Below are 56,970 nucleotides of genomic sequence, written 5' to 3' on the forward strand. Positions count from 1 at the left end.
GGCGGGCCACGTCGACCGCGCGGCGCGCGCTGAGGACCACCGCGCCGGTCCGCGCGCCGTCGGCCGGCGGCCCGGCACCGACGCCCACGCACCAGCCGGCGGCCCGCACGAGGCCGAGGACGACGTCGACCACGGCCGCCGGATCCCGCACGGCGCCGTGCCACTCGCCGTCCGCCGTCTGCTCGAGGACCACACCGACCCCGTCCGGTCGGCGGGCGGGGGCGCCGTCGTCGCAGGCCGCGACGGTCAGCACGAACGGCACCGGGCAAGCCTGACAGCTTTCCCCGGTCCGGGCCAGGACCTACATCCGCGCGGCGACGTCGGGCGGGAAGCCGCCGGTCGCGACCGGGCCCCAGCGCTCGACCGTGATGCGCAGCAGCGACTTGCCCTGGCGGGTCATCGCGGCGCGGTACTCGTCCCAGTCCGGGTGCTCCCCGCTGATCGACCGGAAGTACTCGACCAGCGGCTCGAGCGCCTCGGGCAGGTCGAGCACCTCGGCCTGCCCGTCGACCTGCACCCAGGGGCCGTCGAAGTCGTCGGACAGGACGCAGAGGGAGACGGCCGGGTCCCGCCGGGCGTTGGCCACCTTGGCCCGCTGGGGGTAGGTGGAGACGACGACCCGGCCCGCGGCGTCGAGCCCGCACGTGACCGGGGACAGCTGCACGCCCCCGTCGGCGCGGCGGGTGACGAGGACCGCCCGGTGCCGCGGACGGAGGAACTCCTCGAGCGCGGTGCGGTCGACCCGGTCGGCGGTGGCGGTCTTCGGCATGCCCCGACGCTACGACGACGGCCCGAAGATCGTTTCCGACCGGCCCGCAGCGGACATCCCTGTGTCGTGATCGATCGACTGAGGCTGCGCCCGTCCGGCCGCTCCGCGGGGCAGGACCCAGCGGGGTCCACCGGGACGTCCGCCGGACGACGGGAGCCGGAGGGGGTGGCGCACGCGGAGACGTCCGCGCCGGCGCCGTCCCCCGAGCGCGGCCCGCGGATGCGGAAGGCGATCCGCGCGGTGGCGATCATGTCGGCCCAGCTGCTGCTGATCTCGGCGGCCGCCTGGGTCCTCTTCTGGGTCCTGGGCAAGTTGTGGGTGATCCTGCTGCCGATCGTGCTCGGCCTGCTGTTCGCCACCGTGCTGTGGCCCCCGACCCGGTTCCTGCGCCGGCACCGCTGGCCGCCGGCACTGGCCGCCTCCGTCGTCCTGCTCGCCGCCCTCGCGCTGTTCGGCGGGATCATCGCCGCCATCGCGCCCTCGGTCGCCGACCAGGTCGGCGAGCTCACCGACCAGGCGACCAGCGGACTCCAGCGCGTGCAGGAGTGGCTGGCGGGGCCGCCGTTCAACCTCGGCGAGGACCAGATCGGCCAGGCCGTCGACAACGCCATCAACTCGCTGCAGAGCAACGCCCAGAACATCGCCGGAGCGGCGCTGACCGGCGCCACGGCGATCGGCAACGGGCTGATCAACCTGATCCTCGCCCTGTTCCTGGCCTTCTTCTTCATCAAGGACGGCCCGCGCTGGGTGCCGTGGCTGTCCGCGCAGACCGGCAGCCGCGCCGCGCCGCACGTGGCGGCCCTGTCCCAGAAGACGTGGGACACGCTGTCGGAGTTCATCCGGCAGCAGGCGCTGGTCGGCCTGGTGGACGCCTTCTTCATCGGACTGGGGCTGTGGATCCTCGACGTCCCACTGGTGCTGCCGCTGGCCGTCCTGACCTTCTTCGGCGCGTTCATCCCCATCATCGGTGCGTTCGTCGCGGGCGCATTCGCGGTGCTGATCGCGCTGGTCGACGAGGGCTTCACGGTGGCGCTGATCGTCTTCGGCATCGTGCTGCTGGTGCAGCAGCTCGAGGGCAACGTCCTGCAGCCGATCATCCAGGGCCGCGGCTTCAACCTGCACGCGGCGGTGGTGATCCTGGCGGTGACCGCCGGCGGCAGCCTCGCGGGGATCACCGGGGCGTTCCTCGGGGTGCCGGTCGCGGCGCTGATCGCCGTCGTCTACCGGTACGCGCGCGACCAGCTCGACGCCCGGTCGCCGGAGGTGGCCGACGACGGCACCCGGCCCCAGGTCTCCGGCGACGTGCACGGCGCCGAGGTCACGAGGGAGCAGGTGGCGCCGCCCGCTCCCGAGGGCACCGGCCGCCCGTCCCAGGAGGGTCTGGGGAAGTGAGCCCCGGCCGGGTGACCGCGGGAATGCGGGCACCCGTCCGGGGGCTGGACGTGGCGTAGGTCCGGATCAGAGGAGGCACCACCGTGGCGCACCAGCCGGAGGAGCTCGTCGAGCTGCTCCCCGAGGCGGAGCCGTTCCTCGCCCGCGAGGCGGAGGTCGGGGACGCCGCCGAGCGCCGGGGCCTGGTGCTGGTCCACGACCTGGCCGGCGAGTTCGACGCCGCGCACGCGGGCGCGCTGGCCGGCGCGCACCTGCTGGCCAGCCTCCCGCACCAGGTGATCGCGCGGTTCGACGTCGACGCCCTGGTCGACTACCGGGCCCACCGGCCCCGGATGACGTTCAACGCCGACCACTACGAGGGCTTCACCCCGCCGGAGATCGCGGTCTACGCCGTGGAGGACGACGCCGGCGAGCCGTTCCTGCTGCTGCACGGCGCCGAGCCGGACTTCGCGTGGGAGCGGTTCGTGGCCGCCGTCGGCCGGCTGGTCGAGCGGCTCGGCGTCACCTCGGTGGTGGCGCTGCAGGCGATCCCGATGCCTGTGCCGCACACCCGGCCGGTGACGGTGACCGCGCACGCCACCCGCCGGCAGCTCATCGAGTCCTACCCCGTCTACTGGGGCGAGCTGCGCATCCCCGGCAGTGTCGCGGCGCTCCTGGAGCTGCGGCTGGGTGAGGCCGGGGTCGATGCGCTCGGCGTCGCCGCGCACGTGCCGCACTACCTGGCGCAGACCACCTTCCCGGCGGCGTCCCTCACCCTGCTCGAGCACGTCTCGCAGCTGACCGGGCTGCACCTGCCGACCGAGGCGATGCGGGAGGCGGCCGAGGCGCACCGCACCGAAGTCGACGAGCAGATCGGCCGCTCGCCGGAGAACACCGCGGTCGTGGCGGCCCTGGAGCAGCAGTACGACCAGTTCGCCGCCGCGCGCGAGGGCAACGACCTGCTCAGCGACGTCGGCGAGGTGCCCAGCGGCGACGAGATCGGCGCGGAGTTCGAGCGGTTCCTCGCCGACCAGGACCGCAAGCGCCGCCGCGGGGAGTGACCCAGGGGCAGAAATGGCCATTTCTGCCCCTCCGGCCGCTCGGCGCGGAGAGTCCGTTCAGGCGAAGACGATGGTCCGCGGGCCCTCCACGATGACGCGGTCCTCGACGTGCCAGGTCACCGCCTGCGCGAGCACCTGGCGCTCGACGTAGCGGCCGATGCGGCGCATGTCCTCGACGGTGGCGCGGTGGTCCACGCGGGCCACCTCCTGCTCGATGATCGGCCCGGCGTCGAGCTCCGGCGTCACGTAGTGCGCGGTCGCCCCGATCAGCTTCACGCCGCGGTCGTGCGCCGCCTGGTACGGGTTCGCGCCGACGAACGCCGGCAGGAAGCTGTGGTGGATGTTGATCAGCCGCTCCGGGAACCGGGCGCAGAACTCGGCCGACACGATCTGCATGTACCGGGCCAGCACGACCAGGTCGACGTCCCCCATGAGCTCCAGCGCCCGGGCCTCGGCCTCGGCCTTGGTCTCGGGAGTGACCGGCACGTGGTGGAACGGCACGCCGTGCGCCCGCGCCACCGGCTCGAGGTCGGGGTGGTTGGAGACGACGGCGGCGATCTCGGCCTGCAGGTCGCCCGACCCCACCCGGTAGAGCAGCTCCTGCAGCACGTGGTCGGTCCTGCTGACGAACACCGCCAGCTTCGGCCGGTACGCCGCCTCGGTCAGCCGCCAGGTGAACTGCCACTCGCGGCCCAGCAGCTCGAGGGCGCCCTCCAGCTGGTGGCGGCGGCCGGCCAGGTCGGCGAGGAAGAACTCCAGCCGCAGCGTGAACGTGCCGCCCACCGGGTCGGAGGAGTGCTGCTGCGACTCGGTGATGTTGGCCCCGATGTCGGCCAGCAGCCGGGACAGGACGGCGACGATCCCGGGCCGGTCGGGGCAGCGGACGACGAGGCGCCCCACGTCGGTCGACCGGTCGTCGCGCGGACCCAGGGACGGCAGCTCAGCAACGGACACGGGAAGCGAGGATGCCAGGCCCGCCCGGGCGTCCCGAGCGACCTCGCCCGGAGGGGCAGAAATGGCCACTTCTGCCCCTCATGCCGGTGGGAGGACGGCGCGCTCGGTGCCGGCGATGTCGAACAGGTCGCCGTAGTCCTCGACGCGGGCGAGCACGTCCTCGGTGCGGAAGCGCAGGTCCCCCGGGTCGGCGCCGTCGAGCACCGCCTCGACCTCGTCCCAGCCGATCGGCGCGGACACCGTGGCGTCCGGCCGGGCCCGCATCGAGTAGGGCGCGACGGTCGTCTTCGCGGGGTTGTTCTGGCTCCAGTCGATGAGCACCTTGCCCGGGCGGAGCACCTTCTCCATCCGCCAGACCACCTGCTCGGGCGTCTCGGCGGCGAGCTCCTGCGCCAGCTTCTTCGCGTACCGGCTGGGGTGCTCGCGGTCGGTCACCCGGATCGGCGCGTACACCTGCATCCCCTTGGACCCCGACGTCTTCACCACCGGGTCCAGGCCGTCGTCCACGAGCCGCGCGCGCAGCCGCTCGGCGACCTCGCAGCACTCGACGATGCCGGCGTCCGGGCCGGGGTCGAGGTCGAGCACGAGCAGGTCGGGCAGCGCCGGCTGCAGCCTGCTGCCGACCTGCCATTGCGGCACGTGCAGCTCCAGCGCGGCGAGGTTGGCCGCCCAGGCCAGGTCGGCGACGGTCTCCAGGATCACCATGTCGAGGGTCTCCCGGCCGCGCGAGCTGCCGGGGCTCGGGACGGTCACCCGCCGCACCCAGTCGGGTGCGTGCCGCGCGCTGTTCTTCTCGAAGAACGCCTGCCCCTCGACGCCGTCCGGCCATCGGGTGAACGTCACCGGCCGCCCGGACAGGTGCGGCAGCAGCACCGGCGCGATCCGCACGTAGTAGTCGATGACCTGCGCCTTGGTGAACGACACCTCCGGGTAGAGCACCTTCTCCAGGTTGGAGACGTGCAGCTGCCGCCCGTCCACCCGCACCAGCTGCCGGCTCACCTGACGCTCACCACTCCTCGACCACGTCCTCGGCGGCGATGTCGTCGCGCAGGCCCCGCCAGGACGGGTGCCGCATCCGACCGTCCGCCGTCCAGACGGCGAACGCCACCTCACCGACCAGCTCGGGCTCCACCCAGCGCGCGTCGCGGGTCACCTCGCGCGGCAGGGCGCCCTCGAAGGGGTTGGTCGCGCGCGGGACGAACAGCTGCTCGAGGTCGCGCAGGGCCTGCGCGGTGAAGCCGGTGCCGACGTGCCCGGCGAACACGAACCGGCCGGTGTCGTCGTGCAGGCCGACCAGCAGCGAGCCCACTCCCCCGGCGCGGCGGCCCTGCCCCGGCCGCCAGCCACCGACGACGACCGCCTGGGTGCGGACGTTCTTCACCTTGCGCCAGTCCGGTCCGCGCGAGCCGGGGCGGTAGGGCGAGTCCAGCCGCTTGGCGACGATGCCCTCCAGCCCGTTGTCCCGGCTGGCCTCGAGCACCGCGGCGCCGTCGCCGCGGAACCACGGGGTGGCCACCCAGCGCTCGCCGCCGATGCCGAGGGCGTCGAGGCGCTCCCGTCGCCGGGCGTAGGGCAGGTCCCGCAGCTCCGCGCCGTCGAGCGCGAGCAGGTCGAAGACGAGGTAGGTGACCGGCGCGGCCGCGGCCATCCGGTGCACCTCGGGCCCGGTGCGGTGCATCCGGCCCTGCAGGGCACCGAAGTCGGGCCGGCCCCGGTCGTCCATCGCCACGACCTCACCGTCGAGGACGGCGTCGTGCCCGGCCAGCTGCACCGGCAGCCGGGCCAGCTCGGGGTAGCGGACGGTGATGTCCGTGCCGCTGCGCGCCCAGAGGGTGAGCGTGCCCGCCTGCACCACGGCGATCGCCCGGACGCCGTCCCACTTGAACTCGTAGCCCCACTGCGCGTCCTGCGCGGAGGGCGGCAGCTCCCCGGCGGTCGCGAGCATGGGGGCGGGCACCTCGACCGGGGGCGGCGGCGGGGCGGGGTCGAGCCGGCGCAGGTTCCAGGTGCCGTCGGCCAGCCGGAAAAACACGTAGCGGCCGCGCAGCCGCCGGCCGTCGAAGACGACGGTGACGTGGTCGTCGGCCCACTTCTCGGTGGCGTACCGGCCGGCGTCCCAGATGCGCACCTCGCCGCCGCCGTACTCGCCGGCGGCGATGGCGCCCTCGAACGCGGCGTACTCCATTGGGTGGTCCTCGGTCGGGACGGCCAGCCGGCCCGGCCCCGGCACGGTGGGCGGCCCCTTGGGGACCGCCCAGCTCTTCAGGACGCCGTCCCGTTCCAAGCGGACGTCCCAGTGCACCCGGTCCCCGGTCCCCCGGGGCGTGTGGTGCTCCTGGACGACGAAGGTGTCGCCGGTGCCCGCGGGCAGCGGCCGGCCGGCCGGCGGGACGGGTTCGGCGGTGCGGGCGGGGTCCCGCTTGGCGCGGTACTCCGCGAGCGGGTCGCCCCGCCGTCCCCGGCCCGGCACCTCAGGCGGTGCGGCGGGCGCGCTTGGCCGGCTGCTTGTCGGCGGTCGCCTTCTTCGCGGCGGTGGCCTTCTTCGCCGTCGTCTTGCGGGCCGTCGTGCGGGCCGGGGCCTCCTCCGGCTCGTCCTCGGCCGCCGCGGCCCGGCGCGCCGGTGCCTTCTTCGCGGCCGCCTTCTTCGCCGGCGCCCGCTTGGCCGGCGGCTCCTCCTCGGCGGCCGGCCCGCCGCGGGCGGCCTCCACGCTGCGGCGCAGGGCGCTCATCAGGTCGACGACGGCGGCGCCGGAGTCGGCGGTCTCCGGCAGCGGCTGCACCTCGCCGCCGGTCTGCTTGGCCTCCAGCAGGGCGGTCATCGCCTCGCGGTAGTCGTCGGTGAAGTCGGCCGGGTCGAAGTCGCCGGTCATCGAACCGATCAGCGCCTCGGCCATCTGCAGCTCCTGCGGCCGGACCGCGACGTCCTCGTCGAGGAAGGCGAAGTCGGGACGGCGGATCTCGTCGGGCCAGCGCATGGTGTGCAGCACCATGACGCCCTCGCGCACCCGCAGCGCGGCCAGCGACTCCCGCTGCCGGATGGCGATCTTGGTTATCGCCACCTGGCCCGCGTTCTCCAGCGCGTCGCGCAGCAGCACGTAGGGGCGGACGGCGGAGGCGTCGGGCTCGAGGAAGTAGGTCTTCTCGAAGTGGATGGGGTCGATCTCGTCCTGGTCGACGAACTGGAGGACGTCGATCTCCCGCCGGGTGGTCAGCGGCAGCTCCTCGAAGTCCTCGTCGGTGAGGACCACCAGCTGCCCGTCGGGGAGCTCGTAGCCCTTCGCGATCTCGGAGTACTCGACCTCCTCGCCGTCGATCGAGCAGACCCGCTTGTACTTGATCCGGCCGCCGTCGGTGACGTGCACCTGGTTGAACCGGATGTCGTGGTCCTCGGTGGCCGTGTACAGCTTCACCCCGATGCTGACCAGGCCGAAGGACACCGCCCCGCGCCAGATCGACCGCATGGTCCGCTCCTCCCGACGCCCGTGACGACCGCGGGCGGGGAAGGCCTGCCGGTCAAGATCGCAGGATAGGTCCGCGACGCGCCCGGCGGCAGGTCGAGCGACCCCCTCCTCCTCCGGACGAGCGATCTAGCGCACGCCCTCGGCCTCGTCCTCACTGGGCGCGAGCGCGCCGTTCTGGATCGCGTCGTAGACGAACTGGAGGATGTCGGAGCCGGCGACCAGCGTCATGGTGAGCGCCACCAGCCGGGTGGCCCGCGGCTGGGTGGCGTAGCCGAACACCAGGCCGGTGGCCACCCACTGGGCCAGGCAGAACGGGCAGGTGAGCAGCTCGCCCACCGCGTGCTTGACGCCGCCGTGCTCGCGCACCTCCTCGGCGACCTCGGCGTGCCCCGAGGGCCCCTGGAACGAGGTGAAGGGCGCCCGCAGCGGGCTGGTCACCGGGTCCTTCGCGATCCGGCGGGCCAGCCGGAAGGTGGCGACCGCGAGCAGCGCGACGTCCCCCGGCGGGATCCGGTCCGGCAGCTCCCGTCCGGCGGCGCGGACGGCGGCGACACCGGTCGCCACCAGGCCCAGGTACACCCCCATCGCGCCGAGGTCCCCGCCGAGCGGGCGCGGCTCGCCCCGCGAGTACTCGTCCTTCTGGGTGCGGGCCCAGCGGCGGACCGGGGCACCGATCCGCTGCAGCTCGTCTGCGATCGCCATGCACCCGCGCTACCCCCGGCCCGGGAGAGCCATGCGGAACGGGTCCGGTCCGCCGTGCGAGCCGGCTCACGCATGGCGGCCGGAGCGGCGGGTAGGCGGAGGGCAGCCCCGGCCGGTCCCCCGGCCGCACGAGAGCGCGCGGACCCACCGCGCAGGAGGAGGCACCCCATGACGCAGCCGGAGGGCCAGACCGCCCGCGACGTCTTCCCCGAGGACGAGGGCATCCCGGAGACCTCGCAGGACGACTCCCCCACGCAGGCCACCGCGGAGGACCCGCAGTTCGCCCCCGTGCCCGGCGACGACCCCGGCGCCAGCGTCGACTTCGGCACCACGGCCTTCGAGCAGTCGCAGGGTGAGTCGCTCTCCGGTCGCCTCGACCGCGAGGTCCCCGACGTGCAGCCCGGCGTCCGGGCCGCCGAGGACCCCCAGCGCGCCTCGATGCAACTCGAGCAGGACACCTCGACGACGCCGGAGTCGGACTCGGGCACCAACCGGACCGCCGACGACGTCGAGGCCACCGGCGACCGGCCGGCCGGCGGCGAGGGGCCCGAGGAGGCCGCCGTCCACACGATCGACTGAGCCCCTGCTCGACCGCGGTCCCCCGGTCGGCGGAGTCGGTTGGCGAGTTCCCCGATCGTTGACCTACCGTGGGACGGCGGTTGAGCATGCAGCCGCGGCCGACCGGGTCGCACCACGCCCGGACGGACACGTCCGCAGACGAACGTGTCCGGGGGCCACGACACCGGGGGGCCGCGCAGCGGTAGATTGACCGGGCGGTCGTGCCGCCGGGCACTGCCGTTGAGAGGAGCTCAGCCCGTGACCACATCCGACCTGCCTGCCGAAGGGCAGCACGACGTGTCGACCGAGGGCACGGAGGCACCCTTCGACGACGTGATCACGCTCTCGACCTCCACCGGTGAGGACGGGGCGATCACGGTGACGGTCGTCGGCGAAGTGGACACGTTCACCGCCCCCGTGCTCCGGTCCTCGCTCGACAACCAGCTCGAGCAGCAGCCGAAGAGCCTCGTCATCGACCTCTCCGGCGTCCAGTTCCTCGGCTCCGCCGGGCTGGCCGTCCTGGTCGAGACCCAGAAGGCCGCCCGCTCGCGCGAGGTCGACCTGCGCCTGATCGCCACCACGCGCGCCGTCACCCGGCCGCTCGAGGTCACCGGCCTGATCGACCTGTTCACGATCGTGGACGGCAGCGCCCGCTGACCGTCCCCGGGCGCCGGCCCGGGATCCCGATCACGACGAGGCCCCGCTCCGGCGGGGCCTCGTCGCGTCTGCCCGGTCAGCTGGTGAGCATCCGGCAGACGGCCTGCTCCAGCACCTTCTGCGCGGTCCGGTCGTCCGGGGCCGAGGCCGCCTCCTGCAGCGCCGGCGCGATCGTCTCGCCGGCGTCGAAGCGGTCGACGACCCGGGGGTCGACGTAGCTGGCCTTGCACACCGCCGGGGTGTTGCCGAGGGTCTCCGAGACCCGCTCGTAGGCCTGCTTCACGACCCGCTTGCGGGCGGTCTTGGTGGTCGGCTGCGGCGCCTCGGCCAGCGTGGCGGCCATCAGCACCGTGGCGTTCCAGGTGCGGAAGTCCTTCGCGGTGATCTCCGCGTCGCTGATCTCCTTGAGGTAGGCGTTGATCTCACCGCTGGTGACGTCGTGCCACACCCGTCCGGACCCCGTCGGGTCGCCCACCCAGTAGCCGAGCAGCTCCTCACCGGTGTCGCCGGGCCGCTTGAGCAGCTCCCGGACGACGTCGGCGGTCGGCCGGTCGGTGAGCTCCAGCTCGCGCTCGATGCCGCCCTTGGCGGTGTAGGAGAAGAACACCCGCTCACCGCGCACCCGCACGTGCTCCCTCCGCAGCGTCGCCAGGCCGTAGGTCCCGTTGTCCTCGGCGTACTGCTCGCTGCCGACGCGGAAGGCGCCGAGGTCCAGCAGCCGGACGGCGGCGGCCAGCACCCGATCCCGGGTCAGCCCCGAGCCGGTGACCGCCTCGACCACGGCCTCGCGGACGTCGGGCAGCTGGTGGGCGATCTCCAGCACCCGCTCGTGCTTCTCGGCGTCCCGCCGGGCCCGCCAGGCGTCGTGGTAGCGGTACTGCCGCCGTCCCGCGGCGTCGACCCCGGTGGCCTGGATGTGCCCGTGCGGCCAGGGGCAGATCCAGACGTCCTTCCACGCCGGGGGGATGGCCAGCGCCCGGACGCGGTCGAGCCGGTCGTCCTTGATCAGCGAGCCGTCGGTGTCGTAGTAGGCGAAACCGCGGCCGGCGCGCCGGCGTCGCCACCCGGGGCCGTGCACGTCGCTGCGGCGGAGTCTCACGCCCCGGGAATGGGCACCGGAGCCGTTCCCCAAACCGCATCGGCCGGCGGGATCACCCGTCAGCGCATCTCGACCAGGCCCGCCAGCCCGCTGATCACGAGGATGTGCCGCGTCACGCCGCCTTCGGGGGCGTGCACCACCAGCCGCCAGCCCTCGTCGCCGGCGATCCGCGCGACCGCCAGGACCACCCGCACCGCCGCGCTGCTGAACAGGGTGACCCCGGCGAGGTCCAGCTCCACCTGCCCGGTGCCGCCGTGGCTGGCCTCCAGCAGCCGGATCCGCAGCTGCTCGGCGCCGACCAGGTCCACCGCGCCGGAGACCCGCACCACCGGCCGCTCGCCGGCCCGGTCGACCGCCACCTCGGTGGCGCTGGTGCCGGCGTGCCGCTCCTCGATCTCCTCGCTGCTCCGCAGCCGCATGCTGAGGGTGACGGTGGTGCCGTGCTCGCCCTGCAGCACGACGCCGTCCACGAGCTGCCGCATGATCAGCAATCCGCGGCCGCGGTTGCCCGGGTCGCGGTCCGGCGGTCGCCAGCTCCCCTCGTCCCGCACGGTGACCGTGAGCACGCCGTCGACGTCGACCGCGGCCGTCACGTGCATCCGGCCGGGCTCGGTGCCGCGGTAGGCGTGCTCGGCGGAGTTCGCGCAGGCCTCTCCGACCGCGACCATCACCCCGACCCGGTCCTGCTCCCCCATCCCCAGCCCGACCAGCCAGGCCGACAGCCGGCGGCGCACCGCCGGTAGCGAGGCCGGGACGGCGAGCAGGTCCATCGTCAGCGGCTCGTGCCGCTCGGCCAGCCGGTGCGCCACCAGGACGGCGAGGTCGTCCGGGTGCTCCCGGGGGCCGAGCAGCCCCTCGGCGACGGCCGCGGCCAGCCCGCCGGCTCCCTCAGGGACGATCGAGCCGGGGCCGGTGACCGCGCGGCGGGCCACGTCGGCCAGCCGGCTGAGCCCCTGGGCCGGCGGCGGACCCGACGCCGACACCGCGCCGTCGGAGTAGAGGACGAGCGTCGCCCCGGGCGCCAGCTCCGCCGAGGAGACGACGGTCGGGCTGCCGGGCAGGCTGCCCAGCGGCGGGCGGGGGGTGACCGGCAGGAAGGACGAGCTGCCGTCGGCCGCGACCAGCAGCGGCGGCGGGTGCCCGGCCGCGGCGTAGGTCAGTCGGCCGGTGGCCGCCTCGAGCACCGCGTAGAACACCGAGGCGCCCTCGACGTCCTCCATCTGGGCGGCGAAGGCGTCCAGCGCGGCGACGACGGCGGCCGGGGACGGGTCGCGCAGCGCGACCGAGCGCATCGCGCCCCGCAGCCGGCTCATCGCGCCCGCGGCGGGCACGCCGTGGCCGACGGCGTCACCGATGACCAGCGCGAGCCTGCCCCGTCCCAGCGGGACGGCGTCGAACCAGTCCCCACCGGCGGCGCCCACGGAGCTGGCCCGGTGGTAGCTGCCCGACAGCCGGAGCTCGGGGAGCAGCGGCAGCGACGGGGGCAGGAGCGAGTGCTGCACCTGGTCGACGACGTCCCCGCGCGCCTCGGGCCAGGCGTCGGTGCCGGTGCCGGTGCCGGCCTCCAGGACCAGCAGCACGCCGGGTTCCCCCTCCACCCGCAACGGCTGGAGCACCGCCGTTGCCGCGGTCCCGTCCGACCCCAGGGGCCCGCGCAGGGTCTCGGGGCGGCCGGTGCGCGCCACCACGTCGACGAGGTCGGCGACCGAGCGGCCGTCGACCGACGGCAGGTCGGCGCGCGAGGTGCCCAGCGCGCGGGCCCGGGCGTTGGCCCAGACGGGCTCCATCGCCGGGCCGGCCAGGCAGTAGATCGCCGCCGCCGCGTCCTCCATGGCCGCGACGAGCACGTCGTGGCCCGCGCCCCCCACGGGACGCGCGCCCGGCGTCGGGCTCGGCTGGCTGGCGTTCATCTGCGGCCAGGAAACCGCAGGGCAAGGGGGGCGGCAACCGCGCTCACCGGTGCCGGGGACCGGCGTTTGCCGCCCCCTCGTACCGGGTAGAACTGCTCTTCGGGGCGCCGCCCGACCCGAGCATCCGCCGGGTGCGGGCGGCATTCGGGCACTATGGGGGCGAGCCGCCGCGGCCGGACCACCGGCGCGGGGCCGTGGCTCTGCAGAGCGGAACGCTGACGAACGAGGAGCGGACGACGGATGGTGGACTCGAGGGGTGCCCTCGCGCACGACGGGCGGCGCGCCGAGCGACTGGAACTGCGGGTGCCCACCACCCCGAGCCAGCTGCCCGCGGTGCGGGCCATGGCCGGTGACCTGGCGATGCGGATGGACTACGACCTCGACGCGGTCGAGGACCTGCGGCTGGCCGTCGACGAGGCGTGCGCGACGCTCGCCGCGATCGTCTCCGGCGACCGCCGGCTGACGGTCGTCTTCGAGACGCGGCGATCGGGCCTGCACATCGACGCCTGGGTGCCGACCGCCGAGGGCACCGACGTCCCCCGCGACGGCTTCGGCTGGGCGGTGCTGCACACCCTGGTGGACCGGGTGGACGCCGGCCCGGCGAGCCAGGCGACCGTCCCGGCCGGTGACGGCAGCGGCGCCGCGGTCGCCGTCATCTCCATGGACAAGTTCCTCCCGGGTCACAACCCGGAGCAGCTGCTCGGTGGCACGGGCCAGAACGTCTCGGTCGCACGGTGACGCGGGGGGCAGCCGCCAAGCCGCCGACCGTGGAGGAGGACACCCTGCGCGACGACGAGTCCCCGGCGGGGACGGAGGAGGTCGCGCCCGAGGACGCTCCCGTGCTCGTACCCGACCCCCGCAGCGAGACCGTCCCGGCGACGGAGGCCCTGACCGAGCCGGACGCCGAGCCGGAGCCGGCGACCGAACCCGACGTCGCCCCGGTCTCGGACAACCGCCGCCGCGCCGAGCGCACCGCGCCGCTGTTCGCGGAGCTCGCGACCCTGGAGAAGGGCGACCCGCGCCGCGAGCGGCTGCGGGAGATCCTGGTGGAGGAGCACCTGCCGCTGGTGCGGCACTTCGCCCGCCGGTTCAGCAACCGCGGCGAGCCGTTCGACGACCTGCTCCAGGTGGGCACGCTCGGCCTGATCGCCGCCATCGACCGGTTCGACCCGACGCGCGGCGTGGAGTTCCTCTCCTTCGCGGTCCCGACGATCACCGGCGAGATCAAGCGGCACTTCCGCGACCAGGGCTGGTCGGTGCGGGTGCCGCGCCGGCTGCAGGAGCTGCACCTGTCGCTCAACGCGGCCGTCGGTGAGCTGGCGCAGAAGAACGGCCGGGCGCCCACGCCGTCCGAGCTGGCCGAGCACCTCGGCATCCCGCGCGCGGAGGTCCTCGAGGGGCTGGCCGTGGCCAACGCCTACCGGTCGAGCTCGCTGGACGAGCGGCTCAGCGGCGAGGACGACTCCCCCACCCTCGCCGCCACGCTGGGCGAGGAGGACGCCGCGCTGGAGGGCGTGGAGTACCGCGAGTCGCTCCAGCCGCTGCTGGCCACCATCCCGGCCCGCGAGCGCCGCATCCTCATCCTGCGGTTCTTCGGCAACATGACCCAGTCGCAGATCGCGGCCGACATCGGCATCTCGCAGATGCACGTGTCCCGGCTGCTCAGCCAGACCCTGGCCAAGCTGCGCGAGGGCCTGCTCAAGGACTGAGCCGCACCCGGGTGTCGGGAGCTCTTCCCACGTTCTGCGCCGGAGAACGCGGGAAGAGCTCCCACTGCCGCATCTCAGGCTGGGTGGGGCCCGACGGTCCCGCCGCGCCCCGTGATCAGCCCTGCGGCGGCGGCTGGCTCGGATCCGGCGGCGCCAGCTCCACGTTCCCGAGCTCCCGGGCCTCCTGCGTGGCCTGCGCCAGGGAGGGCGGTGCGGGCGCGGTCTCCTGGACGATGCTCGACAGCTCGATCCGCGCCTCCGGCTGTTCGGCGGCCGGCGGCAGCTGCGACTCGAACCAGTCGCTGGTGTCCAGCCCGCCGCTCCTCGGCGCCGACGTGCCGTTGCCGGACGACCCGACGTCCATCCAGGAGCGCCCGCCCTCGGCGCCGCCGAGGTTGGCCAGGCCCTCGAGGGCCTTGCTGAACTCGCTGGGGACGATCCACATCTTGTTGGCGTCGCCCTGCGCGATCTGCGGCAGCGTCTGCAGGTACTGGTAGGCCAGCAGGCCCTGGTCGGGCTTGCCGTCGTGGATGGCCTGGAACACCGTCTCGATCGACTTCGCCTGCCCCTGGGCCTGGAGGAACAGCGCCGCCCGCTCCCCCTCGGCGCGCAGGATCCGGCTCTGCCGCTCGGCCTCGGCCTCGAGGATCGCCGCCTGCTTGCGGCCCTCCGCCGACAAGATCGCCGAGGCCTTCTCCCCCTCCGCGGAGGTGATCGCCGCCTGCCGGTGCCCCTCGGCGGTGAGGATCACGGCGCGCTTGTCGCGGTCGGCGCGCATCTGCTTCTCCATCGAGTCCTGGATCGAGTGTGGCGGGTCGATCGCCTTGATCTCCACCCGTGCCACCCGCAGGCCCCAGGGCCCGGTGGTGCCGTCGAGGACCTCGCGGAGCTGGCTGTTGATGCCGTCCCGGCCGGTCAGCGCCCCCTCGAGGTTCAGCCCACCGACCACGTTGCGCAGCGTCGTGGTGGTCAGCTGCTCCATGCCGGTGATGTAGTTCGCGATGCCGTAGACGGCCAGCCGCGGGTCGGTCACCTGGAAGTAGACGACGGTGTCGATGCCCACCTGCAGGTTGTCCGCGGTGATGACCGGCTGCGGCGGGAAGGAGACCACCTGCTCGCGCAGGTCGATCGTGGCCCGCACCCGGTCGATGAAGGGCACCAGGATGGACAGCCCCGGCGAGAGCGTGCGGCTGTACCGGCCGAGCCGCTCGACCACCTTGGCCTGCGCCTGCGGAACGATCGTCACGCTCTTCGCGACGACGACGATCACCAGCAGGGCGATCACGATCAGGGCGATCAGTGCAGGCGTCACGGGAACGCTCCTTCCACTCCGGTTCCGTCCCGATCTTGCCGTGCACGGGTTCCGTTCCGGGGCCGTTCGGCCCCGCTGTCACCCGCGCGGAGGGATCACTCCAGCTCCAGCGCGTCGCCGACGACGGCGGTGGCGCCGTCCACCTGGAGGATCCGGACGGTCGAGCCGACCGGGAAGGTCTCCGCGCCGTACTGGCTGCGGGCGGTCCACTCGTCGGCGCCGAGGCGGATCCGGCCGCCGTGCCCGTCGACGGGCTGGGTGACCCGCGCCGTCCGGCCGATGAGGGCGGCGACGCCGTCCAGCTGCTCGGGAGTGCGCTCGGTGAGGTGCCGCTTGGCCAGCGGGCGGACGAGGAGCAGCAGCACCGCGGAGACGACGATGAAGCCGACCAGCTGGAGCCCCACGGCACCGCCCAGCAGCGCGACGGTCATGCCGCCCAGCGCGCCGCCGGCGAACATCAGCAGCACCAGGTCCAGGCTCGCCATCTCGCCGGCGGCGAACAGACCCGACGCGATCAGCCACAGCAGCCAGGCGTCCACGGCATCACTCTCCCAGACCGGACCCGGAGCGTGATCCATCTCAACCGGATCGTCACCTGCCCGGGTGCCCGACATAGCCTCGACTGGTGCACGACTTCCCCGCCGGCCGGTTCGCGGTCTGGGCGACCGCCTGGCTCACCGGCCGCGCCTCGTACGACGACGCTCTCGACGCCCTCCTCGGCACCACCGCGCACCGGGTCTCCGGCCTGCCCGGTGCCCAGGAGGCGGTCCCCCTCGGCTGGGCGCTGACCACGCTGCGCGGCCTCGGGGAGCGCCGCTTCCGGCTGGTGCTGCCGGTGCCCGGCGACGTCCGTGGCGTGCCGCGGGTGCCGGGGCTGCCCGAGCTCGCGCTGGAGGCGGGACAGGCCGCCGTCGGCGAGCGGCTGGCGCTGGTGCCGGAGCCGGTCGGGTCCGAGGTGGTGCAGTGGACGGCGGTCGACCTGGCCGGCGCCCCGCCGGTGCCCCCGCCGGTGGAGGGCACGCTGCGGGCGGTGTCCGGCGGGCTGGACCTCGCCGTCTCCGACGCCGCCCGGACCCTCGTCGACCTCGACCTGGCCCGCTGGCACCCCGAGGTGCCCGCGCTGCTGGCGGGGCTGGCCAAGCCGGCGCACGTGCCGGGGATGCCCCCGGGCAGCGACCCGCTGGCCCTGTCGGTGCTCGCCCGCGCGCAGCGGCTGGCCCGGGTGCTCGACCTGGCGCTCACCGACGCCCCGGGCGGGGCGGTCACCACCGGCCAGGCCGCGGCCCGGGACGACGCGCTGCGCCCGCTGTCCGACGCCGTGCGCGAGGCGATCACCGCCGCCTACAACGCGATCCCGCGCTAGCCGACCGGGTCTTCTGCGGTGTTCTGCTCCCTCCTGCGGCGGTGCACGGCCGCAAGAGCGGAGGAGACACCGCAGAAGCGAGCGGTCCGGAACGCCGGCAACGACCGCTCAGCGAGCCGGCCTGGCCACGAAGCAGCAGGCGGCCGGGCAGTTCGTGCCGAGCCGCGGGGGGCCGCCGGCGCGGCGCTCCTGCAGCAGCTCGCGCACCGTCGCGACGAACGCCGGGTGCGTGCCGGCGGTGCCCGCGCGGACGAAGGTGAGGCCGACCTCGCCGGCGGTCGCGCGCGCCTCGTTGTCGAGGTCCCAGACGACCTCGAGGTGGTCGCTGACGAAGCCGATCGGGAGGAGGACGACGGCCTGCTCCCCCGCCGCGGCCAGAGCGCGCAGGTGGTCGTTGACGTCGGGCTCCAGCCACGGCACCGACGGCGGCCCGCTGCGGCTCTGCCAGACCAGGTCGAAGGGCCGGCCGGGCGCGGCGGCGTCCACCACCTGCTGCACGGCGGCGGTCAGCTCGGCCTCGTAGGCGTGCCCCTCGGGGCCGGCGACGGCAGCCATGGCGTCCGGGATGCTGTGCGCGGTCGCCACCAGGCGGGCGGTGTCGCGGACGCCGTCGGGCAGCTCGGCGAGCGCGGCGGCCAGGGCGTCGGCGTTGGCCCGGACGAAGCCCGGGGCGTCGAAGTAGTGCGGCAGCTTCTCCGCGGTCGGGCCGCGACCGGTCACCGCCCGGGCCCGCGCGATGTCCTCGTGGTACTGCCGGCAGCCCGACGCCGAGGCGTACGCCGAGGTCGCGAAGACGTAGACGTGCTCGACGCCGTCGTCGGCCATCTGCCGCCAGGTGTCCTCGACGTAGGGCGCCCAGTTGCGGTTGCCCCAGTAGACCGGCATCTCGATCCCGGCGGCGGCGAGGTCTGCCTCCACCGCGGCGATCAGCGCCTTGTTCTGGTCGTTGATCGGGCTGACGCCGCCGACGTGGTGGTAGTGCTCGGCGACCGCCTCGAGCCGCTCTCGGGGGATGCCGCGCCCGCGCGTGACGTTCTCGAGGAACGGCATGACGTCGTCGTGCCCCTCGGGGCCGCCGAAGGAGAGCAGCAGCAGCGCCTCCCGGCGGCCGGCCGGGGCGGGGTCGGCCGGCGGTGCGGCCCCGCCGTTGTTGCGGACGGCGAGCGAGGGGTCCTCGTCCGGCTTCTGGTCAGGGTGGATGTCGACGTCGGTGGCGCGGGGCACGGTGGTTTCTTCTCTCCGGTGCGGCGGAACGGATGCGGCTCACACGCCGACGGCGTGGAACCCCCCGTCCACGTGCACGATCTCGCCCGTGGTGGCGGGGAACCAGTCCGACAGCAGCGCGACGACGGCCTTGCCGGCGGGCTCGGTGTCGGTGACCGACCAGCCCAGCGGGGCGCGGGCCTCCCACGCCTCCTCGAACTGCGAGCTGCCCGGGATGGACTTCATCGCCATGCTGCGCAGCGGCCCCGCCGCGACCAGGTTCACCCGCACCCCCTCGGGCCCGAGCTCGCGGGCGAGGTAGCGGGAGGTCGACTCCAGCGCCGCCTTGGCCGCGCCCATCCAGCCGTAGACCGGCCAGGCGACGGTCGCGTCGAAGGTCAGCCCGACGACGGAGGCGTGCTCGCCGAACAGCGGCCGGCAGGCCTGGGTGAGCGAGGCCATCGACCAGGTGGACACCTGGAACGCCGTCGCCGCGTGCTCCCACGCCACCTCGGGGAAGCCCTCGCCCATCGCCTCCTGGGGCGCGAAGCCGATGGAGTGCACGACGCCGTCCAGGCTGTCGCCGACGTGCTCGCGCAGCCGGTCGGACAGGGTCGACAGGTGCTCGGTGTTGGTCACGTCGAGCTCGACGACCGCCGCCTCGGCCGGCAGCCGCTTGGCGATCCGCTGGCACAGCGACAGCGCCCGGCCGAAGTTGGAGAGGACGACGGTGGCGCCCTGCTCCTGGGCGATCCGGGCCGTCGCGTACGCGATCGACGCCTCGGTGAGGACGCCGGTGACCAGGATCTTCTTGCCCTCGAGGATGCCGCTCATCAGTGCCCCATTCCCAGTCCGCCGTCGACCGGGACGACCGCCCCGGTGATGTAGCCGGCCGCGTCGCTCGCCAGGAAGCGCACCACGCCCGCGATCTCGTCCGCCGAGGCGTACCGGCCCAGCGGCACCTGCCCGAGGATCTCCTGCTGCCGCTTCTCCGGCAGCTGCGCCGTCATGTCGGTCTCGACGAAGCCGGGCGCGACCACGTTCGCCGTGATGCCGCGGCTGCCCAGCTCGCGGGCGATCGACCGGGCCAGGCCGACCAGGCCGGCCTTGCTGGCCGCGTAGTTGGTCTGCCCCGCCGAGCCGAGCAGGCCCACGACCGAGGAGATGAACACCATCCGGCCGGTCCGCGCGCGCACCATCTTGGCCGCGGCGCGCTTGGACACCCGGTAGGCGGCGGTGAGGTTGGCGTCGACGACGTCGGCGAAGTCCTCCTCCTTCATGCGCATGAGCAGCCCGTCGCGGGTGATCCCGGCGTTGCTGACCAGCACCTCCACCGGGCCCTGGTGCTCCTCGACCTCGGTGAACGCCCGGTCGACGGCGGCGGCGTCGGTGACGTCGCACTGCACGCCGAAGAGCCCGTCGGGGACTCCGCTGCCGCGGTGGGTGACCGCGACCGAGTCGCCCTGCTCGGCGAAGGAGCGGGCGATCGCCAGCCCGATCCCCCGGTTGCCGCCGGTCACGAGCACCGATCTGCCCACTGCGTCACTCCCCTGCCCCGACCGTCCCGTCGGGAGCCGAACCTAGTCGGTCGGCGCAGGTCACACCTCCGCGTGGGCCGACGGGGCCGGCTCCCCGCCGCCCCGGACGCGGCACACTGGTCCGGTGAGCCCGGTGTCCCCCGACGGACTGGCGGCCGCGCACGGCGTCGTCCGGCTGCTGAACACCGCCGGCGGGCGGGTGCTGTGCCTGGCCGGCGAGGTCGATGCCGCCGCCGTCGCCGCGTTCGTCCGGCGCTACGGGCGTGAGCCGGCGCGGGTCGACGGCATCGACGCCGGCTCGGTGACCGCGCTGTCGGCGCCGGGACTGGACCTGCTGCTCGACCACCTGGCGGTCGCCGAGCGGGCCGGGCGCCGGGTGACCCTGCGCCGCTCGCCGCCGGTGGACCGCTCCCTCGCCGGCGCCGGGGTGCTCCCCGACCGCGCCTGACGGTGGGGGCGGTTGTCCGCCCCCACCGCCGGCGTCATGTCGTCACGCCATGCCGGAGGCCGCCAGCGGGTCATAGCCCGGAGCGCGGAACAGGTCCTGCAGCTGGCGGCGGCGCACGCCGGTGTTGCTGCCCTCGATGATCGGGTAGGCCAGCGCGTCGGCCAGGCACGACAGGATGGGGAAGCGCCGGTCGTAGGCCTGGACCCCGATGACCTTCACCAGTTCGTTGACGACGTCGAGCCCGGTCTCCGAGCCGAAGACCTTGGCGTGCAGGGCCAGCTCGGGTCCGGCCGGGTGCCCGGACAGCACGGCATCCATCGCCCGCCAGCCCAGCAGCCGGACCGCCTCGATACGGCCCTTGGCGTCGGAGAGGGCGTCGGACACCGCCTGGTGGTCGATGATCGGCACCGCTCCCCCGCGCTTCTCCGTGAGGGCGAACCGGAGCGCGATGTCGAAGGCGCGGCGCATCGCCGCGACCGCGAAGACCGCGATCGAGGCACCGCTGGCCATGAAGGCGCTGCGCGTGAGGGCGATGCCCTCCCCCTCGGCCCCGAGCAGGTTCTCCCGGGGCACGCGCACGTCGGTGAGCCGGACCCGCGACGTCAGGCAGCCGCGGAGGCCGGGCAGGTCGTAGTGCTCCTCCACCTCGACGTGGCCGGCCAGGTGCTCGCGCTCGGCCACGATCAGTGAGACGCCGCCGGGTGTTCGGCAGACGATCGTCATGAGGTCCGGACCGGCGCCGTCCCAGCCGGACAGGTGCGAGGCCCAGGCCTTGCGTCCGTTGACGACCCACGAGTCGCCGTCCGGGACAGCGGTGGTGCGGGTGCCCTCCGCCGGCGGCGGTGCGGCGAAGTTGGCGCTGCCGCCGGGCTCGCTGTAGGCCATGGCGGCCAGGGGGGCGCCGGAGTCAGCGAGGAAGGGGGCCACGAACCGCTCGATCTGCTCAGGCGTGCCGACCTGGTAGACCGGGCTGAGGGCGATGATGGGGCCGGCCATCGAGATGACGAAGTCGGGGCTCACCGTCGCCCACTCCTCGATGAAGATCGCGGCCTCCACCCCGCCGGTGGCGGCGCCGCCGAAGGGCGCCGGGATGAAGCCCTTGAGGAAGCCCGCGCCGACCGCCTTCTCGAAGACCGGCCGGGCCAGGAGGGCCCGGGTCAGTGGATCGGGCTCGCCGGCGACGTCGTCGGCCAGGCCGCGCAGGTGCGCTTCCGCGAACTGCCGGGCGGCGAGCTTGAGCTGCTCCTGGTCGGGGCTCAGCACGAAGGACACGGCCATGGTGGCTCCTCGGGGGCGGGACGGTTTTCGCGACCCCACTGATCATCGCGGCGGCACACGGACGCGTCCCGGCCGTCAGCGCACGCCGACCGTGCCGTTCGTGCACGCCGCACCCTGGCGCGCCTCCCGCGGGCTCACGCCGAAGCGGCGGCGGAAGGCCCGGCTGAACGACGAGGGGTCGTCGAAGCCGTGCGCCGTCGCGATCTCGGTGACGGTGACGGTGGGCGCCGCGGCGGCGAGCACCAGGGCACACCGGTCCAGGCGCATGGCCCGCACGGTCGCGCCGAAGGAGTCCTCGGCGTCGGCGAAGAGGTTGTGCAGCGTGCGCGGGGAGATGGCGAAGCGCCGGCACACCGTGGTCACCGACAGGGTCCGGTCGCCGAGGTGGTCGCGGACGTGCTGCAGCACCGCGGCCCGGACGGCGCCCCGGTCGAAGCGCCCGGGCTCGACCCCGGCGGCGGTCGCGGCCGCGACGGCCGACACGAAGGACTGCTCCAGGTCCCGGGTCCCGGTCCTGTCCACCTCGTCGCCCACCTGCCACAGGGCGTGCATCAGCGCGGTCACCACGCCACCGGCGCCCGCCCCGCCGACCGCCACCGCGGTGCTCGGCCGGCGGCCACCCAGTCGCGACGACAGGTGTGCGTGCGGCACCCGGTAGGACACCATGTGCCACACCCCGTCCAGGTCGAAGGAGTACGGCTCCGTCGTGTCCACGACGGTGAACTGGCCCGGCCCGACGACCGACTCCCGGCCGCCCTGGCGGACGGCGCACCGACCGGCCAGCTGGAGGTTGACGAAGTAGTACGCGGCGTCGGTGTCGGCGACCTCCCGGACGCCGTGCAGTGTCTCCTGAGGCTGCGACACGATCCGCGCCCGGTTCACCTCGACCAGCGGCCGGGTCTCGACTCGGGCTGCGAACCCGGGGCGATCGGTCCGCCGCACCGCACGCAGCGGCACGAACGCGCGGCAGATGACGTCGTTCCAGTAGTCGAACTGGTCGCGTTCGGGCAGCGGCGTGCTGTCCCAGACAGGCATGGGAGCCCCTCCGCACCGGCGACCGACCTGACCGCGCTGCACCGAGAGGATCGCCGCTCGCAGCGCGGATGTCGACAGCCCCGTGACCGCTGTCGGCTCCCGCGGCGGAACCTCAGCCCCGGGCCGCCGGCGTCCGGGTGAGCAGGACGCCAGGCGTCGGGTCGTCCGGCCACCGGATCGGCAGGTCGACCGGCTGCCAGCCCAGCGACCGGTAGAGCCCGTGCCCCGGGCTGTCCCGGTGGCAGGTCAGCCAGCACCAGGCGCCGGCCAGCTCGCGGTGCACGTGGGCCATGAGGCGGCGGGCGTGCCCGTGTCGCTGCGCGCCCGGGTGCACGGCGAGGCGGGCCACCTCCACCCACGCCGGCCCCGTCGGCAGCCCCCAGCGCCGCGCCGGTTCGGGGTCCCGCCGCATCCCGACGTGGCCGACCAGCCCGTCGGCGTCCGCGAGGACCCAGGACCGGTCGAGGCGCTTGCGGTCGAACCACTCGGCGATGTCGAGCCGACCGGCGTACACGCTGGGCGCGTAGCGCCCGCAGCACGCGTCGTTCGCCGCCGCGAACAGCACCAGCAGCGCGGGCCGGTCCGCCGGGGTCGCCGGCCGCAGCACGGGCCCGGGCGGGTCTCCGCCCGCGGGCCCGGCTCCCGCGTCCCCCGAGGCCACGGCGTCCAGCGTGCGGGACGCCCGGGCGGGGCGCCACCGCCGGGACGCCGGCCGCTGCGCCCGCTAGGAATGTCGGCATGGGTGCAGAAGACGCCGTCCCCGTCCGGCTCGAGCGGGACGGCGACGTGGCCGTCGTCGTCCTCGACCGGCCCCCGCTGAACCTGTTCGACGAGAGCGTCTTCGCCGGCTTCGAGCGGGCGGTCGCCGAGCTGGTCGAGCTGACCGCGCCGGGCCGGCCGGACCGGGCGCGGGCGGTGCTGCTGGAGGCGCGCGGGAAGGTCGTCTCCGGCGGGGTCGACGTGCACGCCTTCCAGGAGATCGCCGAGGGCCCCGACCCGGTGGGCCGCGGCTCGGCACTGTGGGCCCGGCTGCTGCGGCTGGCGCAGACCCTGGAGGACCTCCCGGTGCCCACCGTCTTCGCGGCCCACGGCCTGACCCTGACCGCGGCGTTCGAGCTGGCGCTGGCCTGCGACCTGCTGCTCGCCGCGCAGCGGGCGTCGTTCGGCCTGGTGGAGATCGTCGTCGGGCTGACCCCGTCGATGGGCGGGCCGCAGCGGCTGGCCGAGCGGGCCGGGCCGGCGCGGGCCAAGGAGCTGGTCTTCACCGGCGAGCGCTACCCCGCCGATGTGCTCGAGCGGTGGGGTGTGGTCAACCGCGTGCTGCCCGACGACGGCTTCCCCCAGGCCGCCCGCGCCCTCGCCGCCCGCGTCGCGGCCGGCCCGACCGTGGCGCACGCGGCGACCAAACGGCTGGTGGGCACGGCCGTGCGGGACGGCGTCCGGGCCGCCGACGCGATCGTGCCCCAGGTGTCCGGCCCGCTCTTCGCGACCGAGGACCTGCGCGGCGCCGTCGCCTCGTTCCTGACCGACGGGCCCGGCAAGGCGACCTACGGGGGCCGGTGACGTCGCTGCGCGCCGTCGTCACGGTGACGGTCTGGCTCCTCGGGGGTTCGGCGTGACCAGCTCCGCGGACACCTCCGGCAGCACGCGGTCGACGTAGTCCCGGACGGCGGCCCGCATGCCCACGTCCCGGCCGCTGGCCTCGGACAGGAACCACCGGTGCTCGAGGACCTCGTGGAAGATCTCCGCGTCGTCCAGCCGGTTGCGCAGGTGCGCGGGGACGTCGGCCAGCGTCGGCTCGTACACCTCGGCGCGCCAGCGGAGGGTGGCCACCGCGTCGGGGACGCGGCACTGCTCCTCCTGCTCCAGCCACGTCCGGTAGGCCGCGATGTCGCCCAGCAACCGGCGCGCCTGGTTCTCCTGGACGTCCAGGCCGGTCCCGGCGAACAGCAGACGCCGGTTGTGGCCCGGTTCGGCCACCCGGGTGGTGAGCCGCAGCCGGCTGCCGCCTCCCGGGTCGTCGATGATCTCCACCTCGGCGACCTCGAACCCGAGGTCCTGGAGCCGCCGGATCCGCGCCTCCAGGCGGAAGCGCTGCTGGTCGCGCGGCACCACCTCCTCCCCGGTGAGCTCGGCCCACAGGTGCTCGTAGCGCGCCACCAGGTCACCTGCGGCGAGCGCCGGGTCGACGTCCTCGGCGAGGCAGCCCCGGTCCCGCAGGTCGACGAGCTCCCCGACCACCCGCCCGTAGGCGACGTCCAGGTCGTGGTCGCGCTGGTCCTGGGACAGCCGGTGGTGCACCTCGCCGGTCTCGGCGTCGACCAGGTAGGCGCCGAGGGTGCCGGCGTCCAGCCGGAACAGGGTGTTCGACAGCGAGCAGTCACCCCACACGACGCCGGCCAGGTGGAGCCGCACCAGCAGCTCGACCTGGGCGTCCATCACCCGGCCGGTCAGGTGCGCCCCGCGCGGGTTGGCGAACAGCGCGAGGAAGGACGACGAGTAGTCCAGGAAGCGGGTGACCAGCACCGCCTCCTGTCCGTCCGGCCGGTCCACGACCACGCCGAGGGCCTCCACCGCCGGGACGCCCAGCTCGTGCAGCCGGCGCAGCACCCGGTACTCCCGGCGGGCCGCCTCCTCGGGGAGCTCCTTGAGCGCGAACACCTGCCCGGCCTCGGCGACGAAGCGGACGACGTGCCGCGAGCGCCCGCTCTGCGGGATCTCGACGACCCGGTCATCGCGCCACCGGTCGAGCGGGAGCTCCCAGGGCAGCGTCACCAGGTCGGTCGTCGCCTCCGCAGGCGGACTGAACACGAAGCGCACCGCACACCCCCCGGTCCTCGGCCGCGCGCACCGCACGGGTGGCCGGCGTCGGCTTCATCCGTACCCCCGCGCGCCGACGGCACCCGCTCGATCCGGTCACCGCGAGGGCGACCCGTCGACCAGCGTCTCGAGCGTCGCCCGCGCACCCCGCTCGTGGAGGGAGGTCAACGCCGCCCGGTAGTGGGAGGTGAACCGCTCGTCGTCCACCAGGTCGCCGAACAGGTCGCGATCGGCGAGGAAGGCGAGCGGGTCCTCCCGCTGTCGGCGGGCCCGCGCCATCAGCGAGTCCCGCCTGCGGTCCACGACGTCGATCGGCTGCCCGTCCTCGTCCACTCCCTCGGCGTACCGCGCCCAGCCGGCGACGACCGCCGCCGACCGGCGGATCTCCCCGCCGGAGGCCAGGTTCTCCCGGACGACCGGGAGCAGCCACTTGGGCAGCCGCTCGGAGCCGTCGAAAGCCAGTCGCGCCAACGTGTCGCGGATGGCCGGGTTGGAGAAGCGTTCGATCAGGTTCCGCCGGTAGTCGTCCAGGTCGATGCCGGGGACCGGCCGGAGGGTGGGCGTCGCCTCCTCCTCCATGTAGCCGAGCAGGAACCGCTGGAACAACGGGTCCTGCGCCGCGTCGTGGACCAGCCGGTGGCCGGCGAGGTGGCCGAGGTAGGCCAGCGCCTGGTGACTGGCGTTGAGCAGCCGCAGCTTCATCAGCTCGTAGGGCTCGACGTCGTCGACGACCTGGACGCCGGCGTCCTCCAGCGGCGGCCGGCCGAGGCTGAACCGGTCCTCGAGGACCCACTGGGTGAAGGGCTCGCCGACGACCGGCCACCGGTCCTCGACGCCGAGACGGCGGGCGACCTCGTCCCGGTCGTCGTCCGTGGTGGCGGGGGTGATCCGGTCGACCATGGAGTTCGGGAAGGGCACCTCCCGCTCGACCCAGGCGCCGAGGTCGCGGTCACGCAACGCGGCGTAGGCGGCGAAGCTGCGCCTGGCCACGTCGCCGTTGTGCTGGATGTTGTCGCAGGACACCACGGTGAACGGCGCCAGCCCGCGGTCGCGCCGCCGGACCAGGGCCTCCGTGACCAGCCCGAACGACGTCCGGGGCGGGTTCCCCGCCTGCAGGTCGTGGACGACGCCGGGGTCCGCGGCCTGGAACTCCCCCGTCACCGGGTCGGTGTTGTAGCCGCCCTCGGTGACCGTCAGCGACACGATCCGGGTCGTCTCGGCCGCCATCCGCTCCACGACCGCGTCGGGGTCGTCGGGGGCGAGCAGGTACTCCACGATCGAGCCCACGACGCGCGCGTCCAGGGTGCCGTCCGCGTGCCTGACCACGAGCGTGTAGAGGCAGTCCTGCGCCGCCATCGCCTCGGCCATCCGGCGGTCCGACGGCAGCACACCCACGCCGCAGATGCCCCAGTCCTGCGCCTGCCCCTGCTCCAGCAGCCGATCGACGTACATGGCCTGGTGCGACCGGTGGAACGCCCCCACCCCCAGGTGCACGATGCCGGCCCGCACCCGGGACCGGTCGTAGGTGGGCACCGACAGGGACCCGGCCAGCGACGGCAGGGCCCGGGCGTCGAGCGGCAGCACGGTGGGTCTCGTCACGGCGTCAGGCGGGCAGCCGCAGACCGGTCGACGGCGAGAAGAGGTGCTCCTTGCCCGGCTGGATGCGCAGGTGGACCCGCTCCCCCTTCGCGGGTGGCCGGGCCGGGTCGACCCGGGCGACGATGTTGTCGCCCAGCGGGCCGGAGTCCTCGCGGAGCTCCGGCAGGGTCCCGTGCAGGAACGCGTCGGAGCCGAGCTCCTCGACGACGCCGACGTCCACGGGGAAGGCGCCGGGTTCGGCCTCCGTGGCGAGGTCGAGGGCCTCCGGCCGGAAGCCGACGGTCACCCGGTCCGCCCCCTCCGCCGACAGCGCGCTCAGCGCCGCGGTGGGCAGCGGCAGGCGGGCCCGCCCGAGCACCGCGTACCCGTCCTCGATCCGGAACTCGGCGATGTTCATGCCCGGAGAGCCGATGAAGCCGGCGACGAAGACGTTGGCCGGCTCCTGGTAGAGCCGCAACGGGGTGTCGCACTGCTCGAGGAGGCCGGCCCGGAGGACCGCCACGCGGTCCCCCATCGTCATCGCCTCGACCTGGTCGTGGGTGACGTAGACCGTCGTCGTGCCCAGCCGCCGCTGCAGCGCGGCGATCTGGGTGCGGGTCTGCACCCGGAGCTTCGCGTCGAGGTTGGACAGCGGCTCGTCCATGAGGAACACCTGCGGGGACCGGACGATCGCCCGGCCCATCGCGACGCGCTGGCGCTGGCCACCGGAGAGCGCCTTCGGCTTCCGGTCCAGGAACTCCCCGAGATCCAGGATCTTCGCGGCCTCCCGGACCCGCTGGGCGATCTCGTCCTTGCCGACGCCGGCGATCTTCAGGGCGAAGCCCATGTTGTCCCCGACCGTCATGTGCGGGTAGAGCGCGTAGCTCTGGAACACCATGGCGATGTCCCGGTCCTTCGACTTCAGGTGGGTGACGCGCCGGTCGCCGATGAGGATGTCGCCCCGGTCGACGTCCTCGAGGCCCGCGAGCATGCGCAGGCTGGTGGACTTGCCGCAGCCGGAGGGGCCGACCAGGACGAGGAACTCCCCGTCGGCGATCCGGAGGTCGAGGGCGTCGACCGCGGGCTTCTCGGAGCCTGGGTAGATGCGGCTCGCCTTGTCGTAGGTGACCGAGGCCATGAGCTGTCTCCTTGCGGGTGGAGTCGAGGGGGACGTCAGGTCTGGGGGTGGACGACGACCTTCACCGACCGCGGGTCGCGCCGGCCGGCCGTCAGCGCGTCCTCGGCCCGGTCCAGGCCGTAGGTGCCGGTGACGAGGCGGTCGAGGTCGATGCGGGCGGCCGCGACCAGGGCGATCGCCGTCGGCCAGGTGCCGGCGTAGCGGAAGGTGCCGGTCACCTCGAGCTCGCGCTCCTGCACGACCGACAACGGCAGGGGCAGCTCGTCGCCGCCCATGCCGACGAGCACCGCCCGGCCGGCCAGGTCCAGGGCGCGGATGGCCTCGGCGGTGGCCGCGGGGTGGCCCGAGCACTCCAGCAGGACGTCGGGGGGCCGGGGCAGGTCGGTGAGCCGGGTCGACCGGGCGTCGACCACCTCGGTCGCCCCGAGGTCGCGCGCCAGCGCGAGGCGCTCCGGGTTGACGTCGGACACCACCACGTCGGTGGCGCCGAAAGCGCGGGCGGCCTGGACGCTGACGAGCCCGATCGGTCCGGCGCCCGTCACGAGCACCCGGGATCCGGCGGTCACCCGGCCCTTGCGGCAGGCCCAGAGCCCGACCGACAGCGGTTCGAGCAGGGCGGCGGCGTCGTCGCTGATCGTGTCCGGCACCGGGTGGGCGAAGGCCGCGAGGACGACGACGTACTCGGCGAAGGCCCCGTCGATGGGCGGGGTCGCGAAGAACCGCATGTCCGGGCAGAGGTTGTACCGCCCGGCCAGGCACTGCGGGCAGGTCAGGTCGGGGACCCCCGGCTCGATCGACACCCGCTGCCCGACGGCCGGCGTGGTGACGCCGGGGCCGAGAGCGGCCACCTCCCCCGCCGCCTCGTGACCCAGCACGAGGGGGGACTCGACGACGAACCGGCCGATGCGCCCGTGGTCGTAGTAGTGCGTGTCCGATCCGCAGACCCCGACCGAGGAGACCCGCACGACCACCTCACCGGGTCCCGGCTGCGGAACGGGCCGCTCCTCCACCACCACGTCCCCGGGTCCCCGCAGGACGGCGGCGCGCATCGCCGTCGCCTGCCGGAGGCCGCTGGGACCACCGGAGGCGAGGACGGCGGGCCGGCTCACTTGACCGCGCCCAGGGAGAGGCCCTGGACCAGCTTGTCCTGGGCGGCGAAGCCGGCGATGAGCACCGGCAACGACACCACGAAGGCGGCCGCGCACATCTGGGCCAGGAACAGTCCCTGACTGGTCACGAACCCGGTCAGGTACACCGGCGCGGTCAGGGCCCTCGTCCCGGTCAGGGTCCGGGCCAGCAGCAGCTCGTTCCAGCTGAAGATGAAGCAGATCAGCGAGGTGGCCGCGATCCCGGGCAGGACGATGGGCGCCACCACCTGGCGCAGCGTCCGCAGCAGCCCGGCGCCGTCCATGGCGGCCGCCTCGAGGATCTCGACGGGGACCTCGGCGAGGAACGAGCGCATCATCCAGACCGCGATCGGCAGGTTCATCGAGGTGTACAGCACGATGAGCAGCCAGATGTTGTCCAGCAGGCCGCTCCACTGGGCGAACAGGTAGATCGGCAGGATGCCGGCCACCACCGGCAGGAAGCGGGTGGACAGGAAGAAGAACATCACGTCGGTCCACTTGCGCACCGGCCGGATCGACAGCGCGTACGCCGCCGGGATCGCCAGGACGAGCACGAGCAGCGTGGAGACGAGGCTGGCCGTCAGTGAGTTCAGCAGGGACGGCCAGGGGTTGGTGCCCGTGCCGACGCCGAAGAAGGAGCGGTAGCCGTCCAGGGTCAGCGGCGCGAGGAGCGAGGGCGGGTTGGTGGCGGCGTCCTCCTCGCTGTGGAACGAGGTCAGCACCATCCACAGCACGGGGACGACGAACAGGAACCCGATCACCCAGGCGACCAGCCCGAGGAGGAGTCCGCTGCGCGGCTTGCGCGGGCGGCGGGGCTCGCCCTCGGAGGTGCGGGTGGCAGGGACCGGTCCCACGTCGGTGATCGAGCTCATCGCTTGCTCTCTTCCTGGAACAGCGTCGACACCGTCCGCAGCGCCAGCGTGGCGATGGCGATCGTGCCGATCACGGTGATGACCCCTGCCGCCGATGCGAGGCCGTAGTCGTGAGCCGTGTAGAAGGTCTGGTAGATGACGTAGGGCAGGTTCGCCGTGCCCAGGCCACCCGAGGTGATGACGAAGACCGCGTCGAAGGTCTGCACGATGTAGATCGCACCCAGCAGCGCGCCCAGCTCCAGGTAGCGCCGCAGGTGCGGGAAGGTCATGTAGCGGAAGATCTGCCAGGCGCTCGCCCCGTCGATGCGGGCCGCCTCGATGACGTCCAGCGGCCGACTCTGTAGACCCGCCAGCAGGATCAACATCATGAACGGCGTCCACTGCCAGATGAGGGAGACCTCGATCGACGCCAGCGGCGCCATGGTGATCCAGTCGGGCTGCGGCGGGTTGTCCGAGCCGAACAGGCCCCAGACCCACGTCAGCATGCCGTTGAGCAGCCCGTACTCCGGGTTGAACAGCGCGTGCTTCCACAGCAGCGCCGCGGCCACCGGAACGACGAGGAACGGCGTGATCATCATCGTCCGCACCGCACCCCGGCCGAGGAACTTCCGGTCGAGGAGGAGGGCGATCCCCATCCCGAGCACCAGGCTGACCAGGACGACGACCGTGGTGAGGACGATGGTGGTGACGATCGCCTCCCGCATGTTCACGTCGGTGAGCACGCTGGCGTAGTTGCTGAACCCCGTGAAGCCGCGCTCGTCGGGGTAGTACGCGTTCCAGTCCATGAACGAGATGACCAGCGTGCCGATGAAGGGCAGCTGGGTCACCACGATGGTGAAGATCAGCGCCGGCAGCAGCGGCGCCCGCCGGGCCCAGTCAGCGGAGCGACGCAGCGCCCCGTCCGTCGGAGGTGGCGGTGTACGGACGTCGTCGCGGCCGCGCTCGACGAGGGTGCTCATGACCGCTCCTCCCCTTCGAGGATCCGTTCGGTGCCGGCGGCCCGCACGCCGCAGCTCGGGGTGTCGGGGTGGGCGGTCATCCGGACTCCCGCTCCCGGTAGCGCTGACCGACGTCCTCAGCCAGCTCCTGCCCCCGATCGAGGGCTTCCTCGACGGTCATCTGGCCGGCGATCGCGGAGCTGACGTCCTGCGAGACCTGCGTGGCCAGGGCCGGGAAGTCCGGGAAACCCATGAACTGGATGCCGGGGGCCGGACGAGGCTGGACCCCCGGGTTGTCCGGGTCGGCGGTCTCGATCGCCGTCAGCGTGGGTTCGGCGAACGCCGAGGCCTCTGCGAGGTAGTCCGGGTTCGAGTACGTCGACGCCCGTTTGCCGGCGGGGACCCGCGACCAGCCGAGCTCCGCACCGACGAGTTCCTCGTACTCCCGGCTGGAGGCCCAGGAGATGAACTCCCATGCGGCGTCCTGCTTGGCACTCGCCTGCTGGATGCTCCAGGACCACGCGTAGAGCCAGCCCGAGTTGTCGGTCTCGACCACCGGCGCCGGGGCGTAGCCGATCAGGCCACGGACCGGGGAGTCGGCGGCCTCGAGGGACCCGGCGGCCGAGGTGGCGTCGTACCACATGGCGGCGTTGCCCTGGATGAGGTTGTTCAGGCACTCGGTGAAGCCCGCCTGGGGAGCTCCGGTCTCGCCGTACTCCCGGACGAGGTCCACGTAGAACTCGACGGCTTCGCGGAACTCCGCGCTGTTGACCTGGGCCTGCCAGTCCTCGGTGAACCAGGTGCCGCCGAAGGTGTTGACCACGGTGGTGAGCGGCGCGAACACCTGACCCCAGCCGGGCTGGCCGCGCAGGCAGATCCCGGCCATCCCCGGCTCGGCCCCGTCGACCTGGGCCGCGATGTCCGCGACCTCCTGCCAGGTCGGGTTCGCCGGCATCTCGACGCCCGCCGATTCCAGGACGTCCCTGCGGTACATCAGGAAGGACGACTCGCCGTAGAACGGCTCGCCGTACAGCCGACCGTCGTCACCGGAGAGCGAGGCGGTCAACGGCGCGAGGACGTCGTCCTGGTCGAACTCGCTGTCGGCGGCGACGTAGTCGTCCAGCGGGGCGATCCACTCGCTGCGGGCGTAGATCGGGATCTCGAAGTTGCTCAGCGTGGCGACGTCGTACTGGCCCGCCTGGCTGGAGAACTCCTGGCTGATCTTGTCCCGGACGTCGTTCTCCGGCAGAACCGTGAAGTTCACCGAGATCCCGGTCTCCGCGGTGAAGTGCTCCGCGGTCAACTGCTGCAGGTCGACCATCTGCGGGTTGTTCACCATGAGCACGTTGATGGTGTTCGGTCCGCCGCCGCTGGGGCCTCCGCCCCAGCCCGCGCACCCACTCACCCCCACCGTCAGAGCGGCCGTCATGGTGACGGCGAGTCCGGGTCGCACGCGTCCAGGCAAGGTCGGGACCTCCGCCGTTCGAGTGAAGACGTCGCGCTCATATGAGCACGACGTCACTCAGATGTGTGAAGGAAGTCTCGGGTGGTGGCATGCGTCACGTCAAGGGGCTGTGCAATAGTGAGCCCCCAGGCGCTCAGATGAGCAGGAGATGGCATGGCGGACGACAGGCCCGGGCCGGCCCAGGTCGTCCTCACGGCGTCCGTCGCGCGCCGCTACTACCTGGACGGCCGGTCCAAGATCGAGATCGCCGACGAGTTCGGCCTGAGCCGCTTCAAGGTGGCCCGGCTGCTCGACGCCGCCCGGGAGAGCGGCCTGGTGCGCATCGAGATCCGCCACGCCGGCGAGATCGACGTCGACCTGTCGGCCCGGCTCCGCGACCGGTACGGGCTCCAGCACGCGGTCGTGGTCGACACACCGGACGACGACGCCGAGTCCCTGCGCGGCCACGTCGGGCGGGCCGCGTCCCAGCTGCTCGCGGAGATCATCACGCCGCAGGACGTCCTGGGCCTGGCGTGGGCCCGGGCGGTCAGCGCGGTGGCACGGGCGCTCCCCCCGTTGCCCGGGACCCCCGTCGTCCAGCTCTCGGGAGCCCTCTCGATGCCCGAGGGACCGGACACCTCGGTGGACGTCGTCCGGGAGGTGGCCGGCCGGTCCCGCGGGACCGCCCACTTCTTCTACGCCCCGCTCGTGGTGCCGGACGCCGCCACCGCCCGGGCCCTGCGCCAGCAGCCCGAGGTCGCGCGGGCCTTCGGCCAGCTGCCGCTCGTCACGAAGGCCGTGGCGGGGGTCGGGCTCTGGGAGGCCGGGCAGTCGACGCTGTACGACACCGCCTCCGAGAGCGACCGCGAGGAGCTGCGCCGGCTCGGCGTGTGCGCCGACATCTCCGGCGTCTTCGTCTCGGTCGACGGCGTGCCCGTACCGACCGCGCTGGCCGAGCGCATGATCGCGATCAGTGCCGAGGAGATGCGGGCGATCCCGGAGGTCATCGTGGTCCCCTACGGCACCCGCAAGGCGCTCGCCGTGCGAGCCGCTCTCCGCAGCGGCCTGGTCGGTGGGATCGTGACGCACACGGCCCTCGCTCACGCCGTCCTGGAGGAGTGACGACCCCCGGACGCGGGCAGACGACGACCGCGGAGGGGTGGATGCCCGAGGAGAGCGAGCCCGAGGTCGTCCTCGTGGGAGGCACGGCCAACCGCGGGCAGGTGGTCCTGGTCGGGGACACCGTCCGGCGGCCGCAGCGCCCCACGGGCCCGGCGACCCACGCGCTCCTGCGACACCTCGCCGACGTCGGCTTCGACGGAGCCCCGCGGTTCCTCGGCGCGGACGACCAGGGGCGGGAGGTCCTCTCCTACGTCCCCGGCACGGCGATCACGCCGCCCTACCCCGAGTGGGCCCTCACCGACGACGCTCTCGTCAGCGTGGCTCACCTGCTCCGTGACTACCACCAGGCGGTCAGCACCTTCGACCCCACCCCGTTCGCGTGGCCGCCGACGCCTCCGGCCGCCTTCACCGGAGGGCTGGTCAGCCACAACGACGTCAACCTGGACAACGTCGTCTTCCGCGACGGGAGAGCCGTCGCACTCATCGACTTCGACCTCGCCAGCCCCGGCTCCCGGGTGTGGGACGTCGCCTGCGCCGTGCGGCTGTGGGCGCCACTGCGGCCGGACCGCTACATCGACGACAGCAGGCGCGGCCGGGCGCTCGACCGCCTCCGGCTGTTCGTCGACAGCTACGGCCTCACCGACGCCGACCGGGCGGACCTCGTCGCCGCGATCCGGCAGAACCACGAGTGGTGCTACGACATCGTCGGCACCGCGGCCGCCAACGGCCACGCCGGCTTCTCCGACTACTGGGGCGGCGGGGCCAGGGAGCGGGCCGAGCGGACCGCCCAGTGGTACCTCGCCCAGGAGCACCGGCTCAGGACAGCACTCCGCTGAACCCCGCCGTCCCGCGCCCTGGCCTCGCTCGGTCCTCGACGTCGTCGACCCCCACCCCGCCACGGGCGCCGACCGGGTGTCATGGACGGCCGACCCACTCGAGCACCAGCCGGGGGCGTTCGAGGATGAACAGGTGGCCCGATCCTCGTTGCTCGATCAGGCGGGCGGAGGGAACCTGCGCCGCGACCCACCGGGCGATCCCGACCGGCACGTTGACGTCCTCGGTGCCGTGCAACAGCACGGTCTCCACGGTCAGGTCCGCCGGATCCACGCCGAGCGGTCCCGTGCCGAGGGCGAGGTCGCGGACCGCAGCGCCAGGGCCCTGCTCGAGGGCCTCGCGGAAGTCCTCGTCGAACCGCCGGCGCCACTCGGGGGCATCGAACACCCGGCGATCGGAGGCCGGCATGAAGCGCCTCCCTGCCCTGCTCACGGCCGAGTCCGGATCGGCGGACAGCTGCACGGCCAGCAGTGCCCCCGTGACCCGCGGGGCGTACCGGGCCAGGAGCAGCAGGAGCCGGACGGGCGGGGCCGTTCCCCGCCGCGCGGCGCGCGGGACCGGGAGTCCGGCCGAGACCAGGATCAGCCGCTCGAACCGCTCCGGATGCGAGATCGCGGCGGCCAGCGCGAACCCGCCTCCACCGCTGACCCCGCACAGCGTGACGGTCGGTAGCTCGAGATGATCGAGCAGCTGCCGCAGGTCATCGGCATATCCCGGGAAGGTGGTGCCCCCAGGCACGCGGTCACTGGCTCCGTAGCCCGGTCGCTCAGGCGCGATCACCCGGATCCCGGCGCCGCCCGCGAGCCCGTGCACCCACTGGAACTGCAGCCGCGAGCCGGGCGTGCCGTGCAGCACCACCAGTGGCGCACCATCGGCACTGCCGTACTCGGCCCAGGACATGCGCCGGCCGTCCGCGAGCACGAACGTCAGGGCCGTCCGCGGGGGCACGCCCTCAGCCACTCCCGCATGGTGGACGCGGGCTCCCGACTCGACAACGGCCGCCGACACGGGAGGGGAGAGGCCGGCGAACCGCCGCCGGCTCCCTGACCGCCCTGGACGCGGTAGTGATACTCACCCGCCGGAATCCTGAGAGGTACATCGGGATCAGGCGACGGGTCCCGCTCGATTCCGGCGCAGGGCAGCCATTGATCGGGCGCTCATCGGGGCACCCAGTCCGGCGACGTCGACGTGTCCGGTCGCGTGCCGACGACAGTTGCGGCGACAGCCGACCTGGCCCGGTCGCTCGGAACGGTGACCTGGAGCAACCGGCAGCCGTGGACGTGCTGACGAGATGGACGATGCCGCTGAGGTCATCCGTCGGCCGAAGGCGGCTTGGGCAGCTTCCAGACCCGTTCGAATGCGTCGGCGACCAGGGGCCAGATCCGCTGACGAGCATCCTCGACCGAATCGATTCCATCGGCCAAGGGACCGAAGACCACGAAGTCGTGGGGGATCACTCTGCCGGCCCGGTCCTGCCGCCCCAAGGGATCCGGGAAACGCAGCGCCACCATCTCGGGCAGCGCCACCGTCTCCGCGACGCGACGGCAGGCCTCCGACGTGTTCTCGACACCCGAGAAGGCGGCGTCGTAGACGGGGAGCGGATCCCCGGATGCGTCGTTACGGAGGAATCGAAAGCCCCAGGTCCGCCCACGAGTGGCCCAGATGAGGCTCATCTCAGGCTCCTGAGGAGGATGTGCTCCTCTTCGCCCTTGTTCAGGTCCATCGCGAAGCGGGTCAATGTGGCTCGCAGATGGTCGTGTGTGGCCAGCGCCTCGGAGTTGATCTCTCTGAGCCTGTCCCCAGTCAGCTCGGCCGCTTCGGTCACGCTGGAACCGACGATGTTCAGCAGCTGACCTACCGGGCCCAGCAGCTTGCTCTTGCTCCCGACCAGCGCAGCGGCCAGAGGTCCGGCGCCGCGCAGCAGACTCTCGATCACCTTTCCCGGGATCTGCTTCGCCTGGGCCCACCGGACGTGGCGCTCGAAGGGCAGCATGGCGGCCAGGGGCAGGATCATCTCCAGACCAACGCGCTCGGTGACCTCGATCCTGTCTGCGTCGAACTTCGCTGACGAGAGCAGCAGGAAGTCCTCACCGACTGACAGCGCGTCCCCGGCTTCCACCAGGCCGGCGAGCACCTTGCGCAGTTCGTCCATGTCGTCCCAGGCCTTCTCGATGAGAAGGTCCCTGAACGCGAACACGTCCAGGTCAGGTAGCAGATCGGACTTCGACAGGCCCATGATCCAGATGCGCGGGAACTCGACGAGAGGCTTCCCGTCCGTCAGCAGGTCGTCCCTGAGGGACAGCAGCCCGTTGCGGAAGTTGGCCAGCAACGACTTCAGGTACCGCTCCTCCTCCCCGGAGTTGTCCACCAACCGCTGCCCGTCCACGAGCAGGAGAGCGACATCGGAACCCAGCAAGGACCTGAACGTGTCGACCCTGCGCCGGGCTTCCTCTGATCCGCTCACGTCCTGCTCGAACCACTCCCCCGGGTAGTCGTGCCAGACGAGGCGCAGGGCGTCGAACGGCCTGGTCCTCATGGCCTTGGCGCCGGACGCGTCCTTCAGCTTGATCGAGAAGGAGTAGGACGTCGCGGAGAAGCGGGTGGCCTCGGGCAGCCGCGCTGAGTTCTTCATGCCGAGGTAGTTCCTGTGCAGCCGAGCACCTTGCCCGATGTCGTCCGCCACGACGTGGAACAGACTGTTCCGGAGGTACTGAGGCTCCTGCGTGGCTCCGTAGAACGAGGAGATCAGGACGGTCTTGCCACTGCCGCTCTCGCCGAACACTGCGATGTGCTGCTCCAGCGCTGTGCTCAGTCGCATGGGCGGAGCGTAGGGACCCTCGCGGACAGTCACGGCCGACGGGCTGGCCGCGTGTCCCAGCGACGGGAGCTCGGGAATCAGCTGCTGATCGCCGGGGGACGACCACGGCCTTCCTCAAGGACGACAGGGGCCTGCCGTGCCGAGCACACCGCCCGCCACGCTGCGCGTGAGGCAGGCCATAACCTCACCGTCATGCGCGCTGTCCAGATCACCCGCTTCGGCGGTCCCGAGGTCCTCGACGTCGTCGACGTGCCCGATCCGGTCCCTGCCAAGGACGAGCAGCTGTTCGACGTCTCCACCGCCGGCATCAACTACGCCGACACCCACCAGGTCGAGAACAGCTACCTGGCGCCGCAGGAGCTGCCGCTGGTGCCCGGCGCGGAGTTCGTCGGGACGGCGGCCGGCGGCGGGCCGCGGGTGGTCGGGCTGCTCGGCGGTGGCGGCTACGCGCAGAAGGTCGCCGCGCACCCGCGGCTGACCTGGCCGGTGCCCGACGGGGTGACCGACGAGCAGGCGCTGGCCGTCGTCCTCCAGGGGGCGACCGCGTTCCACCTGCTGCGCACCAGCGCGCACCTGGCCGGCGGCGAGACCGTCGTCGTCATCGCCGGCGCCGGCGGGGTCGGATCGCTGGCGATCCAGCTGGCCCGGCGCTGGGGCGCGGGCCGGGTGATCGCCACCGCGTCCAGCCCGGAGAAGCGGGCGCTCACCGAGGAGCTCGGCGCCGACGCGAGCGTCGACCCCGCCCTGGCCGACGACGACCCGAAGACGTTCACCGCCGCCCTGCGTGAGGCCAACGGTGGCAAGCCGGTCGACGTCGTCCTGGAGATGACCGGCGGGCACGTGTTCGACGGCTCGCTGTCCGCGCTGGGGCCCTTCGGCCGGCTGGTGGCGTACGGGCAGGCCGGCCGCACCCCGCCCCGCCCGGTGCAGTCCGGCTCCCTGATGCACCGCAGCCGGGCGGTCATCGGCTTCTGGCTGGCGCACTGCATGGCCCGACCGCACATGCTCGACGACGCGATGACCGAGCTGCTGCCGCTGGTCGCCGACGGTGCACTGCGGCCCGTCCCCGGCGGCCGCTATCCGATGTCCGCCGTCCGCGAGGCGCACCAGGACCTGCTCGCCCGCCGCACCACCGGCAAGCTCGTCCTCGACCCCTCCCGCTGAGCGGCCCCGCCCGTCGTCTTCCGCGGAAACCGACGGACGGAGCCCCGCGGCGAGGACGGACTTTCCGCGCCGAAAGTCCGGGGCGAGGACGGACTCTCCGCGCCGAAAGTCCGGGGCGAGGACGGACTCTCGGCGCGGAGAGTCCGCTACACCAGGCGGTTGGTCCAGAGCAGGCTGAGGACGACGCCGACGAGGGCGAGCAGCACCCCGCCGCGGACGAACCAGTAGCTGACGTCCCGCGGCTCGACGGTGTACCCGATCTGGCTGCCGAGGTCCTCGTACACCTGCTCGAGCTCCGCGGCGCTGGCGGCCTCGCTGTAGCTGCCGCCGGTCTCCTCGGCGATCTCCTCGAGCGTCGCGCGGTCGACCGGCACCGGCACCCGCTCGCCGTCGAGGTCGAGCGTGCCGTAGTCGGTGCCGAACGCGATGGTCGACACCGGCACCCCGGCGTCCACCGCCGCGTCGATCGCCTGGGTGTCGTCGCGGCCCACGGTGTTGTAGCCGTCGGAGAGCAGCACGATGCGGGCCGGCGGCAGCTCCTCGTCGGTCGCGTTGAGGGCCGACTGGTAGTTCTCGATCGCGGTGAGCGAGGTGAACACCGCCTCCCCGATCGCGGTCGACTCGGCGAGGTCGAGGTTGTCGATCGCGCTGCGCACCTGGCCGCGGTCGGTCGTCGGCGTCACCAGGGTGGTCGCGGTGCCGGCGAAGGAGACCAGCCCCAGGTTGATCCGGGCGGGGAGGACGTCGACGAACTGCTTGGCCGCCATCTGCATCGCCTCGAACCGGCTCGGCTCGATGTCGGTGGCCTGCATCGACAGCGACACGTCGACGGCCATGATCACCGTGGCCCGCTCGCGCGGGACGCGCACCTCCGTGCTCGGGACGGCGAGCGACACGACCAGCGCCGCCAGCCCGAGCGCCACCACCCCGAACGCCAGGTGCCGGCGCCACCCGGGCCGCTTGGGCACCAGCGAGCCGAGCAGCGCGACGTTGGTGAACCGGGCGGCGTAGGCCCGGCGGCGCAGTTGCAGCACCACGTACAGCCCGACCAGCGCGACGACGGCGAGCAGGGCGAGCAGCCACAGCGGGGCCTGGAAGGTCATCGGGACGCTCCTCCGCTGCCGGCCCGCCGGCGGTCGGCGACGAACCGGACGACGTCCATCAGCCAGTCGCGGTCCGTGCGCAGTTGCAGGTGGCCGGCCCCCGACCGGCGCAGCGTCGCGGCGATCGCCTGGCGCTGGGCGGCGGCCCCAGCGGCGAAGCGGGCGCGGAACTCGGCGTTCCCGGTGGGCACCTCGAGGGTCTGGCCGCTCTCCGGGTCGACGACGGTGAGCAGGCCGACGTCGGGCAGCTCCAGCTCGCGCGGGTCGACCACCTCGATCGCCAGCAGCTCGTGCCGCCCGGCCAGACCGCGCAGCGGCCGTTCCCAGTCGCTGTCGCCCAGGAAGTCGGAGACGACGACCACCAGACCGCGCCGGCGCGGCGGCCGGCGCAGCGACTCCAGCGCCTCGGCGAGGTCGCCCCGGCGGCCGCCCGCCGCCCGGGGGGTGGCGACCACCTTGCGCAGCAGCCGGTCGGCGGCCAGCCGGCCCGACGCCGCCGGGTACCGGTCGACCCGCTCCCCCGTGGTGACGACGGCGCCCAGCCGGTTGCCCCCGCGCACGGTGAGGTGGCTGACCGCGGCCAGGCCGGCGATCGCGAGGTCCCGCTTCTCGCAGAGGGCGGTGCCGAAGTCCAGGCTCGCCGACAGGTCGACGACCGCCCAGGTCTCCAGCTCGCGGTCGGCGATCGTCTCGCGGACGTGCGGCACCTGGACGCGCGCGGTCACCGGCCAGTCCATCCGCCGGACGTCGTCGCCGGGGTGGTAGGTGCGGGAGTCGCCGGCCTCGGTGCCGGACCCGGGGACCAGCCCCAGGTGGTCGCCCTGCAGCAGGCCGTCCAGCCGCCGCCGGACGGTGAGCTCCAGCCGCTGCAGCAGCACGTCGGCCGGCCCCTCGCCGAACCGCGGGGGCGCGCCGTCCCCGGCTCCGGGGTCGATCCCGGAGCCGGGGGTCGGAGCGGGCCCGGGCGGTTCCTGTACTGCCGTGGCGGCCGGGCGACGACGGAGGATCACGCCGGTGCGGACCCGGAGGCGTAGCCGTTGCCGGCCGACCCGGGCTGGCCGGGCGCGGGCGGGCCGAACTGCGGCGCGGACGGGCCGGGGCCGGGCTGCTGGCCCCCGGGCTGCCCCGACGGCGGGCCGAACTGCGGCGCGGACGGGCCGAACTGCGGGGCGCCGAACTGCGGCACGGCCGGCCCGCCGGGCGCGTTCGGACCGAAGCCCCCGGACCGCTGCCGCGGCGTCACCTGGGGCAGCGGCACGGTCTGCAGGATGCGCTTGACCACGTGGTCGGCCGGCACGCCGTCGGCCAGCGCGTCGTAGGAGAGCACCAGCCGGTGGCGCAGCACGTCGGCGGTGACGTCGAGGACGTCCTGGGGCAGCACGTAGTCCCGCCCCCGTACCAGCGCCAGCGCGCGGCTGGCCGCGATCAGCCCCAGCGAGGCGCGCGGGCTGGCGCCGTAGGACACCCAGGACGCGACGTCCTCCATGCCCAGCTCGCGCGGGGCGCGGGTGGCCACGACCAGCCGGACGACGTAGTCGACCAGCGCGTGGTGGACGAACACCTGCGTGACCGTCCCCTGCATGCGGACCAGGTCCTCGGGGCCGAGGACCGTCTCGGGCACCGGCGGGGTGGACCCCATCCGGTAGATGATCTCCCGCTCCTCCTCCGGGCTCGGGTAGTCGACGAGCACCTTCATGAGGAACCGGTCGCGCTGTGCCTCGGGGAGCGGGTAGACACCCTCCGACTCGATCGGGTTCTGCGTGGCGAGCACGAGGAAGGGGTCGGGCAGCGGGTGGGTGACCCCGCCGATCGACACCTGCCGCTCGGCCATGACCTCCAGCAGCGCCGACTGCACCTTCGCCGGCGCGCGGTTGATCTCGTCGGTGAGGACGAAGTTGGCGAACACCGGGCCGAGCTCGGTGTCGAAGGTGTCCCGGCCGGCCTTGTAGATGCGGGTGCCGATGATGTCGGCCGGCACCAGGTCGGGAGTGAACTGCAGGCGGGCGAACTTCCCGCCGACGACGGTCGCCAGCGTCTCGACCGCGAGGGTCTTCGCGACGCCCGGCACGCCCTCCAGCAGCACGTGGCCGCGGGCGAGCAGGCACACCAGCATCCGCTCGACCAGCCGGTCCTGGCCGACGATCACCCGCTTGATCTCGAACAGCACCCGCTCCAGGCGGGCCGCGTCCACCGACGGCGGCACCGGTTGGCCGGCGGCGGGGACCCCGGTGGGCTTCTCGAGGGGCGTGCTGGCGGCGCTGCTCACGGATCTCCCTGATGGTGCCGGGTCACGGCCTCCGGGAGGCCGGCGACGGGGCGGCGTCCCCGTCCCCCCGCCAGTGTCCTACACGTTGCTGGAGGGTTCCTGGACGTGCGCCGTGCACCCGCCGGGCGCGACCCTGCACCCCGCGTTCCGCCGGGCCGACGGCCGTTCTTCCGGCGCGTGCGCACCCCTGCCCGCGGCCGCGGGTGACTGCTAGCCTCGGCACTGCGTCGGGCAGCTCCCCCCGTGGCTGCCCGACGCCCTTTCCTGTGCGCCCCGGCCCCGCCTTCAGCCGGTCGGCCGGACGGCGCCGAAGTAGTTCGCGCCGAACCACATCGACGAGACCCGGACGACGTCGCCGCTCTGCGGCGCCTGGATCACCTCGCCGCCGCCGATGTAGAGCGCCACGTGGTAGATCGACGTGTACTCCGAGCCCGACGCCCAGAACACCAGGTCCCCGGGCTGCAGGTCGGCGCGCGCCACGGTGCGGTTCCGGAAGTTCCACCACTGGTCGCGGCTGACCCCGCCGATGGAGATGCCGGCCTTCCAGTAGGCGTACTCGGTGAGCCCGGAGCAGTCGAAGCCGACGATGTCCTGGTCGGGGTCCAGCCCGCCGCTGGGACCGTTCTTGCCGCCGCCGCCCCAGCTGTAGGGCAGCCCGCGCTGCGATCGCGCCGCGGCGATCGCCGTCTGCACGGCGGACATGGTCGGGCCGCCGGCCGTGGTGCTGCCGCCACCGCCGGAGGACGAGCCCCCGGTGGAGGAGCCGCCGGTGGACGAGCTCCCGGACGACGAGCCGGACGACGACCCACCCGACGACGCGCTCCCGGACGACGAACCGCTCGACGAGCCGCCGCTGGCCGACCCGCCCGAGCTCGTCGTCGTGCGGGGCCGGGCGGCCTGCGCTGCCGCGGCCGCCTCGGCGGCCCGGGCCGCGGCCTGCTCGCCCTGGGCGCCGGAGAGGGTCTCCTGGGCCTCGGCGAGCTCGGCCTCCCAGACCTCCTGCTGCTCGACGAGCGTCTCGGCCTGGGCGCGGGCGGCGACCTCCTGCTGCTGCGCGACCTCGAGCGTGTCGGCGGCCTCGGTCTCGGCCGCCACGGCCTGCTGCACCGCGACCTGGGCCGTCGCCTCGGCGGCGGTGGCCTGCTCCTCGAGGACGGTGAGCTGGGCGACGACGTCGACGCGGTGGGTGCCGACGGCCTCCAGCAGCGCGGCCCGCTGCACCAGCTGGCTGGGGCCGCTGGCGCTCATCAGCGCCGCGGCGCCCGGCGACGTGCTGCCCCGCATGTAGCTCGACCGCGCAAAGGCGGCCACCTCGGCGCGGCCGCGGTCCACCTCCGCGGCGGCCCGCTGGGCCGCGGCGGCGGCCGCGTCCGCGGTGGCCCGCGCCGCCTCCTGGGCGGCGCGGCGGAGCTCGTACTCCTGGAGCGCGATCTGCGCGGCCTGGTGCGCCGAATCGGCCGAGGCCTGGGCGGCCGCCAGCTGCGCGCTCAGCGCACCGACCTGGGCCGCGGCGGCGTCGCGCGCCGCCTGGGCCTGCGCCACCCCGCTGTCGCCAGGCGCGGCGACCGCGGTGCCGGGGGCGAGGCCCGCCAGCAGCAGGCCGGCCACCGCCGCCCCGGCCCCGCGCAGGGCCCATCGGCCGCGCTGGGTGGACCGCTTCCTCCGTGCACCGCTGACCACTGGACCGACCCCTCTCCGGGGCGCGGCGACGTCCGAGGGGGACGTCGCCGCGCGACCCGACACCGACAGCGCCCCGGAGGGCGCTTCCTGGTGGGGGGATCGACTGGATCGGGACCGCGGCGGAGGGGGTCCTCACCCCTGCGGGTGAGGGGTCCTGCTAATGGACCTGGCGCTCCGCGGTCGACCAGAAGGCCTCGCGCAGCTTGAACTTCTGGATCTTGCCGGTGGCGGTCCGCGGGATGGCCTCGCGGAACTCCACCCGCTTGGGGATCTTGTACCCGGCGATCCGCTGCCGGCAGTGGGCGATGATCTCCTCGGGCGTGACCTGCTGCCCCTCGGCGACGACCACCAGCGCGGTGACCATCTCGCCCCACTTGTCGTCGGGGATCCCGATGACCGCGACCTCCGCGACGGCCGGGTGGCTGAAGACGGCGTCCTCCACCTCGATCGAGGAGACGTTCTCGCCGCCGGTGATGATCACGTCCTTCTTGCGGTCGGAGATCGTGACGTAGCCGCCGTCGTCGATCGAGCCGCCGTCCCCGGTGTGGAACCAGCCGCCCTCCAGGGCCTCCGCCGACGCGTCCGGGTTCTCCCAGTAGCCGGCCAGGACGGTGTTGCCCTGGGCCAGCACCTCGCCGGAGTCGCTGACCGTGAGCCGGGTGCCCAGTGCCGGGACGCCGGCCCGCGACAGCTTCTTGGCCCGCTCCTCCGGCTCGAGGTCGTCGAACTCGGCGCGCGGGCGGTTGATGGTGAGCAGCGGCGCGGTCTCGGTGAGGCCGTAGATCTGGTTGAACTCCCAGCCCAGCTCGGCCTCGACGCGGGCGATGGTGCGCGACGGCGGCGGGGCGCCGGCGACGATGATGCGGACCCGGTCCCGGCCGGGGATCTCGCCGTCCCAGTCGCCGGCGGCGTCGAGGACGGCGTTCCACACCGCCGGGGCGCCGGCCATGACCGTGATCCCGTGCCGGTCGACCCGCCGCAGGATCTCGGCGCCGTCCACCTTGCGCAGCACCACCTGGCGGGCGCCGAGACCGGCCATCGAGTACGGCAGGCCCCAGCCGTTGCAGTGGAACATCGGCAGCGTGTGCAGGTAGACGTCGCGGTCGCTGACCTGCATGTGCATGGCGAAGGTGACCGCGTTGACCCAGATGTTGCGGTGGGTCATCTGGACGCCCTTGGGCCGGGCCGTCGTCCCGCTGGTGTAGTTGATCGTGGCGGTGGCGTCCTCGTCGGGCTCCGTCCAGGGCGCCGGCTCGGTGTCGAACCGGAGCAGCTGCTCGTACTCCTCCCCGGTCGTGAACCGGTGCTCGGCGTCCACCCCCTTGAGCGTCGTCTCCAGCTCCGGGTCGACCAGCAGCACCCGCGCACCGCTGTGGCCGACGATGTAGCTGACCTCCTCCGGGCTGAGCCGGAAGTTGACCGGGACGACGACGCGTCCGGACGACGGCACCGCGAGCAGGCACTCCAGCAGCCGCGCGGCGTTGTGGCTGACGACCGCGACCCGCTCGCCCTGCCCGACGCCCAGCGCGTCCAGCCCGGCCTGCAGGGCCCGCCCCCGACGCGCGACCTCGCGGTAGGTCACGTCCCCGGCCGACGGCGCGGGCTGGTTCGGCTCGTCGACGATGCCGACCCGGTCGCCGTACACGAGTTCGGCGCGGTCCAGGAAGTCTCGGGTGGTCAGGGGCACACGCATGTCCGGCTCCCGGGTTCTGGGGCCGCCGGGCGCTCCGGCGCCGGTCAGCCGCTCGACGTGGTCCCCGTCACGCTAGCGGGCGCCGGGCCGGTCAGGCAGGGCCAACCAGCCGCGGCAGCGCCGTGCCGATCGGCTCCCGGACGACGAGGTCGGCCAGCCCGTCGTAGGGAGTGGGTTCCGCGTTGACGACGACGACCCGCGCGCCGGCGCCGGCCGCGAGGTCGGTGAGCCCGGCGGCCGGGTGGACGGTGAGCGAGGTGCCGACGGCGAGGAAGACGTCGCAGTCGGTGGCGGCCGCCGCGGCCGCCGCGACGACCGCGGGGTCCAGCAGCTGCCCGAAGCTGATCGTCGCGGACTTGAGGATGCCGCCGCAGAGCCGGCAGGCGGGGTCGGGGTCGCCGGCGTCGATGCGGGCCATGGCCTCGGCCATCGTCGTCCGGTCGCCGCAGCCGAGGCACTCGACCGCGTGCACCGTGCCGTGCAGCTCGTGCACCAGCTCCGGTGAGGAGCCCGCGGCCCGGTGCAGCCCGTCGACGTTCTGGGTGACCAGGGCGCGCAGCCGGCCCTGCCGCTCCAGCTCCACCAGCGCGGCGTGCCCGGCGTTCGGGTGGACGTCGGCCACCTGCAGGTCGCGGCGCATCTGCCAGGCCCGGCGGCGGATCCCGGGGTCGGCCACGTAGTAGGACAGCGTGACCAGCTTCTCGGCGTCCGGGTCCCGAGTCCACAGCCCGTCGGGTCCGCGGTAGTCGGGGATGCCGCTGTCGGTGGAGATGCCGGCGCCGGTGAGCACGGTGACCCGCTGCGCCGCGGTCAGCCAGCCGGGCAGCGGGTCGGGCACGGCACCGGTCGTCACGCCGTCCACGGTATGGCCGGCGCGGCCTCCGGGCAGGCAAGGGTCGCCTCACCTGCGCAGGTCCGGGGTGCGGCTGGGATGATCGGGGGTGGCAATCAGCGCGATCGACCAGCGAGGGGTAGGCGCAGAGCAGTGGCAGCCAGCAAGGACAGCTTCGGGGCACGGTCGACGCTCACCGTCGACGGCACCGACTACGACATCTACCGGCTCGACGCGGTGGAGGGCTCCGAGAAGCTGCCCTTCAGCCTGAAGGTCCTCCTCGAGAACCTGCTGCGCACCGAGGACGGCGCGGACATCACCGCCGACCACATCCGCGCGCTGGCGAACTGGGACCCGAACGCCGAGCCGGACCAGGAGATCCAGTTCACCCCGGCCCGCGTGGTCATGCAGGACTTCACCGGTGTCCCCTGCATCGTCGACCTCGCCACGATGCGCGAGGCCATGGCGGAGCTCGGCGGCGACCCGCAGAAGATCAACCCGCTCGCCCCGGCCGAGCTGGTCATCGACCACTCCGTCATCGCCGACGTCTTCGGCACCCCGGAGTCCTTCGAGCGCAACGTCGAGATCGAGTACGAGCGCAACGGCGAGCGCTACCAGTTCCTGCGCTGGGGCCAGGGCGCCTTCAGCGACTTCAAGGTGGTCCCGCCGGGCACCGGCATCGTGCACCAGGTCAACATCGAGCACCTGGCCCGCGTGGTCTTCCCGCGTCAGGAGGGCGACAGGGTCATCGCCTACCCCGACACCTGCGTGGGCACCGACTCCCACACCACGATGGTCAACGGCCTGGGCGTGCTGGGCTGGGGCGTCGGCGGCATCGAGGCCGAGGCCGCGATGCTCGGCCAGCCGGTGTCGATGCTGATCCCGCGGGTCGTGGGCTTCAAGCTCTCCGGGCAGCTGCCCGACGGCGCCACCGCGACCGACCTGGTCCTCACCATCACCGAGATGCTGCGGCAGCACGGCGTGGTCGGGAAGTTCGTCGAGTTCTACGGCGAGGGCGTCTCGGCGGTGCCGCTGGCCAACCGCGCCACGATCGGCAACATGAGCCCGGAGTTCGGCTCCACCGCGGCGATGTTCCCCATCGACGAGGAGACCATCACCTACCTGCAGCTCACCGGCCGCAGCGCGGAGCAGGTGGCGCTGGTCGAGGCCTACGCCAAGGAGCAGGGCCTCTGGCACGACGCCTCGCGCGAGCCGGCCTTCTCCGAGTACCTCGAACTCGACCTCGCCACCGTCGTGCCGTCGATCGCCGGCCCGAAGCGCCCGCAGGACCGCGTCGCGATCACCGACGCCAAGGCGTCGTTCCGGGAGGCGCTGCCGACCTACGCGCCGAACGGCGACAGCGACCCCGACGACGCCGCGAACGCGAGTTCCAGCGTCGACGAGGCGGTCGAGGAGACCTTCCCGGCCTCCGACCCGGCCAGCCCCTTCGCCCACGGCAACGGCGACTCCGGCAAGCCGCACGGCGCCTCCCACGGCCCGGTGGACGGGAACCGGGCCTCCAAGCCGACCCGCGTGGTCATGGAGGACGGCACGGAGACCGAGATCGACCACGGCCACGTCGTGATCGCCGCGATCACCTCCTGCACGAACACGTCCAACCCGCAGGTCATGATCGGCGCCGCGATGCTGGCGAAGAACGCCGTCGAGCGGGGCCTGACCTCCAAGCCGTGGGTGAAGACGACGCTGGCCCCCGGGTCCAAGGTCGTCATGGACTACTACGAGAAGGCCGAGCTCACCCCGTACCTGGAGAAGCTGGGCTTCTACCTGGTCGGCTACGGCTGCACCACCTGCATCGGCAACTCCGGCCCGCTGCCGGAGCCGGTGTCGGCCGCGGTCAACGAGGCCGACCTCGCCGTGGTGTCCGTGCTCTCGGGCAACCGCAACTTCGAGGGCCGGATCAACCCGGACGTCAAGATGAACTACCTGGCCAGCCCGCCGCTGGTGATCGCCTACGCGCTGGCCGGCTCGATGGACGTCGACCTGAACAACGACCCGCTCGGCCAGGACCCCGACGGCAACGACGTCTTCCTGCGCGACATCTGGCCCTCCCCGCAGGACGTCCAGCGGGTCATCGACCACGCCGTCTCGGCCGAGCAGTTCGGCCGCAGCTACGAGGACGTCTTCGCCGGCACCGAGCAGTGGCAGAACCTGCCCACGCCGACCGGGAACACCTTCGACTGGGACCCGCAGAGCACCTACGTCCGCAAGCCCCCGTACTTCGACGGCATGCCGGCCGAGCCCTCGCCGGTCGAGGACATCACCGGTGCCCGCACCCTCGCGGTCCTCGGCGACTCGGTGACCACCGACCACATCTCGCCGGCCGGCTCGATCAAGGCCGACAGCCCCGCGGGGCAGTACCTGCGCGAGCACGGTGTGGACCGGCGCGACTTCAACTCCTACGGGTCCCGGCGCGGGAACCACGAGGTGATGATCCGCGGCACGTTCGCCAACATCCGGCTGCGCAACCAGCTGGTCCCCGGCACCGAGGGTGGCGTCACCAAGAACCACCTCACCGGCGAGACGACGTCGATCTACGAGGCCTCGCGCGCCTACATCGACGCCGGCATCCCGCTGGTGGTGCTGGCCGGCAAGGAGTACGGCTCCGGCTCGTCGCGCGACTGGGCGGCCAAGGGGACGGCGCTGCTCGGGGTGAAGGCGGTCATCGCCGAGAGCTACGAGCGGATCCACCGCTCCAACCTCATCGGCATGGGCGTGCTGCCGCTGCAGTTCCCCGAGGGCCAGAACCGCGAGTCGCTCGGCCTGACCGGCGACGAGGAGTTCACGATCACCGGGATCACCGCGCTCAACGACGGCGACGTCCCGCGCACGGTGAAGGTGAAGGCAGGCGACGTAGAGTTCGACGCCCGCGTCCGGATCGACACCCCCGGCGAGGCGAACTACTACCGCAACGGCGGGATCATGCAGTACGTCCTGCGCTCGCTGCGGGGCTCCGCCGCCTGATGGACCTGGGGCTCGGCGGTCGCGGCTACCTGCTCACCGGCGCGAGCCGGGGGCTGGGGTTCGCGACCGCCCGGCCCCTGGTCGACGACGGCGCCCGGGTGCTGGTCAGCGCCCGGGACGCCGGCGCCGTCGCCGCGGCCGCCGCGGAGCTCGGCGGGGCGCCGGCCGCGTTCGGCGAGGCGGCCGACCTCGGCGACCCCGATGCTGCCGACCGGCTGGTCGAGACGGCGCTGGACCGGCTGGGCCGCCTCGACGGCGCGCTGCTGTCGGTCGGCGGACCGGCCCCCGGCACGGTCCTGGACACCGCGGAGGAGCACTGGCGGGACGGCGTCGAACGCCTGCTGCTGGGCCCGATCCGGCTGGTGAAGGCGCTGGTCCCGCACCTCGGCGAGGGCGCGGCGATCGGCCTGGTCCTCTCCACCTCGGTGCGCCAGCCGCTGGAGGGCCTGGCCGTCTCCAACGGGCTGCGGCCGGGCATCGCGATGATGGCCAAGGACCTGTCCGACCAGCTGGGCCCCCGCGGCATCCGGGTCGTCGGCCTCATGCCGGGCGCGACCGCCACCGACCGGACCGTGCAGATCGACTCCCGGAAGGCCGACCCCGACGCCGCCCGCCGCGCGACCGAGGCGACGATCCCGCTGCGGCGCTACGGGCGGCCGGAGGAGTTCGGCCGGGTGGCCGCCTTCCTCCTCTCCCCGGCCGCCTCCTACGTCACGGGCACCATGGTCGCCGTCGACGGCGGGCGGCTCCGGACGCCGTGAAGCCCGGCCACACCGCACCGGTGCTGGTCGCCTGCGCGCACGGCACCCGCAACCCCACCGGCCGCCGGCTGGTCGCCGAGCTGGCCCTCGCCGCCCGCCGGCTGCGCCCGGGCCTGGTGACGACGGCGGCCTTCGTCGACGTCCAGCCGCCGACCGTGGCCGACGTCGTCGCCGGGCTGGCCGCCGGGGACCGGACCGCGGTCGTCGTCCCGCTCCTCCTGTCGGGCGGTTACCACGTGCACGTCGACATCGCCCGCGCCGTGGCGGCCGCCGACACCGCGCGGGCCGCCCGCCCGCTCGGACCCGACCCGCGGCTGGTCGCCGTCCTGCACGACCGGCTGCTCGCCGCCGGCGCCGACCCCACCGACCCCGGAACCGCCGTGGTGCTCGCCGCCGCCGGGTCCAGTGACCCGCGGTCGGTCGCCGACGTCTCGGACACCGCCGCCCTGCTGCAGCGTCGGTGGGCGGGGCCGGTGACCACCGGCTACGGCTCGGCGGCCCGCCCGCCGGTGCCCGAGGCGGTCGCCGCCGCCCGGCGGGCCGGAGCCGCGCGGGTGGTGCTCGCCGCCTACCTGCTGGCCCCCGGGCACTTCCACGACAAGCTCGCCGGGGCCGGCGCCGACGTCGTCACCGCGCCCCTGCTGCCCGACGACCGGATCGCGGCCGTGCTGCTGGACCGCTACGACGCGGTCGTCTCCCCCGCCGCCTGACCGCCGCCGGCCGGCCCGGCGAACAGCACCCGCACGGCGTCGGCGTAGCCGGGCGCGGCGACGTCGCCGAGCAGCAGCCGCTGCACCAGGAAGCCGAGCACGAGGGCGAACATCGCCGCCGACACGTGGTGCAGGTCGGCGTCGGCCGGCAGCCGCCCGGCCCGCTGGGCCCGCACCGCCACCTCGTGCAGCCGGCCGCGGATCCCGCCGTACGCGCCGCGGGCGACCTCGCGCACCGCCGGGTTGCGCAGCGCCTCCGCCCACGCCTGGACGGCGACCCGCGTGACGTCGACCGGCCCCCGCCCGGCGACCGACGCGACGAGATCGACCGCCGCCGCGACCGCCTCGGCGGGATCCGGGTCGTCGGCGGCGGCCAGCCACCGGTCGAAGTGGGCGACCGCCTGCCCCATGACGCGGTCGACGATGGCGCGGATCAGGTCGTCCTTGCTGGCGAAGTAGCGGTACACCGCGCCCGCGGACAGGCCGGACTCGGCGATCACCTCGGCCATCCCGGTGGCCTGGAAGCCGTTCTCGGCGAACCGGACGACGGCGGCGTCGAGGATCTGCTCGCGGCGCGCGGTCAGGTGCTCTTCGGAGACCCGGGGCATGCCCGAATCTTAAATCGGACGTTCGTTCTTGACGCACCCCACGCGGCGGAGGACGCTGGCGACCGCAAGAGAACGGTCATTCGTTTTGACGTGGAGCGCCTCATGTCTGCCACCCCCACCCGCTCAGCGGCCCGAGTCGTCCCCGGGCTGCTCGTCCTCTTCGCGGTGCTGATCGCCGTCCTGCTCACCGCCTTCGCCTGGCCCGCCGTGCGGTCGGCGCCGCGGGACCTGCCCGTCGCCGTCGCCGGACCGGCCGCCGCCACCGCCTCCCTCACGCAGGCCCTCGCCGGCGAGCGGCCCGGCGCGCTCGAGGTCCGGTCCGTGCCTGACGAGGCGGCGGCGCTGGCCGCGATCCGGGACCGGGAGGTCTACGGCGCGGTGGTCGTCGCCCCGGGCGCACCGCCCCGCGTGCTGGTCGCGTCCGCGGGGAGCCCGGTGGTGGCCCAGTCGCTGACGCAGATCGCCGCCGGTCTGGGGGCCGCGACCGGCACACCGGTCCCGGTGGAGGACGTCGTCCCCGCCCCGGAGTCCGATCCACGCGGCGCCGGCCTGGCCGCCGGGGCGCTGCCCCTGGCGATCGGCGGCATCATCACCGCCGCGCTGACCTCCCGGCTGCTCCCCCGCGTCCGGCAGCGCATCGCCGCGGCGCTGGGCATGGCGGTGGTCGGCGGGATGGTGACCGCCACCGTCCTCGGCAGCTGGCTCGGCTCGCTGGGCGGCGGCTGGTGGACCGTGACCGGGGTCGTCGCCCTCGGCATCGCGGCCACCGCACTGGTCCTGCTCGGCCTGGAGTCGCTCGCCGGGACGCCGGGGTTCGCCGTCGGCGCCGCCACCGTGGTGCTGCTGGGAAACCCGCTGTCGGGCATCGCGACGGCGCCGGAGCTGCTGCCCTCCGGCTGGGGCACGCTGGGCCAGCTGCTGCCGCCCGGGGCGACCGGATCGCTGCTGCGGTCGGTCTCCTGGTTCGACGGGGCCGGCGGCGGGACGCCGGTCCTCGTGCTCACCGCCTGGGTCGTCGCGGGGCTGGTCCTGTGCGCGATCGGAGCGGCGGTGGCGCGCCGCCGTCCGCCGGCTCCGTCCGCCCCCGCCCCCGCCGCCGTGGCGGCCTGACCCCCGCTCCGCCGGGTCCGGTTGTCCGACCGGGCCCGGCGGACGACGCTCGTCGCATGGGCAGCGACGCCGTCTTCTTCGCCCGCCCGGAGGGGGCCGGTTCCCCGCTCGGGATCGCTCCGCGGCTGGCCGGATGGATGTCCACCGGCCACCCCGACCAGGTGCACGCCCGGGCCTTCCTCACCCACGCCGAGCGGGTGCTGGGGCCGGCACCCGGCGGACCCGGGCCCCTGGCGCTGCGCCTGGACGTCGGGCTGCCCGACGACGTCCGGCTGCTCGACCAGTACGCGCTGTGCCGCTACGTGACCCCGCTGGTCGAGTGGCTCGGCTCGCACGCCGGGTGGGACGTCGCCAGTGTCTGGGCGACCAAGGCGCCGGGCGAGGACTCCTCGCTGCGCGCCGCGGCCGCCGAGCCCGTGCCGCCGCCGTCCGGCGACCGCACCTTCGTCGCCCGCGCGACGACCTCCGTCGGGTCCGCCGAGTTCACCGCGCAGGTGCGCGAGCAGCTGGCCGGGCAGGCGCCGCTGGCCGCCGGGCCGGTCTCCCTGCAGCTGTCCTACGCGGTCCCGCCCGGGTGCAACTGGCCGGGGCTGTGGCAGCCGACCGTCGACGCGCTGGCCCGGCTGCTCGGCGCCGCCGGGGACGACCGCCCCGAGGACCCGAGTGACGGCCGGATCGTCGAGCTGGGTCTGCACCGCCGGGAGGACGGGGCGCTGGGCCACGGGGTGGCGGTCACCGGCGTGCTGCGCCGGGTGCCGGGGTCGTCCCCGGACCGGGGTGCGTCCCCCGACCGGGCGACGCACCCCCCGTTGCGGGGGTGACCCCCTCCCCCCGCTGCGGCTGGGGAGGGGGGAAGAGCGAAGGGACCGTGGTCGTGGACGGGGGCACGACACCGGAGGCACGCTCATGGACCCGAGACCAGAGGTCACTCGCCGCGACGCCCTGAAGGTCGGCGCGCTGGGGGCCGCAGCCCTGACCATCCCGTTCCTGCCGGGCCCGCTGGCCGCCAATCGCGTGTCCGAGCTGGCGGAGAACAGGATCCCCCGGCCTTACACCCTCGCGTTCCGCAGGCCGCCGGTCCTGCAGCCGGTCGGGAGGGACGGCGGCCGGGACGTCTACGAGATCACGCAGAGCCAGGTCAGGCGGGAGATCCTGCCGGGGATCAAGACGACGCTGTTCGCCTACAACGGCACGGTCCCGGGGCCCACCATCCGGGCGCAGCGGCTGAACCCGATCGTCGTCCGGCAGATCAACAGACTGCCGGCCAAGCACCCCACCCTCGACTACATCCCCTGGACGTCGACCCACCTGCACGGGGCGCCGTCCCTGCCGCAGTACGACGGGTATGCCAACGACATCTCGCTGCCGGGCCAGTTCAAGGACTACTTCTACGACAACCTCGAGCCCGGCCGCACCCTCTGGTACCACGACCACTGCGTGGGCCACACCTCCGAGAACGTGTACATGGGCCTGGCGGCGCAGTACCACGTGCTCGACCCCGCGGAGAACCGGCTCGGGCTGCCCCGCGGCACGTACGACGTCCCGCTGATCGTCAGCGACGTCGCGTTCACCGCGACCGGCGAGCTCCTGTTCGACAACCGCAGCGACTCGGGACACATGGGCGACGTCGTCCTGGTCAACGGCGTCCCGTGGCCGCTGATGCCGGTCGAACCGCGCAAGTACCGGTTCCGGCTGCTCGTCGCGACCAACGCCCGCAGTTTCCGGTTCCGGCTCTCCAACAACGCCCCGCTGAACGTCATCGGGACCGACGGCGGGCTGGTCCAGCGGCCCATCCCGGTCAACGAGCTCCTGGTCGGCATGGCGGAGCGGTACGACCTCGTCATCGACTTCGCGCCGTACCGGGGCCAGCGGATCGAGCTGCGCAACATCGAGCCCGACAACACGATCGACTACGACGACACCGACAAGGTCATGGCCTTCCAGGTCGGCCAGACCGTGGGCGACGCGACCAACAACGTCCTGCCCGCGACGCTGGCACCGCTGTCACCGGTCATGGCTCTCAGGCCGGAGCAGGCCGTGAAGACCCGCCGGATCCGGTTCGAGCGGCAGGGCAGCGAGTGGGTCGTCGACGGCCAGACGTGGGACGACGTCATCCGGTCGGAGTTCCGCAAGACGATCGCCGAACCCCGGGTCGGGGACGTCGAGATCTGGGAGCTCGAGAACACCTCCGGCGGGTGGTTCCACCCGATCCACGTGCACCTCGTCGACTTCAAGGTCCTCGACCGCAACGGCCGGCCGCCCCGACCGCAGGAGCAGGGGCCGAAGGACACCGTCTACGTCGGCGAGGGCAACGTGGTGCGCATCATCGCCGAGTTCGGCTCGCTCGTCACGCCGCCCGGTGTACCGGAGGTCCGCCGGGCCGGGCGCTACATGATGCACTGCCACAACGTCACGCACGAGGACCACGACATGATGACCCAGTTCTGGGTCGGCGGTCAGGGCGCCGGGCCGGACCCGATCCTGGCCGATCCGCCCCGGAACCTGCCGGCCCCGCCGATCCCGCCGCTCGTCTGAGACCGACGATCCGCCGCGGCGCCGGCGGGCGTACGCGTCCCCGGTCAGCCGCCCGCCTGAGGTCGTTCGCCTCGTGGGCGCAGCGCTTCCGCAGGTCGGAGGGGTGGTGGCCCCGTGCCGTCCGACGGTCCCCGCGCACCGGGTCCTTCGACTCCACCCGATGCGGGGGTGACCGGATCCCCCAGCAACGGCTCGGACCTGTTCCGGATCCGGGTGAGGCTTCCGTGCACGGGGAGTCCACGCCGTTCGGGGAGCACGAACCGGGAGCAGACCGTCATGACCGACCACACGTTCAACCGCCGCGACGTGCTCAAGCTGGGGCTCGTGGGCAGCGCGGCCCTCGCCCTCCCCTACACCGTCTCCCTCTCGGGAAAACGGTTGTCAGAGCTGGACGAGAGGCTCATGCCGCGCCCCTACGTGCCGCAGACCGACTACCCGCAGCCGCCGATCATCCGGGTCGGGGCGACACCCGGCCGGGCGTCGGTGACCCTCGAACAGGCGCAGACGCGGCTGCAGGTCCTGCCGCGTCCGGCACCCTCGACGCGGCTGTGGGTGTACCGCCAACCGGGGATGGTGGGCACCTTCCCCGGGCCCACGCTCAAAGTCCGGCGCAACCAACTCCTCACCATGCGGCAGATCAACCGCCTGCCTGCCCGCCACCCGCTCTTCGGTCACGAGTTCTCGACGTCGACGCACCTGCACGGATCGCCGTCGCTGCCGCAGTTCGACGGCTACGCGAACGACCTCACCCGGCCGGGGTTCTTCAAGGACTACCAGTACGACAACAACGAGGACGCGCGGACCCTCTGGTACCACGACCACGCGTGGCACTTCACGGCGGAGAACGTCTACACGGGCCTCGCGTCGCAGTACCACCTGCTGCCGGCCGAGGGCGAGCCGACGTTCGGGCTGCCCGTGGACGACGAGTTCGACCTGCCGCTGATCATCAGCGACGCCGCCTTCAAGTCCAACGGCGACCTCCTCTTCGACGACAACAGCGAGTCCAGCCTCATGGGCGACGTGATCCTGGTCAACGGCGTGCCGTGGCCGGAGGTCCCCGTCCTGCCCCGGCGGTACCGGTTCCGGATCCTGGACGCCTCCATGTCCCGGGGCTACGACCTCCAGCTGACCGGCGGGCTGCCGATGACGGTCGTCGGCACCGACGGCGGGTTGGTCAGCCAGCCGGTCGACGTGCAGCGGCTGCGGCTCGGCATGGCCGAGCGCTACGACGTCCTCATCGACTTCTCCCGCTTCGCAGGCCAGCGGGTCGAGCTGCGCAACAACCGCGTCGACAACACGATCGACTTCGACTTCACCGACCGGGTGATGGCCTTCCGGGTCGGCACCGACCCCGGCGGGAGCGACGCCCCCCTGGACCTCGCGGGCTGGCCGCGGGTGGATCCCCAGGGTGTGCTCGCGCTCGACCCGCGCAACGCCGTGGCGCGCAGGACGCTGCGGTTCGAGCGCCAGGGCGGCGAGTGGACGATCAACGGTCTCACCTGGGAGGACGTCGAGGACTCCAACTTCGAGAACGCGATCGCCCGTCCGCAGCGCAACACCGTCGAGGTGTGGGATCTCATCAACGACTCCGGCGGGTGGTTCCACCCCATCCACCTGCACCTCGTCGACTTCCGGATCATCAGCCGCACCGACGGCCGCGGGCGGGTGCAGGTGTACGAGAACGGACCGAAGGACGTGGTCTACCTCGGGGAGAACGAGAAGATCCGGATCGTGGCGCGCTTCGGTCCGCACACCGGCCGGTACATGATCCACTGCCACAACACCGTCCACGAGGACCACGACATGATGCACCAGTTCTGGGTCGTCGACGGCAACGACGTCGGACCGAACCCGATCACGGCGGCGCCGCCCCGCCCGGTGTCGGAGCTCTGACGCGGGCCCGGCTCAGCCGGGGTCGGCGCCGGTGGCCGCCGGCCGGCCGGGGTCGGCGGCCCACTCGGACCACGACCCCGGCCACAGCGCCGCCTCGACGCCCGCCACCGCCAGCGCCGCGACCTCGTGCGCGGCGGCGACACCGGAGCCGCAGTACGTGGCCACGGGCCGGCCGCGGGTGGCGCCCAGCCCGGCGAAGCGCGCGGCCAGGACGTCGGCGGGCAGGAAGCTGCCGTTCGCGGCGAGGTTCTCCGTCGTCGGTGCGCTGACCGCGCCGGGCACGTGGCCGGCGCGCGGGTCTACCGGCTCGATCTCGCCGCGGTAGCGCTCCGCCGCCCGCGCGTCGAGGAGCACGCCGCCCGCCCCGGGCAGGGCCGCCGCCTCCTCGATCGACAGCACCGGGAGGCCACCGCCGGTCAGCGTCACGTCGCCCGGCTCGGGGGTCACCGCCCCGCGCTGCAGTGACCCGCCCGCGCGGACCCACGCGGCCAGGCCGCCGTCGAGCAACCGGACG

Annotated in this window: 53 protein-coding genes and 1 pseudogene (1 of these 54 only partly in view); 19 read left to right on the plus strand and 35 right to left on the minus strand. The window is 73.8% G+C overall.

What is annotated here, in order from left to right; all coding sequences use genetic code 11:
• Both MY520_RS17485 and MY520_RS17490 read right to left on the minus strand, forming a co-directional pair.
• A pseudogene (locus tag MY520_RS17485) lies at positions 1-262 on the minus strand (hypothetical protein); the annotation flags it as partial.
• A gap of 39 nt (positions 263-301) precedes the next feature.
• Positions 302-769, minus strand: a complete 468-nt coding sequence (locus tag MY520_RS17490) for a PPOX class F420-dependent oxidoreductase (RefSeq protein WP_436693833.1) — start codon at positions 767-769, stop codon at positions 302-304.
• Positions 770-934: 165 nt separating this feature from the next.
• Between MY520_RS17490 and MY520_RS17495 the strand changes: the two genes are divergently transcribed.
• Positions 935-2,161 (plus strand): AI-2E family transporter, encoded by a 1,227-nt coding sequence (locus MY520_RS17495; protein WP_436693834.1) that lies wholly within the window; start codon positions 935-937, stop codon positions 2,159-2,161.
• A gap of 83 nt (positions 2,162-2,244) precedes the next feature.
• Entirely contained in the window at positions 2,245-3,201 is a 957-nt protein-coding gene (locus MY520_RS17500) for a proteasome assembly chaperone family protein (protein WP_436693835.1), read from the plus strand.
• A gap of 57 nt (positions 3,202-3,258) precedes the next feature.
• Here MY520_RS17500 and purU read toward each other — a convergent pair whose 3' ends face one another.
• The 5 genes from purU to MY520_RS17525 form a co-directional block, all read right to left on the minus strand.
• Positions 3,259-4,155, minus strand: a complete 897-nt coding sequence (purU, locus tag MY520_RS17505) for a formyltetrahydrofolate deformylase (protein ID WP_436693836.1) — start codon at positions 4,153-4,155, stop codon at positions 3,259-3,261.
• A gap of 78 nt (positions 4,156-4,233) precedes the next feature.
• Entirely contained in the window at positions 4,234-5,154 is a 921-nt protein-coding gene (ligD, locus tag MY520_RS17510; RefSeq protein WP_436693837.1) for a non-homologous end-joining DNA ligase, read from the minus strand.
• A 7-nt stretch (positions 5,155-5,161) separates the two neighbouring features.
• Positions 5,162-6,625 carry a non-homologous end-joining DNA ligase gene (gene ligD, locus MY520_RS17515; protein ID WP_436693838.1) on the minus strand — a complete coding sequence of 488 codons (1,464 nt, stop codon included), beginning with the start codon at positions 6,623-6,625 and terminating at the stop codon, positions 5,162-5,164.
• Position 6,626: 1 nt separating this feature from the next.
• Positions 6,627-7,616 (minus strand): Ku protein, encoded by a 990-nt coding sequence (locus tag MY520_RS17520; protein ID WP_436693839.1) that lies wholly within the window; start codon positions 7,614-7,616, stop codon positions 6,627-6,629.
• A gap of 126 nt (positions 7,617-7,742) precedes the next feature.
• The gene (locus MY520_RS17525) at positions 7,743-8,318 is read right to left on the minus strand and encodes a DUF1360 domain-containing protein (protein ID WP_436693840.1); all 576 of its coding nucleotides are present in this window, start codon (positions 8,316-8,318) and stop codon (positions 7,743-7,745) included.
• Between the two features lie 168 nt (positions 8,319-8,486).
• On the opposite strand from MY520_RS17525, the gene MY520_RS17530 reads away from it, so the two are divergent.
• On the plus strand, positions 8,487-8,897 hold the full coding sequence (locus tag MY520_RS17530; RefSeq protein WP_436693841.1) for a hypothetical protein: 411 nt from the start codon (positions 8,487-8,489) through the stop codon (positions 8,895-8,897).
• A 237-nt stretch (positions 8,898-9,134) separates the two neighbouring features.
• Entirely contained in the window at positions 9,135-9,533 is a 399-nt protein-coding gene (locus MY520_RS17535) for an STAS domain-containing protein (RefSeq protein ID WP_436693842.1), read from the plus strand.
• 76 nt (positions 9,534-9,609) lie between these two features.
• Here the strand turns inward: MY520_RS17535 and MY520_RS17540 are convergent, their stop codons facing one another.
• Both MY520_RS17540 and MY520_RS17545 read right to left on the minus strand, forming a co-directional pair.
• Positions 9,610-10,632 carry a DNA topoisomerase IB gene (locus MY520_RS17540; RefSeq protein ID WP_436693843.1) on the minus strand — a complete coding sequence of 341 codons (1,023 nt, stop codon included), beginning with the start codon at positions 10,630-10,632 and terminating at the stop codon, positions 9,610-9,612.
• 59 nt (positions 10,633-10,691) lie between these two features.
• The gene (locus MY520_RS17545; protein WP_436693844.1) at positions 10,692-12,542 is read right to left on the minus strand and encodes a SpoIIE family protein phosphatase; all 1,851 of its coding nucleotides are present in this window, start codon (positions 12,540-12,542) and stop codon (positions 10,692-10,694) included.
• A 240-nt stretch (positions 12,543-12,782) separates the two neighbouring features.
• Here MY520_RS17545 and MY520_RS17550 point away from each other — a divergent pair, with 240 nt between their 5' ends.
• Both MY520_RS17550 and MY520_RS17555 read left to right on the plus strand, forming a co-directional pair.
• Positions 12,783-13,280, plus strand: coding sequence for an ATP-binding protein (locus tag MY520_RS17550; RefSeq protein ID WP_436693845.1), 498 nt, complete (start codon positions 12,783-12,785; stop codon positions 13,278-13,280).
• Positions 13,277-14,251: a SigB/SigF/SigG family RNA polymerase sigma factor gene (locus tag MY520_RS17555; protein WP_436693846.1), complete on the plus strand. Its 975-nt coding sequence runs from the start codon at positions 13,277-13,279 to the stop codon at positions 14,249-14,251. The genes MY520_RS17550 and MY520_RS17555 overlap by 4 nt, the downstream gene beginning before the upstream one ends.
• A gap of 115 nt (positions 14,252-14,366) precedes the next feature.
• Here the strand turns inward: MY520_RS17555 and MY520_RS17560 are convergent, their stop codons facing one another.
• On the minus strand, positions 14,367-15,563 hold the full coding sequence (locus tag MY520_RS17560) for an SPFH domain-containing protein (protein ID WP_436693847.1): 1,197 nt from the start codon (positions 15,561-15,563) through the stop codon (positions 14,367-14,369).
• 95 nt (positions 15,564-15,658) lie between these two features.
• A complete protein-coding gene (locus MY520_RS17565; RefSeq protein ID WP_436693848.1) occupies positions 15,659-16,102 on the minus strand; it encodes an NfeD family protein in 444 nt (147 codons plus the stop codon).
• Positions 16,103-16,188: 86 nt separating this feature from the next.
• On the opposite strand from MY520_RS17565, the gene MY520_RS17570 reads away from it, so the two are divergent.
• Positions 16,189-16,926: a hypothetical protein gene (locus tag MY520_RS17570; RefSeq protein WP_436693849.1), complete on the plus strand. Its 738-nt coding sequence runs from the start codon at positions 16,189-16,191 to the stop codon at positions 16,924-16,926.
• Between the two features lie 108 nt (positions 16,927-17,034).
• Here the strand turns inward: MY520_RS17570 and MY520_RS17575 are convergent, their stop codons facing one another.
• From MY520_RS17575 to fabG, 3 genes are read right to left on the minus strand one after another with little or no spacing between them, the layout of a single operon-like run.
• Positions 17,035-18,150, minus strand: coding sequence for a ferrochelatase (locus MY520_RS17575; RefSeq protein ID WP_436693850.1), 1,116 nt, complete (start codon positions 18,148-18,150; stop codon positions 17,035-17,037).
• 39 nt (positions 18,151-18,189) lie between these two features.
• Positions 18,190-18,963, minus strand: a complete 774-nt coding sequence (gene fabI, locus MY520_RS17580; RefSeq protein WP_436693851.1) for an enoyl-ACP reductase FabI — start codon at positions 18,961-18,963, stop codon at positions 18,190-18,192.
• A complete protein-coding gene (gene fabG / locus MY520_RS17585) occupies positions 18,963-19,667 on the minus strand; it encodes a 3-oxoacyl-ACP reductase FabG (protein ID WP_436693852.1) in 705 nt (234 codons plus the stop codon). Before fabG ends, fabI begins: the two co-directional genes overlap by 1 nt.
• 124 nt (positions 19,668-19,791) lie before the next feature.
• Between fabG and MY520_RS17590 the strand changes: the two genes are divergently transcribed.
• Positions 19,792-20,115 (plus strand): hypothetical protein, encoded by a 324-nt coding sequence (locus MY520_RS17590; RefSeq protein ID WP_436693853.1) that lies wholly within the window; start codon positions 19,792-19,794, stop codon positions 20,113-20,115.
• A gap of 42 nt (positions 20,116-20,157) precedes the next feature.
• On the opposite strand, the gene MY520_RS17595 is transcribed toward MY520_RS17590, so the two are convergent.
• The 3 genes from MY520_RS17595 to MY520_RS17605 all read right to left on the minus strand — a co-directional run bounded on the left by MY520_RS17595 (position 20,158) and on the right by MY520_RS17605 (position 23,089).
• On the minus strand, positions 20,158-21,393 hold the full coding sequence (locus MY520_RS17595; RefSeq protein WP_436693854.1) for an acyl-CoA dehydrogenase family protein: 1,236 nt from the start codon (positions 21,391-21,393) through the stop codon (positions 20,158-20,160).
• A gap of 75 nt (positions 21,394-21,468) precedes the next feature.
• A complete protein-coding gene (locus MY520_RS17600; protein ID WP_436693855.1) occupies positions 21,469-22,428 on the minus strand; it encodes a helix-turn-helix domain-containing protein in 960 nt (319 codons plus the stop codon).
• Between the two features lie 112 nt (positions 22,429-22,540).
• A complete protein-coding gene (locus MY520_RS17605) occupies positions 22,541-23,089 on the minus strand; it encodes a GNAT family N-acetyltransferase (protein WP_436693856.1) in 549 nt (182 codons plus the stop codon).
• Positions 23,090-23,166: 77 nt separating this feature from the next.
• Here MY520_RS17605 and MY520_RS17610 point away from each other — a divergent pair, with 77 nt between their 5' ends.
• The gene (locus MY520_RS17610) at positions 23,167-23,991 is read left to right on the plus strand and encodes an enoyl-CoA hydratase/isomerase family protein (RefSeq protein WP_436693857.1); all 825 of its coding nucleotides are present in this window, start codon (positions 23,167-23,169) and stop codon (positions 23,989-23,991) included.
• A gap of 18 nt (positions 23,992-24,009) precedes the next feature.
• Here MY520_RS17610 and MY520_RS17615 read toward each other — a convergent pair whose 3' ends face one another.
• The 7 genes from MY520_RS17615 to MY520_RS17645 form a co-directional block, all read right to left on the minus strand.
• Complete coding sequence (locus MY520_RS17615; RefSeq protein ID WP_436693858.1) at positions 24,010-25,239, minus strand: DUF4032 domain-containing protein; 1,230 nt, start codon at positions 25,237-25,239, stop codon at positions 24,010-24,012.
• A 105-nt stretch (positions 25,240-25,344) separates the two neighbouring features.
• Positions 25,345-26,847, minus strand: coding sequence for a mannitol dehydrogenase family protein (locus MY520_RS17620; protein WP_436693859.1), 1,503 nt, complete (start codon positions 26,845-26,847; stop codon positions 25,345-25,347).
• A 4-nt stretch (positions 26,848-26,851) separates the two neighbouring features.
• Positions 26,852-27,964: an ABC transporter ATP-binding protein gene (locus tag MY520_RS17625; RefSeq protein ID WP_436693860.1), complete on the minus strand. Its 1,113-nt coding sequence runs from the start codon at positions 27,962-27,964 to the stop codon at positions 26,852-26,854.
• Between the two features lie 35 nt (positions 27,965-27,999).
• Positions 28,000-29,073: an NAD(P)-dependent alcohol dehydrogenase gene (locus tag MY520_RS17630; protein WP_436693861.1), complete on the minus strand. Its 1,074-nt coding sequence runs from the start codon at positions 29,071-29,073 to the stop codon at positions 28,000-28,002.
• Positions 29,070-29,963: a carbohydrate ABC transporter permease gene (locus MY520_RS17635; protein WP_436693862.1), complete on the minus strand. Its 894-nt coding sequence runs from the start codon at positions 29,961-29,963 to the stop codon at positions 29,070-29,072. Before MY520_RS17635 ends, MY520_RS17630 begins: the two co-directional genes overlap by 4 nt.
• On the minus strand, positions 29,960-30,922 hold the full coding sequence (locus MY520_RS17640) for a carbohydrate ABC transporter permease (protein ID WP_436693863.1): 963 nt from the start codon (positions 30,920-30,922) through the stop codon (positions 29,960-29,962). Before MY520_RS17640 ends, MY520_RS17635 begins: the two co-directional genes overlap by 4 nt.
• 76 nt (positions 30,923-30,998) lie before the next feature.
• Entirely contained in the window at positions 30,999-32,330 is a 1,332-nt protein-coding gene (locus MY520_RS17645) for an ABC transporter substrate-binding protein (RefSeq protein ID WP_436693864.1), read from the minus strand.
• Positions 32,331-32,519: 189 nt separating this feature from the next.
• Between MY520_RS17645 and MY520_RS17650 the strand changes: the two genes are divergently transcribed.
• Positions 32,520-33,467 carry a sugar-binding transcriptional regulator gene (locus MY520_RS17650; protein ID WP_436693865.1) on the plus strand — a complete coding sequence of 316 codons (948 nt, stop codon included), beginning with the start codon at positions 32,520-32,522 and terminating at the stop codon, positions 33,465-33,467.
• 41 nt (positions 33,468-33,508) lie between these two features.
• Positions 33,509-34,303 carry a phosphotransferase gene (locus MY520_RS17655; protein ID WP_436693866.1) on the plus strand — a complete coding sequence of 265 codons (795 nt, stop codon included), beginning with the start codon at positions 33,509-33,511 and terminating at the stop codon, positions 34,301-34,303.
• 79 nt (positions 34,304-34,382) lie between these two features.
• Here MY520_RS17655 and MY520_RS17660 read toward each other — a convergent pair whose 3' ends face one another.
• The 3 genes from MY520_RS17660 to MY520_RS17670 all read right to left on the minus strand — a co-directional run bounded on the left by MY520_RS17660 (position 34,383) and on the right by MY520_RS17670 (position 37,119).
• Positions 34,383-35,261, minus strand: a complete 879-nt coding sequence (locus tag MY520_RS17660; RefSeq protein ID WP_436693867.1) for an alpha/beta fold hydrolase — start codon at positions 35,259-35,261, stop codon at positions 34,383-34,385.
• A 350-nt stretch (positions 35,262-35,611) separates the two neighbouring features.
• Positions 35,612-35,974 carry a hypothetical protein gene (locus tag MY520_RS17665; RefSeq protein ID WP_436693868.1) on the minus strand — a complete coding sequence of 121 codons (363 nt, stop codon included), beginning with the start codon at positions 35,972-35,974 and terminating at the stop codon, positions 35,612-35,614.
• Entirely contained in the window at positions 35,971-37,119 is a 1,149-nt protein-coding gene (locus tag MY520_RS17670) for a TRAFAC clade GTPase domain-containing protein (RefSeq protein ID WP_436693869.1), read from the minus strand. Before MY520_RS17670 ends, MY520_RS17665 begins: the two co-directional genes overlap by 4 nt.
• Before the next feature lie 192 nt (positions 37,120-37,311).
• Between MY520_RS17670 and MY520_RS17675 the strand changes: the two genes are divergently transcribed.
• Positions 37,312-38,283, plus strand: a complete 972-nt coding sequence (locus MY520_RS17675; protein WP_436693870.1) for a quinone oxidoreductase family protein — start codon at positions 37,312-37,314, stop codon at positions 38,281-38,283.
• A gap of 146 nt (positions 38,284-38,429) precedes the next feature.
• Here the strand turns inward: MY520_RS17675 and MY520_RS17680 are convergent, their stop codons facing one another.
• The 6 genes from MY520_RS17680 to MY520_RS17705 all read right to left on the minus strand — a co-directional run bounded on the left by MY520_RS17680 (position 38,430) and on the right by MY520_RS17705 (position 45,878).
• Positions 38,430-39,386 (minus strand): VWA domain-containing protein, encoded by a 957-nt coding sequence (locus MY520_RS17680; protein ID WP_436693871.1) that lies wholly within the window; start codon positions 39,384-39,386, stop codon positions 38,430-38,432.
• Positions 39,383-40,264 carry a DUF58 domain-containing protein gene (locus MY520_RS17685; protein ID WP_436693872.1) on the minus strand — a complete coding sequence of 294 codons (882 nt, stop codon included), beginning with the start codon at positions 40,262-40,264 and terminating at the stop codon, positions 39,383-39,385. Before MY520_RS17685 ends, MY520_RS17680 begins: the two co-directional genes overlap by 4 nt.
• 128 nt (positions 40,265-40,392) lie before the next feature.
• Entirely contained in the window at positions 40,393-41,652 is a 1,260-nt protein-coding gene (locus MY520_RS17690; RefSeq protein ID WP_436693873.1) for an AAA family ATPase, read from the minus strand.
• 285 nt (positions 41,653-41,937) lie between these two features.
• Positions 41,938-43,332 carry a C40 family peptidase gene (locus MY520_RS17695; RefSeq protein WP_436693874.1) on the minus strand — a complete coding sequence of 465 codons (1,395 nt, stop codon included), beginning with the start codon at positions 43,330-43,332 and terminating at the stop codon, positions 41,938-41,940.
• Positions 43,333-43,489: 157 nt separating this feature from the next.
• The gene (locus tag MY520_RS17700) at positions 43,490-45,025 is read right to left on the minus strand and encodes a long-chain-fatty-acid--CoA ligase (RefSeq protein WP_436693875.1); all 1,536 of its coding nucleotides are present in this window, start codon (positions 45,023-45,025) and stop codon (positions 43,490-43,492) included.
• A 91-nt stretch (positions 45,026-45,116) separates the two neighbouring features.
• Complete coding sequence (locus tag MY520_RS17705) at positions 45,117-45,878, minus strand: SIR2 family NAD-dependent protein deacylase (protein WP_436693876.1); 762 nt, start codon at positions 45,876-45,878, stop codon at positions 45,117-45,119.
• A gap of 132 nt (positions 45,879-46,010) precedes the next feature.
• Here MY520_RS17705 and MY520_RS17710 point away from each other — a divergent pair, with 132 nt between their 5' ends.
• Genes MY520_RS17710 through MY520_RS17720 form a run of 3 tightly spaced genes read left to right on the plus strand, consistent with a single transcriptional unit; the run spans position 46,011 to position 50,310 of the window.
• Positions 46,011-48,839: an aconitate hydratase gene (locus MY520_RS17710; protein ID WP_436693877.1), complete on the plus strand. Its 2,829-nt coding sequence runs from the start codon at positions 46,011-46,013 to the stop codon at positions 48,837-48,839.
• Positions 48,839-49,600 (plus strand): SDR family oxidoreductase, encoded by a 762-nt coding sequence (locus tag MY520_RS17715; protein ID WP_436693878.1) that lies wholly within the window; start codon positions 48,839-48,841, stop codon positions 49,598-49,600. Before MY520_RS17710 ends, MY520_RS17715 begins: the two co-directional genes overlap by 1 nt.
• A complete protein-coding gene (locus MY520_RS17720) occupies positions 49,597-50,310 on the plus strand; it encodes a sirohydrochlorin chelatase (RefSeq protein WP_436693879.1) in 714 nt (237 codons plus the stop codon). The genes MY520_RS17715 and MY520_RS17720 overlap by 4 nt, the downstream gene beginning before the upstream one ends.
• On the opposite strand, the gene MY520_RS17725 is transcribed toward MY520_RS17720, so the two are convergent.
• The gene (locus MY520_RS17725) at positions 50,280-50,918 is read right to left on the minus strand and encodes a TetR/AcrR family transcriptional regulator (protein ID WP_436693880.1); all 639 of its coding nucleotides are present in this window, start codon (positions 50,916-50,918) and stop codon (positions 50,280-50,282) included. The two genes, MY520_RS17720 and MY520_RS17725, sit on opposite strands and share 31 nt — an antisense overlap.
• A 102-nt stretch (positions 50,919-51,020) precedes the next feature.
• Between MY520_RS17725 and MY520_RS17730 the strand changes: the two genes are divergently transcribed.
• The 4 genes from MY520_RS17730 to MY520_RS17745 all read left to right on the plus strand — a co-directional run bounded on the left by MY520_RS17730 (position 51,021) and on the right by MY520_RS17745 (position 56,456).
• Positions 51,021-52,028, plus strand: a complete 1,008-nt coding sequence (locus tag MY520_RS17730; RefSeq protein ID WP_436693881.1) for a hypothetical protein — start codon at positions 51,021-51,023, stop codon at positions 52,026-52,028.
• 56 nt (positions 52,029-52,084) lie between these two features.
• Positions 52,085-52,849 carry a hypothetical protein gene (locus MY520_RS17735; RefSeq protein WP_436693882.1) on the plus strand — a complete coding sequence of 255 codons (765 nt, stop codon included), beginning with the start codon at positions 52,085-52,087 and terminating at the stop codon, positions 52,847-52,849.
• An 85-nt stretch (positions 52,850-52,934) separates the two neighbouring features.
• Positions 52,935-54,563, plus strand: a complete 1,629-nt coding sequence (locus tag MY520_RS17740) for a multicopper oxidase family protein (RefSeq protein WP_436693883.1) — start codon at positions 52,935-52,937, stop codon at positions 54,561-54,563.
• 276 nt (positions 54,564-54,839) lie between these two features.
• Positions 54,840-56,456, plus strand: coding sequence for a multicopper oxidase family protein (locus MY520_RS17745; RefSeq protein ID WP_436693884.1), 1,617 nt, complete (start codon positions 54,840-54,842; stop codon positions 56,454-56,456).
• A 12-nt stretch (positions 56,457-56,468) separates the two neighbouring features.
• On the opposite strand, the gene MY520_RS17750 is transcribed toward MY520_RS17745, so the two are convergent.
• On the minus strand, positions 56,469-56,970 hold the 3' portion of the coding sequence (locus MY520_RS17750; RefSeq protein ID WP_436693885.1) for a sulfurtransferase. It continues 350 nt past the right edge of the window; 502 of the gene's 852 nt are visible here — the last part of the coding sequence; the start codon falls outside the window, past its right edge; the stop codon is at positions 56,469-56,471.

Source organism: Geodermatophilus sp. CPCC 205506, from assembly GCF_051383635.1.
GTDB lineage: Bacteria > Actinomycetota > Actinomycetes > Mycobacteriales > Geodermatophilaceae > Geodermatophilus.

Excerpts from the sequence above, each read along its gene's own strand:
- MY520_RS17490 (WP_436693833.1), bottom strand. The coding sequence starts at position 769 with ATGCCGAAGACCGCCACCGCCGACCGGGTCGACCGCACCGCGCTCGAG.
- MY520_RS17520 (WP_436693839.1), bottom strand. The coding sequence starts at position 7,616 with ATGCGGTCGATCTGGCGCGGGGCGGTGTCCTTCGGCCTGGTCAGCATC.
- MY520_RS17525 (WP_436693840.1), bottom strand. The coding sequence starts at position 8,318 with ATGGCGATCGCAGACGAGCTGCAGCGGATCGGTGCCCCGGTCCGCCGC.
- MY520_RS17530 (WP_436693841.1), top strand. The coding sequence starts at position 8,487 with ATGACGCAGCCGGAGGGCCAGACCGCCCGCGACGTCTTCCCCGAGGAC.
- MY520_RS17545 (WP_436693844.1), bottom strand. The coding sequence starts at position 12,542 with ATGAACGCCAGCCAGCCGAGCCCGACGCCGGGCGCGCGTCCCGTGGGG.
- MY520_RS17550 (WP_436693845.1), top strand. The coding sequence starts at position 12,783 with ATGGTGGACTCGAGGGGTGCCCTCGCGCACGACGGGCGGCGCGCCGAG.
- fabI (WP_436693851.1), bottom strand. The coding sequence starts at position 18,963 with ATGAGCGGCATCCTCGAGGGCAAGAAGATCCTGGTCACCGGCGTCCTC.
- MY520_RS17595 (WP_436693854.1), bottom strand. The coding sequence starts at position 21,393 with ATGGCCGTGTCCTTCGTGCTGAGCCCCGACCAGGAGCAGCTCAAGCTC.
- MY520_RS17600 (WP_436693855.1), bottom strand. The coding sequence starts at position 22,428 with ATGCCTGTCTGGGACAGCACGCCGCTGCCCGAACGCGACCAGTTCGAC.
- MY520_RS17610 (WP_436693857.1), top strand. The coding sequence starts at position 23,167 with ATGGGTGCAGAAGACGCCGTCCCCGTCCGGCTCGAGCGGGACGGCGAC.
- MY520_RS17625 (WP_436693860.1), bottom strand. The coding sequence starts at position 27,964 with ATGGCCTCGGTCACCTACGACAAGGCGAGCCGCATCTACCCAGGCTCC.
- MY520_RS17635 (WP_436693862.1), bottom strand. The coding sequence starts at position 29,963 with ATGAGCTCGATCACCGACGTGGGACCGGTCCCTGCCACCCGCACCTCC.
- MY520_RS17640 (WP_436693863.1), bottom strand. The coding sequence starts at position 30,922 with ATGAGCACCCTCGTCGAGCGCGGCCGCGACGACGTCCGTACACCGCCA.
- MY520_RS17645 (WP_436693864.1), bottom strand. The coding sequence starts at position 32,330 with ATGACGGCCGCTCTGACGGTGGGGGTGAGTGGGTGCGCGGGCTGGGGC.
- MY520_RS17650 (WP_436693865.1), top strand. The coding sequence starts at position 32,520 with ATGGCGGACGACAGGCCCGGGCCGGCCCAGGTCGTCCTCACGGCGTCC.
- MY520_RS17655 (WP_436693866.1), top strand. The coding sequence starts at position 33,509 with ATGCCCGAGGAGAGCGAGCCCGAGGTCGTCCTCGTGGGAGGCACGGCC.
- MY520_RS17665 (WP_436693868.1), bottom strand. The coding sequence starts at position 35,974 with ATGAGCCTCATCTGGGCCACTCGTGGGCGGACCTGGGGCTTTCGATTC.
- MY520_RS17670 (WP_436693869.1), bottom strand. The coding sequence starts at position 37,119 with ATGCGACTGAGCACAGCGCTGGAGCAGCACATCGCAGTGTTCGGCGAG.
- MY520_RS17675 (WP_436693870.1), top strand. The coding sequence starts at position 37,312 with ATGCGCGCTGTCCAGATCACCCGCTTCGGCGGTCCCGAGGTCCTCGAC.
- MY520_RS17680 (WP_436693871.1), bottom strand. The coding sequence starts at position 39,386 with ATGACCTTCCAGGCCCCGCTGTGGCTGCTCGCCCTGCTCGCCGTCGTC.
- MY520_RS17700 (WP_436693875.1), bottom strand. The coding sequence starts at position 45,025 with ATGCGTGTGCCCCTGACCACCCGAGACTTCCTGGACCGCGCCGAACTC.
- MY520_RS17715 (WP_436693878.1), top strand. The coding sequence starts at position 48,839 with ATGGACCTGGGGCTCGGCGGTCGCGGCTACCTGCTCACCGGCGCGAGC.
- MY520_RS17725 (WP_436693880.1), bottom strand. The coding sequence starts at position 50,918 with ATGCCCCGGGTCTCCGAAGAGCACCTGACCGCGCGCCGCGAGCAGATC.
- MY520_RS17730 (WP_436693881.1), top strand. The coding sequence starts at position 51,021 with ATGTCTGCCACCCCCACCCGCTCAGCGGCCCGAGTCGTCCCCGGGCTG.
- MY520_RS17735 (WP_436693882.1), top strand. The coding sequence starts at position 52,085 with ATGGGCAGCGACGCCGTCTTCTTCGCCCGCCCGGAGGGGGCCGGTTCC.
- MY520_RS17740 (WP_436693883.1), top strand. The coding sequence starts at position 52,935 with ATGGACCCGAGACCAGAGGTCACTCGCCGCGACGCCCTGAAGGTCGGC.
- MY520_RS17745 (WP_436693884.1), top strand. The coding sequence starts at position 54,840 with ATGACCGACCACACGTTCAACCGCCGCGACGTGCTCAAGCTGGGGCTC.